Origin of the sequence: Phenylobacterium sp. (genome assembly GCF_035569475.1) — a bacterium.
GTDB lineage: Bacteria > Pseudomonadota > Alphaproteobacteria > Caulobacterales > Caulobacteraceae > Phenylobacterium.
Genome location: NZ_DATMNA010000002.1, coordinates 1 through 44,884 on the forward strand (window position 1 = coordinate 1; position 44,884 = coordinate 44,884).

General features: G+C 69.0%; 37 protein-coding genes and 1 tRNA gene. 24 read left to right on the forward strand and 14 right to left on the reverse strand.

Annotation, left to right across the window (positions count from 1 at the left end):
• Positions 1-271: MmcQ/YjbR family DNA-binding protein (locus VNW53_RS00025; protein ID WP_325552709.1), on the reverse strand; the 271-nt coding region annotated here is incomplete at its 3' end.
• Between the two features lie 5 nt (positions 272-276).
• On the reverse strand, positions 277-927 hold the full coding sequence (msrA, locus tag VNW53_RS00030) for a peptide-methionine (S)-S-oxide reductase MsrA (RefSeq protein ID WP_325552711.1): 651 nt from the start codon (positions 925-927) through the stop codon (positions 277-279).
• Between the two features lie 128 nt (positions 928-1,055).
• On the opposite strand from msrA, the gene VNW53_RS00035 reads away from it, so the two are divergent.
• The 6 genes from VNW53_RS00035 (at position 1,056) to VNW53_RS00060 (ending at position 6,099) form a co-directional block, all read left to right on the forward strand.
• The gene (locus VNW53_RS00035) at positions 1,056-2,018 is read left to right on the forward strand and encodes a tetratricopeptide repeat protein (RefSeq protein ID WP_325552712.1); all 963 of its coding nucleotides are present in this window, start codon (positions 1,056-1,058) and stop codon (positions 2,016-2,018) included.
• Positions 1,982-2,980, forward strand: a complete 999-nt coding sequence (locus VNW53_RS00040; protein WP_325552713.1) for a hypothetical protein — start codon at positions 1,982-1,984, stop codon at positions 2,978-2,980. The genes VNW53_RS00035 and VNW53_RS00040 overlap by 37 nt, the downstream gene beginning before the upstream one ends.
• A 56-nt stretch (positions 2,981-3,036) precedes the next feature.
• Positions 3,037-3,126: transfer RNA gene (locus tag VNW53_RS00045), tRNA-Ser, on the forward strand.
• Between the two features lie 278 nt (positions 3,127-3,404).
• Positions 3,405-3,872 carry a DUF4826 family protein gene (locus VNW53_RS00050; RefSeq protein WP_325552715.1) on the forward strand — a complete coding sequence of 156 codons (468 nt, stop codon included), beginning with the start codon at positions 3,405-3,407 and terminating at the stop codon, positions 3,870-3,872.
• Between the two features lie 65 nt (positions 3,873-3,937).
• The gene (locus VNW53_RS00055; RefSeq protein ID WP_325552717.1) at positions 3,938-4,993 is read left to right on the forward strand and encodes an Ldh family oxidoreductase; all 1,056 of its coding nucleotides are present in this window, start codon (positions 3,938-3,940) and stop codon (positions 4,991-4,993) included.
• A 38-nt stretch (positions 4,994-5,031) separates the two neighbouring features.
• The gene (locus tag VNW53_RS00060) at positions 5,032-6,099 is read left to right on the forward strand and encodes an isocitrate/isopropylmalate dehydrogenase family protein (RefSeq protein ID WP_325552719.1); all 1,068 of its coding nucleotides are present in this window, start codon (positions 5,032-5,034) and stop codon (positions 6,097-6,099) included.
• Positions 6,100-6,107: 8 nt separating this feature from the next.
• Here VNW53_RS00060 and VNW53_RS00065 read toward each other — a convergent pair whose 3' ends face one another.
• From VNW53_RS00065 to VNW53_RS00085, 5 genes are all read right to left on the reverse strand, one after another.
• A complete protein-coding gene (locus VNW53_RS00065) occupies positions 6,108-7,148 on the reverse strand; it encodes a YncE family protein (protein ID WP_325552721.1) in 1,041 nt (346 codons plus the stop codon).
• A 32-nt stretch (positions 7,149-7,180) separates the two neighbouring features.
• A complete protein-coding gene (locus VNW53_RS00070; protein ID WP_325552723.1) occupies positions 7,181-8,239 on the reverse strand; it encodes a YncE family protein in 1,059 nt (352 codons plus the stop codon).
• A gap of 152 nt (positions 8,240-8,391) precedes the next feature.
• Positions 8,392-11,697: a TonB-dependent receptor gene (locus VNW53_RS00075; RefSeq protein WP_325552724.1), complete on the reverse strand. Its 3,306-nt coding sequence runs from the start codon at positions 11,695-11,697 to the stop codon at positions 8,392-8,394.
• A gap of 89 nt (positions 11,698-11,786) precedes the next feature.
• Complete coding sequence (locus VNW53_RS00080; RefSeq protein ID WP_325552726.1) at positions 11,787-12,821, reverse strand: FecR family protein; 1,035 nt, start codon at positions 12,819-12,821, stop codon at positions 11,787-11,789.
• On the reverse strand, positions 12,818-13,327 hold the full coding sequence (locus tag VNW53_RS00085; RefSeq protein WP_325552728.1) for a sigma-70 family RNA polymerase sigma factor: 510 nt from the start codon (positions 13,325-13,327) through the stop codon (positions 12,818-12,820). Before VNW53_RS00085 ends, VNW53_RS00080 begins: the two co-directional genes overlap by 4 nt.
• Positions 13,328-13,864: 537 nt before the next feature.
• On the opposite strand from VNW53_RS00085, the gene VNW53_RS00090 reads away from it, so the two are divergent.
• A complete protein-coding gene (locus tag VNW53_RS00090; protein WP_325552763.1) occupies positions 13,865-15,469 on the forward strand; it encodes an amidohydrolase in 1,605 nt (534 codons plus the stop codon).
• A 122-nt stretch (positions 15,470-15,591) separates the two neighbouring features.
• Here VNW53_RS00090 and VNW53_RS00095 read toward each other — a convergent pair whose 3' ends face one another.
• Together VNW53_RS00095 and VNW53_RS00100 are read right to left on the reverse strand one after the other, a co-directional pair.
• Complete coding sequence (locus tag VNW53_RS00095; RefSeq protein WP_325552729.1) at positions 15,592-17,004, reverse strand: APC family permease; 1,413 nt, start codon at positions 17,002-17,004, stop codon at positions 15,592-15,594.
• A gap of 147 nt (positions 17,005-17,151) precedes the next feature.
• Entirely contained in the window at positions 17,152-17,844 is a 693-nt protein-coding gene (locus tag VNW53_RS00100; RefSeq protein WP_325552730.1) for a phosphate-starvation-inducible PsiE family protein, read from the reverse strand.
• A 269-nt stretch (positions 17,845-18,113) separates the two neighbouring features.
• On the opposite strand from VNW53_RS00100, the gene VNW53_RS00105 reads away from it, so the two are divergent.
• The 9 genes from VNW53_RS00105 (at position 18,114) to VNW53_RS00145 (ending at position 29,420) form a co-directional block, all read left to right on the forward strand.
• Complete coding sequence (locus VNW53_RS00105) at positions 18,114-19,379, forward strand: MFS transporter (protein WP_325552731.1); 1,266 nt, start codon at positions 18,114-18,116, stop codon at positions 19,377-19,379.
• A 101-nt stretch (positions 19,380-19,480) separates the two neighbouring features.
• The gene (locus VNW53_RS00110; RefSeq protein ID WP_325552733.1) at positions 19,481-20,353 is read left to right on the forward strand and encodes an SDR family NAD(P)-dependent oxidoreductase; all 873 of its coding nucleotides are present in this window, start codon (positions 19,481-19,483) and stop codon (positions 20,351-20,353) included.
• Positions 20,354-20,644: 291 nt separating this feature from the next.
• Positions 20,645-23,848, forward strand: coding sequence for an efflux RND transporter permease subunit (locus VNW53_RS00115; protein ID WP_325552734.1), 3,204 nt, complete (start codon positions 20,645-20,647; stop codon positions 23,846-23,848).
• Between the two features lie 17 nt (positions 23,849-23,865).
• Positions 23,866-25,032 carry an efflux RND transporter periplasmic adaptor subunit gene (locus tag VNW53_RS00120; RefSeq protein ID WP_325552736.1) on the forward strand — a complete coding sequence of 389 codons (1,167 nt, stop codon included), beginning with the start codon at positions 23,866-23,868 and terminating at the stop codon, positions 25,030-25,032.
• Between the two features lie 3 nt (positions 25,033-25,035).
• Positions 25,036-26,487, forward strand: a complete 1,452-nt coding sequence (locus VNW53_RS00125; protein ID WP_325552737.1) for an efflux transporter outer membrane subunit — start codon at positions 25,036-25,038, stop codon at positions 26,485-26,487.
• A 230-nt stretch (positions 26,488-26,717) separates the two neighbouring features.
• Positions 26,718-27,386, forward strand: coding sequence for a RibD family protein (locus VNW53_RS00130; RefSeq protein ID WP_325552739.1), 669 nt, complete (start codon positions 26,718-26,720; stop codon positions 27,384-27,386).
• Positions 27,383-28,588 carry an iron-containing redox enzyme family protein gene (locus VNW53_RS00135; protein ID WP_325552740.1) on the forward strand — a complete coding sequence of 402 codons (1,206 nt, stop codon included), beginning with the start codon at positions 27,383-27,385 and terminating at the stop codon, positions 28,586-28,588. Before VNW53_RS00130 ends, VNW53_RS00135 begins: the two co-directional genes overlap by 4 nt.
• Positions 28,585-28,836, forward strand: a complete 252-nt coding sequence (locus VNW53_RS00140) for a Rieske (2Fe-2S) protein (RefSeq protein WP_325552742.1) — start codon at positions 28,585-28,587, stop codon at positions 28,834-28,836. The genes VNW53_RS00135 and VNW53_RS00140 overlap by 4 nt, the downstream gene beginning before the upstream one ends.
• Positions 28,833-29,420, forward strand: coding sequence for a CDP-alcohol phosphatidyltransferase family protein (locus tag VNW53_RS00145; RefSeq protein WP_325552744.1), 588 nt, complete (start codon positions 28,833-28,835; stop codon positions 29,418-29,420). The genes VNW53_RS00140 and VNW53_RS00145 overlap by 4 nt, the downstream gene beginning before the upstream one ends.
• 22 nt (positions 29,421-29,442) lie before the next feature.
• Here VNW53_RS00145 and VNW53_RS00150 read toward each other — a convergent pair whose 3' ends face one another.
• The gene (locus VNW53_RS00150; protein ID WP_325552745.1) at positions 29,443-30,519 is read right to left on the reverse strand and encodes a hypothetical protein; all 1,077 of its coding nucleotides are present in this window, start codon (positions 30,517-30,519) and stop codon (positions 29,443-29,445) included.
• Positions 30,520-30,855: 336 nt separating this feature from the next.
• Here VNW53_RS00150 and VNW53_RS00155 point away from each other — a divergent pair, with 336 nt between their 5' ends.
• Positions 30,856-31,689 (forward strand): NAD(P)/FAD-dependent oxidoreductase, encoded by an 834-nt coding sequence (locus tag VNW53_RS00155; protein WP_325552746.1) that lies wholly within the window; start codon positions 30,856-30,858, stop codon positions 31,687-31,689.
• Positions 31,690-31,731: 42 nt separating this feature from the next.
• Here VNW53_RS00155 and VNW53_RS00160 read toward each other — a convergent pair whose 3' ends face one another.
• From VNW53_RS00160 to VNW53_RS00175, 4 genes are all read right to left on the reverse strand, one after another.
• On the reverse strand, positions 31,732-33,744 hold the full coding sequence (locus VNW53_RS00160) for a tetratricopeptide repeat-containing sulfotransferase family protein (protein WP_325552747.1): 2,013 nt from the start codon (positions 33,742-33,744) through the stop codon (positions 31,732-31,734).
• Between the two features lie 71 nt (positions 33,745-33,815).
• Complete coding sequence (locus VNW53_RS00165; protein ID WP_325552749.1) at positions 33,816-36,491, reverse strand: TonB-dependent receptor; 2,676 nt, start codon at positions 36,489-36,491, stop codon at positions 33,816-33,818.
• 280 nt (positions 36,492-36,771) lie between these two features.
• Positions 36,772-37,557 (reverse strand): phosphonoacetaldehyde hydrolase, encoded by a 786-nt coding sequence (gene phnX, locus VNW53_RS00170; RefSeq protein ID WP_325552751.1) that lies wholly within the window; start codon positions 37,555-37,557, stop codon positions 36,772-36,774.
• A complete protein-coding gene (locus VNW53_RS00175; protein ID WP_325552752.1) occupies positions 37,554-38,696 on the reverse strand; it encodes a TIGR03364 family FAD-dependent oxidoreductase in 1,143 nt (380 codons plus the stop codon). The genes phnX and VNW53_RS00175 overlap by 4 nt, the downstream gene beginning before the upstream one ends.
• 133 nt (positions 38,697-38,829) lie before the next feature.
• Here VNW53_RS00175 and VNW53_RS00180 point away from each other — a divergent pair, with 133 nt between their 5' ends.
• The 7 genes from VNW53_RS00180 to VNW53_RS00210 all read left to right on the forward strand — a co-directional run bounded on the left by VNW53_RS00180 (position 38,830) and on the right by VNW53_RS00210 (position 44,748).
• A complete protein-coding gene (locus VNW53_RS00180) occupies positions 38,830-40,152 on the forward strand; it encodes a DUF5690 family protein (protein ID WP_414693224.1) in 1,323 nt (440 codons plus the stop codon).
• A gap of 208 nt (positions 40,153-40,360) precedes the next feature.
• The gene (locus VNW53_RS00185; RefSeq protein ID WP_325552754.1) at positions 40,361-40,789 is read left to right on the forward strand and encodes a hypothetical protein; all 429 of its coding nucleotides are present in this window, start codon (positions 40,361-40,363) and stop codon (positions 40,787-40,789) included.
• Between the two features lie 265 nt (positions 40,790-41,054).
• A complete protein-coding gene (locus tag VNW53_RS00190) occupies positions 41,055-41,906 on the forward strand; it encodes a VacJ family lipoprotein (protein WP_325552755.1) in 852 nt (283 codons plus the stop codon).
• 51 nt (positions 41,907-41,957) lie between these two features.
• The gene (locus VNW53_RS00195) at positions 41,958-42,644 is read left to right on the forward strand and encodes an MlaC/ttg2D family ABC transporter substrate-binding protein (protein ID WP_325552756.1); all 687 of its coding nucleotides are present in this window, start codon (positions 41,958-41,960) and stop codon (positions 42,642-42,644) included.
• 55 nt (positions 42,645-42,699) lie between these two features.
• Complete coding sequence (mlaD, locus tag VNW53_RS00200; protein WP_325552758.1) at positions 42,700-43,188, forward strand: outer membrane lipid asymmetry maintenance protein MlaD; 489 nt, start codon at positions 42,700-42,702, stop codon at positions 43,186-43,188.
• Position 43,189: 1 nt separating this feature from the next.
• A complete protein-coding gene (locus VNW53_RS00205; protein ID WP_325552760.1) occupies positions 43,190-43,996 on the forward strand; it encodes an ABC transporter permease in 807 nt (268 codons plus the stop codon).
• Positions 43,993-44,748 carry an ABC transporter ATP-binding protein gene (locus VNW53_RS00210; protein ID WP_325552761.1) on the forward strand — a complete coding sequence of 252 codons (756 nt, stop codon included), beginning with the start codon at positions 43,993-43,995 and terminating at the stop codon, positions 44,746-44,748. Before VNW53_RS00205 ends, VNW53_RS00210 begins: the two co-directional genes overlap by 4 nt.
• The last annotated feature ends 136 nt before the right edge of the window (positions 44,749-44,884 follow it).

Here is a 44,884-nt window from a genome sequence, read left to right on the forward strand (position 1 = left end):
AGTCCATCACCTCCGCGTCGTCCAGCGCCGAGAGGTCGTCGAACATCACCCACTTGAAGCGCGCGGCGTAGGGCGCGGGCCGTGCCCGGCCGGTCTCGGTCAGCACCTCGAAGGCGATGTCGCTCACCTTCAGGGACAGGCTCGTGATCGCCCCGTCCGTGGCGGCGAACATCTTGCCGCCGACCACGTAGCAGCGGTCGTCGCCCCACTTGATGGAGAGTTCCGCGCCCGGCAGGGCCAGCGCCGCCTTGTCCAGCGCCGCGGGCGTCATCCCGGTCAGGCCTCGACGCCGAGACCGATCGGGCAGACCACGCCGGTGCCGCCGACGCCGCAGTAGCCGTTCGGGTTCTTGGCCAGGTATTGCTGGTGGTAGTCCTCGGCGAAGTAGAACTCGCCGCCCGGCCGGATCTCCGTGGTGATCCTGCCGAAGCCCTTGGCCCCCAGCGCATCCTGGTAGGCCAGCTTCGAAGCCTCCGCCGCGGCGGACTGCGCATCGTTCTGCGGGTAAATGCCCGAGCGGTACTGCGTGCCGATGTCGTTGCCCTGCCGCATGCCCTGGGTCGGATCGTGGCCCTCCCAGAACACCTTCAAGAGGTCGGCGTAGGTGACGACCTTGGGATCGTAGACCACCAGCACCGCCTCGGTATGGCCGGTGCGGCCGGAGCAGACCTCCTCATAGGTCGGGTTGGGCGTGAGGCCGGCGATGTAGCCCACCGCCGTCACCCAGACGCCGGGGACCTCCCAGAACTTGCGCTCCTCGCCCCAGAAGCAGCCCATGGCGAAGATCGCCGTCTCCATCCCGGCCGGATAGGGCCCCTTGAGCGGATGGCCGTTGACGAAGTGGGTCTGGGCCGTCGGGATCGGATGCGCGCGGCCCGGCAGGGCGTCGGCTTCCGTGGGCATTTCAAGGGTCTTGCGTCCGAACATGGGGCCTCCTCGCGGTCGCCCTCCAAGATAGCGATCCGCCGCCCGTTTTGCACCCGCCGACGCAGGTGACGTAGGGTCAATTCCGTGCCAGTCTCGATCCCAGGGACGTCGTTTGGGGAGAAGCTTCCATGCAACGCGCGTTGAAAGCCACGCTGATCGCCGGCGCGATGGCCCTGATGGCGGGCGGCGGGATCGCCTACGCCAGCGGCGGCGGAGGCGGCGGCATGCCGGCCGGCGGCGGCGCCGGTTCGATGCCGAGCGCGTCCGGGCCGATCTACGACCCGGCGGCGGAATACGCCAAGGCGATCGCCGCCCTGAAGGCCAGCAACTTCAAGGACGCCGCCCGCGCGGCCAGCCACGTCACGGAGGCCGTGCCGCAGAACCCCGACGGCTGGCGGCTGCTGGGCATGGCGCGGGCCGGGGACAACGACTGGAAGGCCTCGCGCCGCGCCTATGAAAAGGCGGTGAAGCTGACGCCGGACGATCCGATATCGCATGCGGGCCTGGCCATGGCCCTGGCCAACCTGAAGGACCCCAAGGCGCAGACCGAGGCCGACTGGCTGAAATCCAAGGTCCAGGCCTGCGGCGACAGTTGTCCCGACGCGGCCCGCCTGAAGGACCTGAACGCCCGGGTCGAAAGCGCCATGACCCCGCCGGCGGCCGGCGCGCCCAAGCCCAGCGCCATGCTCGACCGCTCGATCCTGTTCGGCGGCGCGAAGACCGGGGACGCCGCCTACGTCCAGGCCGTCAGCCTGATCAACGACAAGCGCTATGACCAAGCCCTGGCCTCGCTGGCCAAGGCGCAGGAGGCGTTCGGGCCGCACCCGGACATCCTGACCTACGAGGGCTACACCTGGCGCAAGAAGGGCGACTACGCCCGGGCCGAGACCTACTACCGGCAGGCGCTGGCCATCGCGCCCAACCACATCGGCGCCACCGAGTACTATGGCGAGCTGAAGGTGGCCAAGGGCGACATCGCCGGCGCCAGGCTGATGCTGGCGCGCCTGGACAAACTCTGCGCCTACGGTTGCGCCGACGCTGAGGAGCTGCGCCGTTGGATCGACGCCGGCGGCGACCCGCACGGGAACTGAGAGGCCTTCTTCTCGGCGGCGTTGTCCTGGCGGCGACGGCCGGCGCCGGCGCGCTGGCCGCCCTGGGCGACGCCCCGATCCGCGGCCTGCTGTGGGTGGCGAAGGGCGCCGATCCGCAACGCGCCCTGGGCTCGGTCCCGACGGAGTGCCTGAAGCGTCCCGCCGACCCGGCGCTCGCCGCCCGCATCGAGGTGGGCCGCGCGGCCTTCCGTACGCCGGTGCTGCTGGGCGGCCAGGCGGCGCGCGCGGGAATCAACTGCGAGACCTGCCACCGCGCCGGACGGTCCAACCCGGACTTCCTGTTCCCCGGCGTGTCCGGCGCGCCGGGCACGGCGGACGTCACCAGCTCGCTGTTCTCCACCCATCGCGGCAACGGGATCGACGATCCGAAGCCGATCCCCGACCTCTCGGGGCCCAAGTCGAAGCTGAAGGTCGCCCAGGACCCGGCGGAAAGGAAGCTGGAGCCGTTCATCCACGGCCTGGTCACCGAGGAGTTCGACGGGCCGGAGCCGACGCCCGCGACCCTGGACGGCCTGGCGGCCTATGTCCGCGCGCTCGACCCCGCGGCCTGTCCCGCCAGGGCGCGCGAGCCCCTGACCGTCGCCCTGCTGATGGCCGACGCGCGCCGCGCCCTCGCCGCGGCCCAGGCCCGCGCCGCCGCCGGCGACGAGCCCACCGCCATGCTGATGGTCGCCAGCGCCCGCAGTCGCCTGGGCCTGATCGACGAGCGCTACGCCGCCCCGGCCCTGGCCAAGCCGCGGGCCGACCTGCGCGCCGCCGACCGCGCCCTGGCCGACATCCAGGCCGCCCTGCACGACCGCCGGCCCGAGGCGGGCGCGGCGATCGCCGGCTGGCTGGCCGGCTCGCGCCGACTGGAGCGCGAACTCGCCGCCCGCCAGTCGGCCTCGCTGTTCGATCCCGCCCGACTGGCGCAAGCGGCCAAGCGCCGCTTGCCCGGCTAGTCCCCATTCTATATGACGCGCCTTCCGCCGGGAGGCCCGCCTCCACGGGCGTTTAAGGTGCGGTGGCCGAGTGGTTGAAGGCGCACGCTTGGAAAGCGTGTTTAGGTGAAAGCCTAACGTGGGTTCGAATCCCACTCGCACCGCCACTTCGGGCGGCGAAGTCGTCTCTGAAATCTCTGATCGAAGCTAACGGCTTGCCGAGCCTGGAATTCACGCAGCCGCCTGCGATGGACAGATTGATCAATCCAAATCCGCCACCTGGGTACAACGTTGTCTGAACACACCTATCAGCCCCAACGGCTCAGAGCGGCCAGCCCCTCATCAGCGATGATGTCGCCGCATTCATGGATAGCTGGAGGGAGCACAAGTCGAGAAGTTGCCATCATGTTCTTGACGCCGTTGTTTGACGGCCTAGCGTCCAGCGATGAGCCATCTCATCGACGCCTCAGCGTTCCCAACCGGCGACAACATCGACTACGAAAGTGAGGAGGAAATCCAGCTCCTCGCGAAGCTGACGGACAAGGCCTGGAGCTTCGTGCGAAGCTACCGCTGGACGCCGCCCATCGCCGATCTCGTTCTTGCCTTTGGCATCGCGCCAATGATCGGACTCTATCTGATGCGCTTCGCGCCCGGCGGCGATCCGCGTGACGCCGAGCGATGGGTGGTCGTGGGCGACTTGCCGTCGATGCACTTCGAGACGGACGATTCGCCCACCCCGGCCATCGCTCTTCGGCTCTACTGCGCCATCGCACAGGACTGGGCGGACAATGTCCTGGCGGGGCGAGATCTATCCGACAGCTACCCGATCCCAGTGGCGCCGACGCCGGAGCACGCAGAGATGCTGCTGAGCCGCGTCGAGAACATTCGAAAGAACTATATCCCGCTGGCTTAAGAGGGGAGACTTGTGGGCGCCTGACTGTCAGCACCGCCACACAACCCCACGCCCTGGGAACCCCGATGACTGAGACCCCGCGTGTCAGGCCCGAGCGACTGCTGGACTTCGCCGCGGCGGCCTTCGCCAAGGTCGGAATGCGGGCGGAGGACGCCCGGCTGACCGCCGACAGCCTCGTCCAGGCCGATCTCTGGGGGCACCAGTCGCACGGCGTCATGCGGGTCCCCTGGTATTGCGCCCGGCTGAAGTCCGGCGCGGTGGATGGCGCGGCCACGCCGGAGTTCGTCGTGGACGCGGGCGCCGTAGGGGTGATCGACGGCCGCGACGGCATGGGGCAGGTCGTGGCGGCGCATGCGGCGCGCGACGTCCTGCGACGCGCGAAGGCCCATGGAATCGGGGCCGTGGCGGTGCGCAATTCCAACCATTTTGGCACGGCGATGTACTTCACCCTGATGGCGCCCCCTGAGGGATGCATCATGTTCCTTTCCACCAACGCCAGCCCCGCCATGGCGCCCTGGGGCGGCCGCGAGAAGATGGTGGGCACCAATCCCTGGTCATGGGCGAGCCCCGCCGGCCGCTATCCGCCCATGGTGCTGGACATCGCCAACACCGGCGTGGCGCGCGGCAAGATCTATCTGGCCGGCCAGAACCGGGAGACCATTCCGGACGGCTGGGCGATCGACAGCGACGGCGAGCCGACCAACGACCCGGCGGCGGCGCTCGCCGGCAACATCCTGCCGATGGGGGCGCACAAGGGCTACGGCATCTCGGTGATCATGGACGTCCTCTCGGGCGTGCTGACGGGCAGCGCCTTCGGACCCGAGGTGGCTGGACCCTATCAGGCCGAGCGGCGCAGCGGCGCGGGGCATCTGCTGATCGCCCTGGACATCGCCGCCTTCGAGCCGCTCGCCGCCTTCGACAGCCGGATCGAGGCGCTGATCGAGGGCCTGAAGTCCGCGAAGCTGGCGAAGGGCTTCGACGAGGTGCTGTATCCCGGCGAGCTCGAGGCGAAGAACGCCGCCCGCCACGGCGCCGAGGGCCTGGCCCTCCCGGCCGACACCCTGCGTGATCTGGCCGAGGTCGCGCGGGAGCTGGAGATCGCAGACCCGTTCAGCCGGTGAGCGGCGACGAGCGACCGCCGTCGGGCTATAGACCGGCCATGCAAATCCTGACGCTGCCGGGCGATGGAATCGGCCCCGAGATCACCGAGGCGACCCTGGCCGTGCTATCGGCCGCGGACCGGGCTTTGGGCCTCGGCCTAAGCTTCGAACAACACGACATCGGCCTGGCCAGCCTGGCGGCGAGCGGCACGACCCTGCCCCAGGAGGTGACGCAGCGGATCCCGCAGGTCGACGGCGTGATTCTGGGGCCGGTCTCCCACTACGAATACCCGCCGCGGGCCGAGGGGGGGATCAATCCTTCCGCCGAGTTGCGGATGGCGTTCGACCTCTACGCCAATATCCGGCCCTGCCGGTCGCGGCCCGACCTGACTGTGCTGCGGACGCCGATGGACCTGGTCATCGTTCGCGAGAACACCGAGGGCTTCTATGCCGACCGCAGCATGTTCGCCGGTCCTGGCGAGTTCATGCCAGATCCCGACAGCGCCTTCGCGATCCGCAAGATCACCGCCAAGGCGTGCCGGCGGGTGGCCACGGCCGCCTTCGATCTGGCCCGCCGCCGGCGCCGCAAGGTCACGGCGGTTCACAAGGCCAATGTCCTGAAGCTCACCGACGGCCTCTTCCTGCGCGAGGTCCGCGCGATCGCCGCGGCCTATCCCGACGTGGCGCTGGAGGAACTGATCGTCGACGCCACGGCGGCCCTGCTGATCCGCAGCCCCGACCGGTTCGACGTCATCGTCACCACCAACATGTTCGGCGACATCCTCTCGGATGAGGCGTCCGAGCTGAGCGGCAGCCTGGGCCTGGGCGGCTCGATCAACGTCGGCGACGACATCTGCGTGGCCCAGGCGCAGCACGGCTCGGCGCCGGACATCGCCGGCAAGGACATCGCCAATCCGACATCGTTGATCCTGTCTGCCGCCATGCTGCTGGCCTGGCGGGGTCGGCGCGACGGGCGGCCGGACCTCGTGGAGGCGGCCCGGCGGATCGAGGCGGCCGTGGACGCGGTGCTCAGCCGGCCGGAACTGCGCTCGCGAGACCTCGGCGGATCCGCGGGGACGATGGCCTTCGCGGGCCACGTCTCCCACGGGCTCACCATCGCGGCCTGACCCGCAGATCAATCCGTCTGCGGTTCAAAGACCAGTATACGGGCTCCCAGCCCGCCGGCCGGGGGCGCCGCAAGGTAGAGGCGATCACGCGACACGTACCAGACTCCGGTACGCGCCCCGAGGGCGCTCGCGAACTTCCCCATGTCCTTGTAGTGATCCGCATCGATCTGCTGGAAGACGCTGACGAAGCCTTCTCCGCCGGCCACGTAGATGCGTTGGCGATCGCCGTCGTAGAAGATGTCGTCCATGTCGCCCGTGGACGGGAGGCTGGCGACGACGGCCCCGGTATCCATGTTGTAGACGGTCACGCGCGACGGCTTGCGCGTTCCGATGATCACCCGCCGCCGGGCCTCATCGAGCACCATCGGAAAATTGGCCGCGTGGCCAGGGGGCAGCTTCCATTCGCTCATCTTGCCGGTCTTGCGGTCAATGACCGCGATCAGCTTCTCGTCGGCGATGTTCACGAAGATGCGCGGCCCGTTCTTCTCGAGCTGGAAGCCTTCCGGATGTCCCTTGAACTTGAAGTCGGTTCCGACGCGCTCGTTCGTCGTGGCGTCGATGGCCGCGATGGCGCCTTCGCCATATCCCAGGTAGACCCGCTTTGCGGCGGCGTCGTAGCGCAGGTTGTCCGGATCGGAACCTGGCCCGAAATTGATCCGCTTGATGAGCGCGAAACTCGTGCCGTTGTAGATGTTCAGATTGCCGTCGGCGGAGTTGGCGACATAGAGGGTGTCGGTCTCGGGGACATAAAGCGAGCCTTGGGGCTGCGAGAGTCCGTCGATCTGCCGGATTTGCCGGCCGGCGAAGGCGTCGACCACCTGGACGCTGTCATTGCCGAGGCCCGAAAAGATCACCCGCTTGCGCTTCGGGTCGATCGTGAAGTGGTCCAGCCGGCCCTGCACGCCCGGAAGCGGGATTTCCTGGACGAGCCGCAGCGGCGGCGCCTCGCGCTCCTGCGCCAGAGCTGAGAAGCTCAGGGTCGCCAGAACGCTGCCCGTCAGAACGGTCGCAAGCAGCGAACGCGCCGGCGTTTTTGCTCGGACGATCATTCAGGTGTCTCCTTCAACTGGGATGTCGGACATCAGGGGGCGGTTTCGAACACGCGCAGCTCCGCGGCGCGGTCCCTGTCGCGCGGAACGGCGAGGAAGAGCTGCTTCCATTCGGGCACGAACAGTGAGGTTCGTGCGCCCGGGCCGGTCGGAATGCGCGCGATCCGGCGATAGTGGTCAGCGTCGATCTGCTGGGTGACGTCCAGGAAGCCCTCGCCGCCGGTGGTGTAGATCCGCCGGGTGGCCGCATCGAACGAGAGTCCGTCCAGGGTCGCCGCCGTGGGCACGCTGGCGACCGTCGCACCGGTGTCGCTGTTCAGGACGACGAGACTGGGCGGCGTGCGCACCCCCAGAAACAGCCGGTGGCCCTTCTCGTCGAGGGCGATCGCGACGTCCTTCTGGATGTCGGGGACGGTCCATGTCGCCAGCGGAGCATGGGTGTCGCGATCAAGCACGACCACCTGGCCCTTCTCGGGGACCAGAACGAACATCCGGACGCCGTTGCGTTCCGCCACGCTGCCCCCGGCGTGCGCGTCCGTCGTTAGGGCTGCCGCCTGCCGAAGGGTGGCCGCGTCGAAGACCGTCAGATCGCCGCGGTCCTTGCCGGCGTCGACGCCGCCCGAACCGACATAGATTTCATTCCGCCGCGGGTCGTAGCCGATCGCATCGGCTCCAAGCGAAACGGAAACTGTGCGCCCCGGGACTAGGGCGGCGCCGTCGAAGGTCTTGACCGCGCCGTCTCTTCCGCTGGCGACGAAGAGCCTGCGGATCGAGCCGAGAAAGAGAATCCCCTGGGGCTTTTGGAACCCGGCCAGACTGCGTGAGACAGCCCCGGCCTTCAGATCAACGACCTCGATCGTGTTTTTCTCGATAGCGGCGAGGAAGATACGCCGGCCCTTGATGTCGACCGCCAGGTGATCGATGCGACCGGGCAGGTCCGGCAGCGGGATGGTTCGGACCAGCCGCAGCGGCTCGGACGTCGCAGCCCCCGCGGCGGGGGCCAATGCGGCGCGCCCCTGCGCCGCCAATGCCGACGCCGACAGCAGTCCGGTGAACAGCGCGACGGCCCCTCCAACCCAGCCGGCGATCATGCACCGGCGCGAGCGCTGCGGCCTCCGCGCCTGCTTACGAAGCCATTCCATGGTCCCGCCTTGGCTGGTTCTGCCTTGCAGACCGGGTGTCATTGTTGGCTGGCGGGCGTCCGCGCGAAGCTCGAACGCCCGCCATCGCCTGAGGGATTGGACTAGAACTTCGCCTTCAGGGTCACGTAGTAGGCGCGGCCGATGATGTCGTAGGTGGCCGTGTCCGTGGTCAGCGGCTGGCCGCTGACGAACGGGGGCGCCTTGTCGCCGATGTTGGTGATCCCCGCCGAGAGGACCAGCCCCTCGCGGACGAGCCAGTGAACATCGGCGTCAAAGTAGCTGTAGGACGGCACGCCCGGCGTCGTCGCGGTCGGGTTGGCCACCAGGTCCTGGTGGATCATCTTGTCGATGAAACGCCAGTGCAGGGCGGCCGAGACCGGACCGACGGTGTAGCCGACGGTGGTGTTCGCCTTCCACTTCGGGTGGGCGATTTCCGGGCTGACGGAGGCGTTGCCGATGCTGCCGGCGTAGTCGAGGACCGGCGAGCCAGGCAGGGACGCTGCCTTGTACGAGTTGGTGTAGGTGATCACCGAGCTGACCCGGATCCTGCCGGCGCTTTCGGAGAGGCCGACCGAATCGAGGCCGAAGTTCCAGTCGAACTGGGTGTCCACGCCGTCGGTGCTGTAGGTCGCCAGGTTCAACAGCCCTTCGCGTCCGAGCGTGATGTCGCCGGTGTTCGTGTCGCGAGTGATCTGCTGGCAATAGATATTGTTGAGCGAGTATCCAGGGTTGCTGACGCCGTCCGAGTTGAAGCAGCGAGGCAGGATGCTGGTCAGCGCCAGCGTACCCACGGCGTTCTCGATCTTGATGTTCCAGTAGTCGATCGACAGCTGCAGATTCCGCAGCAGCGGATTGTCGAACTTCGGGCTCCAGACCCCCCCGATCGAATAGGTCTTGGCGGTCTCCGGGGTCAGGTTCGGATTGCCGCCGGATGTTCCGTGCACGGAGTCCACGCCGTAGGTGTAGGTCGGCAGGAGCGCAGCGGGGACGCCCTGAGCCTGGCAGAGCGCGACCACCTTGGAGGCGTTCGGGCCGGTCCGGAACGAACTGCCCACCGAGCAGGGGTCGCCGGCGTTGGGCAGGGTGCCGATGGCCAGGGCCCCGGTAATCGTCGGCGCGAAGAGTTCGCCGACGCTGGGTGCGCGCAGCGCGGTCGAATAGCCGCCGCGCATCCGCAAGCTGGAGATCGGCTTCCAGCTCACGTCGACCTTGTAGGTATTGGACCCCCCGAACAGATTATAGTCGGACCGGCGATAGCCCAGGTCCAGCGACAGATCCTCGACGAGAGGCAGGTCCTTCAGGAGCGGGACCAGCAGTTCGCCGAACACCTCTTTGACAGTCTGCGAGCCGGAGGTCGGCACCGCGGTGGGGTAGGACGGGGTGTCGTTGGCGATGAGCCCATGGTCGGGCCGATAGTCGAAGCTGGTGGAGCGGTAGTCCGCGCCCAGGGCGAAGCGAAGCTCACCGGCAGGAAGGTCGTAGAGCTTACCCTGGATCGTCGCCTCGATGTCCTTCTGGGTGATGGTGTTGGTGTTGTGGTTCTCGCGGGTCGCATACTGCAGGCAACCCGGGCTCAGCGGGTTGTTGCCCAGCGGGTTCCAGGCGAAACCGATGCAGGTCCCTTTCGAGCCGGTGAAGTTGGCCGTGCCGTTCAGGATGGTGGCGACGGCGGCCGTGCTGGTGTCGTTGGCCTGGGTGTTGTCGTAGTTGTCGCGGCCCATGCTGGCGTAGACGTCCCAGGTGAGGCCGGTGCCCGGGATGTCGCCCTTCAGCCCGCCCAGGAACTGATAGACGTCATACTTGAACGTCTGGATCCGGTTGCCGCTCATGCTGAGCAGCTTGACCAGGGGCAGCGGCTGGGTCGTGGCTGCGCTGGGCGTGCGCGAGGCCAGGATCGATTGCAGGGCTGCGTTGCCGGTCACGAAGGGGTTGTTGAGCGGCACGAAGAAGAACTTGCCCGAGGCGGTCGAGCCGCCGGCGGTCTCGTCACGGGCCGTGGACTCCATGAAGGAGAACTGGCTGTAGGCGGTGATGTGATCGGTTATCGCGTAGTCGCCGCGCCCTAGGAAATTGTACTTGGTGAGCGGCACCTGGATGGCGAAGTACTGGCCAAGCGCGACCTGCACCTGGCGGCAGTTGGCGCTGATATTCACGCCGGGGATCGAGCCCAGACCACGATAGTTCTGCACGCAGTTGGAGCCCGCCAGATCGGTGAAGATCGTGCCGTCGGTGTTCACCCCGATCGCGCCGTTGTAGGGGCCTGTGCCCGCGATGGGCGTGGTCCCCGGGTAGGTGGCGAGGACCGCGTTCACCGCCGCTATGCTCGGCGGCGACCCGAAGGTTCCGGCGGGAATGATGCCCTCGGGCGGCCGCGCCAGCTGGCGGATGTTGGCGAAGAACGGACGCGAGGCGCCCGAGACCGCGGCGCGCTCGGAATATTCCGCGGCCAACACGGCGTTGCCGCGGCCGTCCGCGAAATTGCCGCCGACGATGGCGCTGAACTGGTTGGTTGCGCCGTCGCCCCTGGTCGTCTCTCCGTGCGTCGCGCTGAATTCGACCCCGCTGAAGTGGCGGCGGAGCTTGAAATTGATGACGCCGGCGATGGCGTCCGAGCCATAGGTCGCCGAGGCGCCCCCGGTGATGACCTCGACGTTCTCGATCATCGACATGGGGATGGTGTTCAGGTCGATGGAGCCGTCCGGGTTGGACGACTGCATCCGTCGCCCGTCGAGCAGCACCAGGGTGCGATTGGGGCCCAGCCCGCGAAGGTCGCCGTAGGCCTGGCCACCCGCGAAGCCGCCCCCGCCCTGGACGTCACCGACCTCGGCTCGTCCCTGGGCCGCGGCGAACTGCGGCATCTGTCCCACGGCGGTATCGAGAGCGGGCTGCCCGGCGGCGAGCAGGGCGGCGCTATCGATCGTGGAGATCGGGCTGTCGGACTGGAAGTCGCGCCGCGCGATCAGCGAGCCGGTGACCACCACCTCGGCGACCTCCGAGGCCGGGGGCGGGGAGGCCGCCGGGGGCGCGGGCGGCGGGGGCGGCGGGGCCGCGACGGGATCGCTCTGAAGACTGACCCGCTGCGGGGCGGCGGCGCCCAGGATGATCACGCCCGCGCTGGTCCGCGTCACGGAAAGGCCGGTCGCCGCCAGCAGGCGGTGCAGCGCGTCAGCGGCGGTGAACGAGCCTGTGAGCGGCTCGCTCCGGCGGCCTTGCACCAGGGTTGGGTCGAAGGCCATTTGCTGGCGAGTGACCTTGGCGTACGCGCGAAGCGCTCCGCCCAGGTCCTGGGCGGGGATGTTGAAACTGTAGGTGGCTTCCTGAGCATAGGCGGCCGGCGGCGTCGTGAACGAAGCGAAGGCGCCGGCAGCAACGCCGGCAAGCGCAAGTCCGCGCGTGGTGAAGCGCATTGAGTATCCTCCCCGGTTCCCTGGCGTCGGTCTTTGCCGGACGCTCTGCTGATTAAGACGCGCGGACCCTGGAAGTGCGTAAAAGTCTGTCAGCTGGCGGAAGAAGCGAGGACGAATTGGCGATGGGCGCCACGCTGGATCGCCCGCACCGGGAAGGCCGCCGAAACGCCTTCCAGGAAGGCCTGGACATCGCCGGCCGTGAAGACGCCGGTCACACGGACCTGGCCCGCCGCGGCGTCGCCGATCTCGAGCTTCTCTTTGGAATAGCGGTTTACGCGCTCGACTGCGCTGGACAGGGGCTCGTCGACGAACACGAGTTGCCCGGCCTCCCAGGACAGGTCGCGCGACAGGTCGGTCGGGGCGACGCTGGCCTCGTCCGAGGTTTCGGCGACGACGAGTTCGCGGCCGGGCGCCAGGCCCTGGTCCGCGGGGGCATTGCTCGACCCCAGCCGCAGCGGGCGCCCCGCCTCGCCTCCGCGCTTGCCGTCGAGAACCGCGACGTGGCCTTCATAGAGGATGACGTGGACCTTGCGCTGCAACAACTCGATGCTGAATTCCGTGCCCGTCGCCACCACCACCTTTTGCCCCGCGACCACGGAAAAGGGCCGCATCGGATCCTTGGCCACGTCAAACTTGGCGCGCCCCCGGATGAGCTCAAGGTCGCGGCGGTTCGCGCTGTAGCGCACGCGGACGATGGTGGCGGCGTCGAGCGAGATCTTCGAGCCGTCCTTCAGCACCGCAACCCGGCGTTCCGCAACGCCGGTCCGGTAGACCGTGGGCGCGCTCACCCAGATCCATAGGCCGGCGGAGGCGACCAGAAGCACGGCCGCAGCGGCGACCGCCCACCGCGGGCTCAGGAATGCGAAGCGCCGCCGGGCGCCCGACTGGCGCAGGGCGTCCATCCGCAGACGCAGGAATTCCGGCGCGGACTCCGCCCCGGCGAACTCGCGCCACGTGGATGCCGCCTCTTCGAACGCTTCCGCGTGGGCGGCGTCTTCTGCGAGCCAGGCGTCGAACTCGGCCTGCTGCGCCGGCGTGAGCCACCCATCCGCGAGGCGAACGCACCACAGGGCCGCCGTCTCCGACAGGCCGATGATCGGATCGTCGACGGGCGAGCGGCTCATTGACCGTCCTCGTACGTCAACATGAGCCGGGCCATCACGAAGGCGATCTGTTTCTCGACTGTTGAGACCGAGCAGTTGAACGCCTCGGCGATCGTGCGCTTGTTCATTCCCTCGACCCGGTAGAGCACGAATATCGCCCGCGATCGCTCTGGCAACAGCCTGAGCCGCTCCGCCAGCGCCGCCAGCGAACGGCGCCCTTCGCTCACGCGGTCCGGATCCAGCGGGTCGACGCCGAACCCGGTCATCGCGAGCTGTTCGCTCGCGTGCAGGCGACGAACCTTGTTGCGGCGCGCCCGGTCGGCCAGAAGATTCGCCGCCACGCGAAAGATGTAGGCGTCCGCAGACTTGAAGTCCCTGGCCGCGAGCGTCGTCAAGCGCATGAAGACGTCCTGGGTGAGATCTTCGGCCTCCGCATGGCTGCGCACCCGCCGAAGGAAATAGCTCATCAGCGCAGGCCGGTAGCGGCGCGCGAGTTGGGCCAGGTCCGGTTCAGCCGCGGCGGTCAACAACAAAACTCCGAGACGGGTCTCACTACATAATAAGACGCATTCAACGCCGAATCTTGCAGCTTGCACGTTTCGCTGGCCCGTCCGGCGGCGCCGATGCGCGCGCGAGAGGCGCCCGCGGCGGCGGCCACGGCGTTGTCAGCCCAAGGTTGAAGATCAGCTAACCGACGCGTCGGGTGAGTGGCGAGGACGAGCTGGGCTGAGTCCCGGGACTTCAAGCTGCGTCTTCCGCGCCCGTCGGCGGATCGGAAGATGGGCGTTTTCCGCCTTATGGTTTTCCCTGGCCCGGCCAGCGCGGCGCAGGTGATCCAGCTTCAGGAGCTGAAGCGCCGTCCTATAGGACGGAAGCCTGTCGGCGCGGAACCGCCCAACCTAGGACCGCTGCCCCTGGTCGAACTCGGCGTAGGTGCGCACGCCTTCGATAGCGGCGCCGGGACGGGGCGAGGTCTGTTCGGCGACAAGGGAGTTGGCGGCGCTCGCAAAGCATGGCCCCTTTGAGCTCTTCGCAGGGGGCGATTCCTAATGACGACGTTGAAGATGAGGCTGCTGCTCGCGGCGGCCGGAATGACGGTGATGTTTTCTCAGCCGGCGGCGGCGGCGGCGCTGACGCCGGAGCAGATCGCCGGCTTGAAGACGCAGGCGGTGGCCGGCGTCGACTCCCGGACCAAGCTCGCCCAGGTCATGACCGACGAGATCTTCTCCTTCGGCGAGCTGGGCTACCAGGAGGTGGAGACCTCCAAGTACCTGACCGACCTCCTGGAAAAGAACGGCTTCACCATCGTGCGCGGGGTCGCCGGGCTACCCACCGGCTGGACCGCCACCTGGACCAACGGAAAGGGCGGCCCGACCATCGCGCTCGGCAGCGATATCGACTGCATCCCCAAGGCCAGCCAGAAGCCGGGCGTGCCCCGCCACGACCCCCTGGTTCCAGGCGCGCCGGGCCACGGCGAGGGACACAATTCCGGGCAGGCGGTGAATGTCGTCGCCGCCTTGGCGGTCAAGGACATCATGCAGAAGGAGGGTATCGCCGGGACCCTGGTCCTCTGGCCCGGCGTGGCCGAGGAGTTGGTGGGCGGCAAGGCCTATATGGTCCGCGACGGGGTGTTCAAGGGCGTGGACGCCACCATCTTCACCCATGTGGGCGACAACCTCGTCACCACCTGGGGCCAGCCGATGGGCACGGGCCTGGTGTCGGTGAAGTACCTGTTCCATGGCGAATCCGCCCACTCGGCCGGCGCGCCATGGCGTGGACGGAGCGCCCTCGACGCCGTCGAGCTGATGGACATCGGCTGGGATTTCCGGCGCGAGCACCTGCTGCCGGAGCAGCGCTCCCACCGGGTGATCGCTGACGGCGGCGACCAGCCCAACGTGGTGCCGTCGGAGGCGGCGGTCTGGTACTATTTCCGTGAACAGAGCTTCGCCAACATCAAGAAGAACTACGAGATCGGCAACAAGATCGCCCAGGCGGCGGCCGAGATGACCGACACCACGGTCGAGCATCACGTGATCGGGTCGGCCGCGCCGCAACATTTCAACCGACCGATGGCCGAGGCCGCCGAGGCCAATATCGAGAAGATCGGCCTGCCGGCCTGGACGCCTCAGGAACAGGCCTTCGCCAAGGCGGTGCAGAAGACGGTGGGGGCCGAGCAGAAGGGGCTGGACACCAAGCTGAAGGGCCTGGAGCCGCCCAAGGAGAAGCCGGAGAGCGGCGGGTCGGACGACATCGGCGACATCTCCTGGATCATGCCGACGATCACCATCCGCTACCCGTCCAACATTCCCGGCCTGCCGGGGCACAACTGGGCCAACGCCATCTCCATGGCGACGCCGGTGGCGCATAAGGGCGTGGTGGCCGGGTCCAAGGCGGTGGCCATGACCGTGCTGGACCTGCTGACCCGGCCCGACCTGCTGGCGGCCGCCAAAACCTACTTCAAGGACGTCCAGAACAAGGACCAGCACTACATCCCGATGCTGGCCGCCGACGACAAGCCGCAGGTCCAGATCAACGCCGACATCATGGCCCGCTTCCGGCCGGAGATGCGGAAGTACTATTACGATCCGAAGAAGTACCCGACCTATCTGGATCAGCTTGGGGTCAAATGGCCCCCGGTGGAGGTCGCGGAGGCGGCGCCTGGCAAGTAGCCGGCCGGCGCTCAGACATCGAAGACGTCGGCGCCCTCGAGAAGGCGCGCCTTCTCACGACCTTGGCGGCGTGACCCCGACCGTCCGCGTCAAATAGCGGACGTCCGTCACAGCCGTCGTCCTCACTTGTCTGTCCTGTCAGCGACGGAAGGCCCGCCCAGGCGCCACTCGCCCCGGGGCTTCAGAACGAGGGCGTAGTAGAGGGCCGCGGCGGCGGCGCAGGCGAGGCTGACGGCGAAGCTCACGCCGCCATCCTTCAGGCTCGCGGCGGCGACCACCAGCAGCAGCACCAGCGCCAGGAGCGGCGGGGCAGGCCACAGGGGCAGGCGCCAGCCCGGCTCTGCGACGCGGTCGCGGCCGCGAAGCAGGCACGCCAGCGACAGGGAAATGTAGATCAGCGTCACCCCCGATCCCGACAGCATCAGCAGCAGTTTCATCGGCAGCAGGCACAGCCCCGCCGACAGGCCTCCGGCCAGCAGAGTGCCGCCCCACGGCGACCCGAACCGCGGATGCACCTGGGTCAGCAGCCCGCCCAGCGGGCCCGGCCAGACGCCGTCCCGCGCCGTGGCATAGACCTGTCGGCCGGTCATCAGCACGAGGGCGATCACGGCGTTGAGGATCGCGAGCGCCACGCCGGCGCCGATCATCCGCCCCAGGACCGCGCCGCCGGCCTGGCGCGTGAAATCCGAGATCATGCCGTCGCCCGCCCGCAGCAGCGCCGTCAGGTCGGGCGCGCCTATCAGCACGGCCGCCAGGGCCGCCGTCTCGGCGACGGCGGTGAGGGCCAGAGCCCACAAGACCGCGTGCACCAAGCGGCGGCGCACATCGCGCACCTCCTCGGACAGATAGACGGCGTTCCCGTAGCCGTCATAGGCGAAGAGGCCCACTACGACGCCAGTGGCCAGACCGCCCAGGCCAACGGCCGAGAGCGCCGGGCCCGGCGCGAGCGCCACTGGATGTGCGAATAACTCCAGCAGCGGCCGCGCCGGGCGCGAGAGCCCCAGCACCGTGACCGCCAGGAGCGCCGCCAGCTCCACGAGGAGAAAAGCTCCGGTGGCGGCCGCGCTCGTCCGGATGTTGAGTATCCCAAGCCCGGTGGCGATCGCCAAGGCCCCGACCGCCGTCCCCACGGGCGACAGGCCCGGCAGGACGGCCACCAGATAGTCGGCGATGCCGCGCGACAGCGCCGCGCACGACAGCAGCAGGTTGAAGAGATTCACACCCAGGACGGCGAATCCTGTCACCGGCCCCAGTACGCTGCCGACGATGGCATATTCGCCGCCCGCGGAGGGAAAGCTGGACCCCAGCTCGGCGTAGGTAAGCGCCATGCAGAGCGCGACCAGCCCCGCTACGGCCATCGAGACCAGGGCTCCCGATCCTGCCGCTTGGATGACGCCAGGCAGGATCACGAAGACCGAGGAGGCGGGCGTCTCCGCCGACAGCGTCAAGAAGAGGACGCCCGTCACGCCCATGCCGCGGACCAGTTGACGAACCTGCGCCTTGTCGGTCGGGTGCGCGGAAGCGGGCGGGCTCACAGTCGCCGAGGTTTAGGCGACCGTTTCGGCTTCGTCGAGCGGTCAAGCTTCCGCGCTTGTGCCTGCAGGCCAGCCCCCTTGGGGCCGCCGTTCGAGGACGATTGGGTCATGTCCCTCGCGGCAGTACTTCCTTCCTGCCGAGGCGCGTTAGACGGACCCTGGCGCGCTGACGGGGTCACCATGCTCAAGGTCGCTCCGCCGCAGCATATAGATCGAGATCACCATCACCAGGATCAGCGCGCCCAGCACTGCCAGTTCGAGCATGGTTGAGTTGAGCAGGCTCTGCGCGTCGGGGTTCCACTTGCCCGGCTGATGAGCCTGGGACGTCTCCAACGTGATCACCAGCACGCGACGGATGGAGGCGATCAGGCCGACAATGAGAAACGGTTCGCAAACCAGCCGACCGGAGCGGAACGACACCCGCACCGTATGCATGATCTCCACCACCATCAGCACGAACAGCAGGCGGTCGACGGCCAACACCAGGGCCTCGGTCTCGCCGCGAGCCTGGATGGCGTCCCACAGGGACACCGCCGCCCCGCGGACGCCCACCAGCACAGCGATCGCCAGCATCACGCCTAGCACCACGTAGGCCAGCACCTCGACGGTCAAGAACACGTCGCTGGCCGCTGCGCCCAGACGGTTGACCTCCCGTTGACGAGTTTTGGCGGTATCCATGGGCTTTCCCTGCGCCCGATCTATCAAGCAACTTAGCCTAAGACGATTGGCCTTGGCGAAGCCGGCTTCGTCGTCGCCGCGCGCGAACACGCCGGCGCCGGCGTTGTCAGCCCAAAGTTCAGGGTCAGCCAACCGGCGCACCGTACTCCACGGCGCCGCCATCCCGTCCTCGGTAGCTCACCGGGGATCGGCCTCCGCATCGATTCCCCGCTCTCGGCCCGGACCCATTCGGCCGGCGACTTGGCGCGGATTTGGGTCTTGTACATCGACGGGACAGCACACATCTGCACGCGTTCCATGGCCCATCCCCTGCCCGGCGACGCGGTTCAACCGCAGGCTGACACCGCTTTTCCGCTCGCCGTCCGATGTCCCATCACCGTCGAGGGCCTGCGCTCCCGGCCAGCTGTGGCGTTCCCAGTAAAGGCTTACAAATGCCGTCCGACCTCACTACGTCGCCCGCCGAGACTCTCGCGCTGGTCGGCGCACAGGAGCCGCCCGCCCGTGCGCCTTACGGCGAGGGGCTTGCGGAACTCGCGCTGGCGGTCGGCGGCTTCGCCCTCGGGACCGGCGAGTTCGCCTCCATGGGACTGCTGCCGAGCGCGGCCCGCGACGTAGGCGTCTCGATCCCCACAGCGGGCCACATGATCAGCGCCTATGCCCTGGGCGTCGTCGTGGGCGCGCCATTGATCACGGTGCTGATGGCGAAGGCGCCCCGGCGGGCCATGCTGATCGGCCTGATGATCGTCTTCGCCCTGGCCAATTTCGCCACCGCCCTGGCCCCGACGTATGCGCCGCTGGTTGCGGCCCGCTTTCTCGCCGGCCTGCCGCACGGGGCCTATTTCGGCATCGCCGCCCTGGTGGCCGCAGGCCTCGCCTCCAACGGCGGGCGGGCCCAGGCCGTCGGGCGGGTGATGCTCGGGCTCAGCGTGGCCAATGTGGTGGGCGTTCCGTTCGCCACCTGGCTCGGCCAGGAGATGGGCTGGCGGACGGCCTTCCTCGCCGTGGGCGGCCTTGGCCTGCTGACCGCCGCGCTTGTGACGGTCTTCGTGCCCGTGATCCCTGTCAGCCGCGGCGCCTCGCCGTTGCGCGAGCTGGGCGGGTTCAAGCACGCGCAAGTCTGGCTGACCTTGGCGGTCGCCGCCGTCGGCTTCGGCGGCCTGTTCGCGGTCTACAGCTACATAACCCCTACCCTCGTCCAAATAACCGGCGTCAAGCTTTCCACGGTCCCCCTGTTCCTGTCGGTGATCGGCCTTGGCATGATTGCCGGCAGTCTGGTGGGCGGCTGGCTCGCCGACCGCGCGTTGATGGCCTCGATCCTCGGCGGCCTGTTGTGGAGCGCCGTGGTCCTGGCGCTGTTCACCTTGGCGTCCGCCCATCCGTGGAGCGCCTTGGCGGACCTGTTCCTGATCGGCGGCGGCATAGCCGTCGTGCCCGCCTTGCAGACGAGGCTGATGGACACCGCCCACGACGCCCAGACCCTGGCGGCCGCGCTCAATCACTCCGCCCTCAACCTGGCCAACGCGCTCGGCGCCTGGTTCGGCGGCCTGTCGATCGCCGCGGGATTCGGCTGGTCATCGACCGGGTGGATCGGCGCCGCTCTGGCGGCCGCGGCCATTCCAATTTTCGGCCTCTCAGCCGCCCTGGATCTGCGCGCACGCCGACGCGGAGCGCGCCGCGGCGCCGAGGGCATTGCGTGACGCCGAAGCAAGGCCGGAGCCCCCACTTCCGGTCCCGCGCCGCGGCCCCTAAATCCTAGACCGCCGCCCACGCCCCCAGCGGCATTTCCCGGAGTATCCCGATGACCGACCTCACTGAACTGGCCAGCGCCATTCCCGCCCTGGCGGCCGGCGGCGTGGTGATCACCGGCGCGGCGGACGGGATCGGCCTGGCGGCGGCGCGGCGCTTCGCGGGCCTCGGGCGTAGCGTGGTTCTGGCCGACCTGCCCGGGGCCAGGCTCGAGGCGGCCGAGGCCGCGGTGCGCGAGGCCGCCGTCCAGGGCGCCAAGGTGCGCGCCGTGCCGACCGACGTCGCCCACTACCAGGAGATGGAGCGCCTGCGCGACGCGGCGCTCGAGACCCTGGGCGCCGTTTCGGTGCTGATGAACAACGCGGGCGTCGGCGCCAATCCAGGCTCGACCTTCAAGGACCTGGACGGCTGGCGCCGCCTGATCGACGTCAACCTGTGGGGCGTGATCCACGGGGTCCAGGCCTTCGCCGGGGCGATGGCGGGCTCGGGCGCCCCGGGGCTGATCGTCAACACCGGTTCCAAGCAGGGCATCACCACCCCGCCGGGCAACGCCGCCTACAATGTGTCCAAGGCCGGGGTGAAGGCGTTCACCGAGGCCCTGGCCCACGAGCTGCGCAACACCCCCGATTGCCGCGTCAGCGCCCACCTGCTGATCCCCGGCTTCACCTACACCGGCATGACCGGCCGCCCGGAGAAGCCGGCGGGCGCCTGGAGCGCCGACCAGGTGGTGGACTTCATGCTGGAGAGCCTGGCTCGCGGCGACTTCTACATCCTGTGCCCGGACAACGAGACCACCCGCGCCCAGGACGAGGCGCGCATGCAATGGGCCATCGGCGACGTCGTCGAGAACCGCCCGGCCCTGTCGCGCTGGCATCCCGACCATGCCGACGCCTTCAAGGCCTACATGGCTGCGCGCGGGTTCTAGCCCGCCGCCGAGATGCTGCATGACGTCGCCCTGACGTCTCGCCGAACAGGTCAGGTCCGCCTGGCCCGGACCTCGCCATCGCGCCGATTTCCCAGGCGGCCAGGCCCTCGAGCCGCGACTTCGACGCGCCTGGCGTGCGCCGGCGAACGCGAGGTCCGGCTCAGTCTTTTCTCATAACAACTCAATGCGGGGCCAAGGACCCGCGCGCCGATCGCGCCCTATTCTTAGGAAGCTGGCCGGGACTGCACACGCGGTCTTGCCGGCGGACGGGTTGCCACGCGGGAGGCGGGAATGGTTGGAATCGTCAGACTCGCCCTGCGTCGTCCCTACACGTTCATCGTCATGGGGCTGCTGATCCTGATCTTCGGCGTGATTTCCATATTCCGCACGCCGACCGACATCTTCCCCAACATCAACATCCCGGTGGTCAGCGTCGTCTTCAGCTACACCGGCCTGTCGCCGGACAATATGGCGGGACGCATCGTCACCTACTACGAGCGCGCCGCCACCACGAGCGTGAACAATATCGAGCACCTCGAGTCCCAGTCGATGGCCAACTACGGCATCGTCAAGATCTTCTTCCAGCCGAGCGTGAACATCAGCGAGGCGCTGGCTCAGATCGCGGCCATGTCGCAGACGGTCCTGAAGCAGATGCCGGCCGGCATCACGCCGCCGATCGTCCTGCGCTACGACGCCTCGAGCGTCCCCATCCTGCAGGTGGCGCTGTCGAGCGACCAGCTCTCCCAGGCGGCGCTCTTCGACCAGGCCGGCAGCTTCATCCGCCCGCAGCTCGTGTCCGTCCCCGGCGCCGCGATCCCGCTTCCCTACGGCGGCATGGTCCCGCAGGTCCAGGCCGACCTCAATCAGCAGGCCCTGCACAGCTACGGCCTCTCGGCCAACGATGTGGTCAACGCCCTGGCCGCGCAGAACCTGATCACCCCGGTCGGCACCCAGAAGATCGGGACGTTCGACTACACGGTGAACCTGAACAACTCGCCCGAGACGATCGATGCGTTCAACGACCTGCCGGTGAAGACGGTCAACGGCGCGGTCATCTACATGCGGGACGTGGCCTTCGTGCACAGCGGCAGCCCGCCGCAGACCAATGTGGTCCATGTCGACGGCCAGAACGCGGTGCTGCTGTCGATCATCAAGGGCGGCGCGACCTCGACCCTGAACATCATCTCCGGCATCAAGGCGCGCCTGCCGGACGTCGAAAAGACCCTCCCGGCGAGCCTGAAGCTCACGGCCGTCGGGGACCAGTCCGGCTTCGTGATCAGCGCGGTGTCGGACGTCGTCCGCGAGGCGCTCATCGCCGCGGCCCTGACCGCGACCATGATCCTGCTGTTCCTCGGTAGCTGGCGCTCGACCCTGATCATCACGGTCTCGATCCCGCTCGCCATCCTCTCGTCGGTGACGGTGCTGTCGCTGCTGGGCGAGACGATCAACGTCATGACCCTCGGCGGCCTGGCGCTCGCCGTCGGTATTCTCGTCGACGATGCGACCGTGACCATCGAGAACGTCAATCGGCACCTCGACCTCGGTCAGGACATCGAATCCGCGATCGTGACCGGCGCGCACGAGATCATGATCCCCGCGACCGTCTCGCTCACCTGCATCTGCATCGCCTTCGTGCCGATGTTCGCGCTGGGCGGCATCGCCGGCTACCTGTTCCGCCCGCTGGCCGAAGCGGTGATCTTCGCGCTGATCGCCTCCTATGTGCTGACCTACACGCTGGTGCCGACCCTCGCGAACCGTCTCCTGCGCCGGGCGGCCCCGGAGGGCGGCGCCGGCGAGGATGGCGCGCCCGCGGCCCAGGCCAGCCGAAATCCGCTCGTGCGCTTTCAACAGGGCTTCGAACATAGGTTCGAGTCGGTGCGCCAGCACTATCGCGGCCTGCTGCACCTGAGCCTGCAGAACCGCAAGGCGCTGATCGGCGGATTCCTCGCCGTCTCGCTGCTTTCGTTGGGGCTCGTCCCGCTGCTCGGCCAGGACTTCTTCCCCACGGTCGACGGCGGCCAGATCAAGCTGCACGTCCGGGCCCAGACCGGCACCCGGATCGAGGACACCACCAAGCTCTGCGACCAGATCGGCCTGGCGATAGGGAAGATCATCCCGCGCGATCAACTGGCCGGCGTCGTCGACAACATCGGCGTGAGCGTCAGCGGCATCAACATGGCGTACAACAACTCTGGGACGATCGGCCCCGCGGACGCCGACATTCTGATCAGCCTGACGCCCAAGCACGGGCCGACCGCCGGCTATGTCCAGCAGATGCGCGAGCGGCTTCCGGCCCTGTTCCCAGGCGTCACCTTCTCGTTCCTGCCGGCCGACATGGTCAGCCAGATCCTGAATTTCGGCGTGCCCGCGCCGATCGATGTCCAGGTGGTCGGCAACAACCTGCAGGCCAACCGCAAGTACGCCAATGAGCTGCTGTCCCGGATCAGCAGGATCCCGGGGGTCGCCGACCCTCGCATCGAGCAGGCCTTCCAGCAGCCGACCCTGAACGTGAACGTCGACCGGTCGCTGGCGGGCCTGGTGAGCCTGACCGAACGCGACGCCTCCACGGCCATGCTCGACACCCTCGCGGGCAGCACCCAGACCAACCCGACCTTCTGGCTGAATCCCAAGAACGGGGTGTCCTACCCGGTCGCCATCCAGACCCCGCAAACCCAGATCGACACCCTGGGCGCGCTGCAGAATATCCCGCTGACGGCGGGCGGCGGGCCCGGCGCCGGATCCCAGCTCCTGGGCGGGCTGGCCACCATCCAGCGGGCGCCGAGCGACGCCCTCGTGTCCCACTATAACGTCCGGCCGGTGATCGACATCTATGCGACCCCGCAGGGCCGCGACCTCGGAGGCATCGCCGCCGATATCCGGGCGGCGATCAAGGCCACCGCCGGCGACGCGCCGCACGGCGCGAGCGTGGTGCTGCGCGGACAGGTGCAGACCATGTCGAGCGCCTATGCGCAACTGATCGCGGGCCTCGCCCTGGCCATCGTGCTCATCTACTTCCTGATCGTCGTCAACTTCCAGTCGTGGCTGGATCCCTTCGTGATCATCACGGCGCTGCCGACCGCGCTCGCGGGCATCGCCTGGATGCTGTTCACCACCGGGACGACGCTCTCCGTACCGGCCCTCACCGGGGCGATCATGTGCATGGGCGTGGCCACCGCAAACTCCATCCTGGTGATCGCGTTCGCCCGGGAGCGCATGGCGGAAGGCGTCGACGCCGTCACCGCCGCCATGGAGGCCGGCAGCACGCGCTTCAGGCCCGTCATCATGACCGCGCTGGCGATGATCATCGGCATGATCCCGATGGCCGTCCTGCCCGGGCAGAACGCCCCGCTCGGCCGCGCCGTCATCGGCGGCCTGCTGTTCGCGACCTGCGCGACCCTCGTCTTCGTCCCGACCATGTTCAGCTTCGTGCACGCCCGCGCGCCGAAAAGATCCGCCGGCGCGCCAAACCCCTCGCCCATCCCCGCCGGCGCCTGATCCGGAAGGAACTGCCGATGTCCATGGAACCCGTGAAGATCCCCAGCCGCCGGCGCCTGATGACGGTCGGCGCCGTGGCCCTGGGCGTCGCCGCCGCCATCCTGGCCGCCGGTGTCGCCGACCGGATCCTCGGCGCGCGCGCGCTCGCCAAGGAGACCGAGAAAACCGCCATCGCGACGGTGTCGCTGGTCAAGCTGGCCCCCAGCAGCGCCGACGAGGCCCTCACCCTGCCGGGGACGATCCAGCCCTACAACCGCGCGCTGATCTACGCCCAGGTGACCGGCTACCTTAAGGGCTGGAACCAGGACATCGGCGCCAAGGTCAAGTCCGGGCAATTGCTGGCGACCATCAACACGCCGGATCTCGACCAGCAGCTTGAGCAGGCCAAGGCCGACGCCGCCACGGCGCTGGCGAACGAACGCCTCGCCGCCCTGACGGCGGCCCGCTGGCAGGCCTTGCTGCCTTCTGAATCGGTGGCGCAGCAGGACGCCGACACCAAAACCGCGGATGCGGCCGCGAAGAAGGCGATGCTCGACTCCGCGCGCGCCAATGTGCGCCGGCTCCAGGCGATGGAATCCTTCAAGCGTGTCGTCGCGCCGTTCGATGGCGTGGTCACCGCGCGCAAGACCGACATCGGCGCCCTGATCAACTCCGGCAACCAGGGGCAGGAGCTGTTCGAGGTGGCCGACCTGCACCGGATCCGGATCTACATCCAGGCGCCGCAGTCGCTGTCGGCCGAGCTCACGCCCGGCCTGGCGGCGACATTCCAGGTCCCGCAATTTCCGGGCCAGCAGTTCAACGCCGTCGTGGTCGCCAGCTCGAACGCGATCGAGGCCAATTCGCACACCGCGCTCATCGAGCTGCAGGCCGACAACCCCGGCGGCAAGCTCTTCGCCGGCGCCTATTGCCAGGTGCATCTGAAGCTGCCGGCCGGCGCGAACGCGCTGCGCGTCCCGGCGACGGCGCTGGTGTCCAGCAACCGCGGCGCCCAGCTCGCCTTCGTCGGCGCCAACGGCAAGGTGGCGCTGAAATCCGTGCAGCTTGGCCGCGATCTGGGCGACAGCGTCGAGGTGGTGGCCGGGCTCTCCGCGACCGACCGGGTGATCGCCAGTCCGCCCGAGACGCTCCAGAACGGCCAGACCGTCAAGCTGGCGGCGGCCGCGCCGCCTGCGAAGGGCAGGTGAGGCATGTCAGCCAATCGCCTGATGGCGTCCGCCGCTGCCGTTCTGGCCCTGACGGGCTGCAACCTCGCGCCGCCCTATCGCACCCCGCTCGCGCCTGTGCCCGTCGCCTACAAGGAGGCCGGGCCCTGGCAACCGGCGCGCCCGGCCGACGACCTGAGCCGCGGCGCGTGGTGGGAGCTGTTCGGCGACGAGACCCTGAACGGCCTGGAGCCGCAGATCGACGCCGCCAATCCCGATCTCGCCGCCACCGTGGCGCGTTATGACCAGGCGCGCGCCTTCGCCGCCGAGGCGGGGGCTTCCCTCTATCCGCAGGTCGCCGCCGGCGGGCAACTGACGACGGACCGGCAATCGAAGGACCGTCCGCTGCGGATCAATCCGGATCACACCTATTACGGCGCAAACGACGTCGCGATCTCAGCCTCCTACGAGCTCGATCTCTGGGGCAAGCTGCGGAACCAGGCGGCCGCCGGCCGGGCCACCGCCCAGGCCAGCGCCGCCGACCTGGCGACGGTGCGGCTCAGCCTGCAGGCGGAGCTCGCAACCGATTACTGGGCGCTTCGCGGGGCCGACGCCCAGGTCCAGCTCTTGACCGACACCGTGGCGGCCTACCAGAAGGCGTTCGACCTGACCGAGCGCCGCTTCCAGGGCAAGATCGTGTCGAGCCTCGACGTCTCGCGCGCCAAGACCCAGCTCCGCGCCGCCCAGGCCTCCCTGGCCACCGCGTCGGCCTCGCGCGCGCTGCTGGAGCACGCGATCGCCACCCTGGTCGGCAAGCCCGCGAGCGATTTCTCGATCCCGCCCAAGGTGATCGCCTTCACGACGCCCGATATTCCCCCGGGCCTGCCATCCGATCTGTTGCAGCGCCGGCCCGACATCGCCTCCGCGGAGCGAGCCGCGAAGGCCGCCAACGCCGGGGTCGGCGTCGCCCGCGCGGCCTTCTATCCCTCGCTGTCGCTGAACCTGCTGGGTGGCTTCCAGTCCACCCACCTGAGCCTCTTCAACCTGTCCGACACCTTCTGGACGCTCGGCCCCGGCCTGACCCTGCCGCTGTTCGAAGGCGGTCGATTGAAGGCCCAGGAATCCGCCGCCTACGCCAGGCTGCGCGAGGCGGGCGACACCTACCGGTCGATCGTGCTCAAGGCCTTCCAGGATGTGGAGGACCAGGCCGCCCTGTCGCGCCAGCTCGCCCAGGCCTCCGCGGACGAAGAGGACGGCGTGAAGGCGGCGCAGCACACGCTCGAGGTCGCGCTGACGCTCTACCGGATGGGCGCGGCGAGCTATCTGGACGTCGTGGTCGCCCAGACCGCCTTGTTGCAGTCCCAGCAGACGGCCCTCGACCTGAGGACGCGCCGGCAGCTCGCCGCCGTCGGAATGATCCGCGCGCTGGGCGGCGGATGGGACGCCAAGGACCTGCCGTCGGACGGCGAAGCGACCCGGCTCGCCGCCAACCGGTAGCGGCATGCAGGGCGGCGCGGATCCAGGACCGCCCGTCATGCGCCCGCGCTCCGCCGGAATCCTCGGGCGACGGTCTCGCAAGTCTGAACAGGGCCGAAAGCCAGGCGCGCGGCAAGATCGCGGGTGAGCGCGCCCAGGCCTCTGCGTCCGGCGTTCCGGAGCGGATTGGCGCGCGAAGCGTTGAGGTCGGCGAGCTTGGGCGTCTGAGCGCAACGCCAGAGGGCGCTTCCATGATCGACATCACCACCCTTTCCGAACTGACGATCGACGGGAAGCTTTCGCTGGGCCCGGGCGCCTCCAGCAAGGACCTGTTCGACTTCTACGGCGACGAGTTGCGGAGCTGGTTCCATGAGCAGCGCGCCCTGCACAGCGCCATCATGGTTGGGGCCGGGACCGTGCGCAGCGACGACCCCGAATTGACGGTGCGCTACTTCGAAGGCCCCAATCCCCTGCGGGTGGTGCCCACGTCCATGGGCGACATCCCGCTGGACTCCAAGCTGCTGAACGACGGCGGCGCGACCCTGGTGGCGGTGTCGCATCGCGCGCCGGCCGAGGTCGTGGCGGCCCTGGCGGCGAAGCCCAATGTCGAGGTCGTGCGATGCGGCGCCTCGCGCGTCGATCTCGCCGAACTGATGGACGTGCTCTATGCCCTGGGAATCCGCAGCATGATCGCCGAGGGCGGATCGCGGCTTCTGCACAGCCTGTTCGAGGCCGACATGGTCTCGCGGATCATCATCAAGCACATCCCGGTGATCAGCGGCGCGCTGGGCGCGCCGACCTACCTGCGGCCGGTGAGCGGGCGCTCCCGATTGTCCCTGTCGCGCTGGCGGCTGGCGGACATGTTCGTGAAGAGCGGAGTCGGGGTTTCGATCTACACGCCTTTCGCGGCCGCGGCGTGATCCAGGCCGCCGAGATCGCCGCCATCGGGCGTGGGCTCGCGGCGCGCAGCGGGGACCGGCCTCCCGCGGTCTGGGACCTGCGCATCGGCTGCGGGGACCTGGCCGCGGACCCCGACGGCCTTCGCCACCTCCGGCACCTGGCGCTGATGCGGGCCTACCAGGCGCGCTACGTCCTGCTGCCCAGCGTCGCCCCGCCGGGCTCGCTGGTGGAGCGGCTGAAGCGGCACTACGACCCGGTCGAGATGGCCAAGCTCGAGCGCCATCGCCATGGCCTGGAGGCCCTGGTCGCCCCCCAGGCCGACGCCGCTCGCGCCGCCGCCGCCGGGCGCGACTGGCGCGCCTACGCCGAGACCCTGCTGGTCGAGGTGCGCGCCCAGCCGGAGACCGCGTTCGTCGCCCATCTGCGGGCCAGCCCCCTGCGCGAGGCCCTCTACCGGCACTTCCTGGTTCAGTCGTCGGCAGACCTTCTGGCCGAGGCCTCGGCGTCGGCCCTGGGCGTGGTCGGCGAGTTCGGGACCGCGCAGTCGGCCCTGTTCCGGATTCTGATCGACGAATTCGGCTATGGCGCCCACGGCAAGAAGCACAGCGTCCTCTACCGCGCGGTGATGCGCGATTTCGGCCTTTCGGACGAATACAACGCCTGCTGGCCGCTGTTCGACACCGCGGCCCTGGAGCTGCACAACGTCATCCACAACCTGTTCCAGAACCCGGCCAACCTGTTCATGCAGGTGGGCTTCCTATTGTTCGCCGAAACCGCCTACCAGCGCTCCACCCAGGACCACTTCCGCTACCTGCGCGAGTTTCACCCCGACGTGGACGCCCGCTATTTCGGCGAGCACGCCCACATCGACCTGCACCACACCGCCATGGTGATCGACGAGGTCGCCGGCCCCCTGGTGGCGGCCTACGGGCCCGAGGTGGGAACGGAGATCGTCGCCGGGGCCGAGCTGACCAGGGCGGCCTTCGACCGGGCGGGCGCGCACATGCTCGCCACGGCCCGCGCCTTCGAGGCGGCGGCGGCCGAGGGCAAGGCCTCGCCCGACGCTCCGGACCTGACGAACCTTGGGGCCGGCGTCACCCCCGCCGGGGCCGTAGACCTGGAGCCCGGCGAACGGTTGCAGGTCGGCGGCCTGGGTCAGGTCACGGCGGCCGCCTTCGCGAGCTTCCCGGCAGGCTGTTATGCGCGGCGGGCCGCCCGATGAGCGAGAGCTGGATCGGCGCGGACCTGCCGCCCATCTGGCGGAACGGCGAGGAGTACTTCCTGCTGGGCCATGGCGAGGGCCTCTATCTGGTCGTCAACCGCTGCCCGCACCGCGGCGGCCCGCTGAAGTCCGGCTTCGTCAACGCCACGGGCGAGATCGTCTGCCCGATGCATCGCCAGGCGTTCGCCATCGAACGACTGATCGCCCAGGGGAGCACGATACGCCTGGCGGAGCGCGCCGCGCCGTGAGGCCGCCCGGGCTCCTCTCGCGCCTGCTCACCGAGGGCGGCGCCTGGAAGCCGGCGAACCTGGTGACCCTTTCGCGCGGCCTGCTGATCGCCCCGGTCCTGGCCCTGCTGCTGGCCGGCTGGCGCTGGCCCGCGCTGGCGGTCTACGGATTGGCGGCGGCCACAGATCTGGTCGACGGCTGGCTCGCCCGGCGCAGCGGCCAGGCCTCGGCGTTCGGAGCCCAGCTCGACGCGGCGGTCGACAACGTCTTCTCGGTCGCCATCCTGGCGTTCCTGGCGCTCGATCTTCCGGGGGTGCTCGAGCGCCAGGCGACGCCGCTCCTGATCCTCTTCGGCGGGCCGCTGGCCTATCTGGCGCTCTCCTGGCTTCTGCGCCGCCGCGTGCTGATGTTCCACTTCTGGTCCGCCAAGGCCGGCGCGGTCCTGCTCTTCTGCCTCTGGCCGCTCATCGCGGTGACCGGCTGGGAGGGATGGATCTGGATCGCCGCGGCGGTCGTCGGGTTCAGCCGCCTCGAGCAGATCGTCTATATCCTGCGCGGCGGCCAGGCGCTCAACGCCCCTCACGGCCTGGCGCCGGTGACTTAGACCCGTTGCGGCCCCGAGGCCGCTACCGCTCGCCCTCTTCCTTCACCTGGCCGCGATTGCCCTCCATCTCCTTGCCCTGCTGCTCGGCGCGGCGGGCGCCGCCCAGGATGCCCGGCAGGGCGTAGTTCCCCTCGTGGCAGGCGTATTCGTAGATGTGGTCCTTGGTCAGGTTCCAGGCTTCCTCGCCGCTCACCGGCTCGGCGAAGGTGTCGGGGTCCTCGACGCGGAACTGGTAGAGCATCTGGGTCGGCGAAATCCGCGTCAGCCGCTCGATCACATGCATGTTGGCGCCGGCCCCGCGGAAGGTCTGGTCGGGGCGGAAGTTCACGGTGTCGACCACCAGGGTCTCGCCCTGCCAGCGGGCGACGGAATCCCCCATCCACTTGCGGATGCTGGCCGGCTCGTGCGGGCCGCCCACGCGCAGCAGCCGCAGGTCGTGCACCATCTCCACCTGGATGGCGACCTGATCCTTGGACTGAGCGATGGCGTAGTGATTGTTGTAGAGCACCGGCAGCATCGGCGGGCCGGAGGTCGAGCCGAAGCCCACCAGGCAGCGCTCGGCGAGCGGGCGCCGCTCGGGTCCGTCGAAATTGCCCATCTGGGCGTTGCCGAAGGCCGCGCGCTCGCGCGCCAGGGCCTCGGGCTTCATCGGCAGCCGGCCATCCTTCGGCGAGACGATGATCGAGGACCGCGGCTCGCCGGCGATGCGCATCACCTTGGTGCCCGGATCGACCCAGAAATTGTTGTAGCCGCAGGCGACGCCCGAGAAACCCTTAACCCCGCAGTCGACCTCGTCGACCGAGAGCTTCTGGTCGGTGGGCTTGCTGGCCTGGGCGTTGTTGTCCGCCGTGGCGCCCTCCAGGGCCTTGGCTTCGGCCGCGGTCAGGACCAGCCGGTCGCCCAGCTTCGGATCGCGCTCCAGCCGCGTGATGGTGGCCGGCGACCAGGTGCCCGTCAGGTCCGGACGGCCCCAGGCGTCGCGCGGCGCCTTGTAGCCGTGGGCGATGACGGCCGGATCGGTCTCGGCCCGCGCCGGCGTCACAGCCAGGGCGGTCAGGGCCGAACAGGCCAAGGCGATGGAAAGCGTGCGCAACGACATCCTGGAGCTCCCTGCTCTCGCGGGTGGTCGCGCCTTGTGTCCGGCGCGATCCGCCCTGTGCGCCATGAGGCGCCCTGGAACCGCGTTCGGCAAGAGTGCGCGATCGCACCGCAGAACCGGCGGCCGGCCAAGCCCTCCGACGGCGCGGCTCCGGAGGGCGTTCGAAATATTTTCCAGCCGAGTTGCACGAAACGTCCGTGTCCCGCGTTGAGCCCCGGCAGATAATTCAAACCTTCGACGGGGGGAGCCCTTCACGTGGCCAAGTCCAAGGACTCGCCGGGACGCGCAGCCGGGCCGCCGTCCGCCATCCGCGCGCCGGCCTAGGCGGCCGCTCGGATGCAGGATCATGACGCTATCGTTGTGGGAGCCGGCCCCGCGGGGCTGACGGCCGCCATCTACCTGGCGCGATTCCGCCGCCGCGTCGTGGTGCTGGGCGCCGGGCCTTCCCGGGCGAGCTGGATTCCGGAGAGCCACAACACGCCGGGCTTCCCGCACGGCGTCGGCGGCCCTGAGTTCCTCGCGCGCCTCTGCGAGCAGGCGCTGCAGTTCGGCGTGGATATCCGTGAGGCCCATGTGGAGGCGCTCTCGCCCTCCAGAGAGGGGTTCGAGGTCTCAGGCTCGGACATCGCCGTCCGGGCGCCGACCGTCCTGCTCGCGACCGGCGTGCTCGACCGGATGCCCGACTTCCCGGGGATCGAGGCCGCCGTCCACCGCAGCCTCGTGCGCATGTGCCCCATCTGCGACGCCTACGAAGCCATCGACAAGCGCATCGCCATCCTGGGCGACGACGGGCGCGCCGAGCGGGAGGCCGCGTTCCTGAGGACCTATTCGGACCGGGTGACGGTGATCGGGACCGCCGACGGACAGCTCGACTTCGCCGAAGACGCCGTGCTGTGGAGCAGGCCCGATGGCGCGGCGGCCCGCACCTTCGACCACCTCTACCTGGCCCTGGGCTGCGAGGCGCAATCCGCCCTGGCCGTGGCCTGCGGCGCCAAGCGCGACGAAGCGGGCGCCCTGGTCGTCGACGCCCACCAGATGACCTCGGTCGAGGGCCTCTACGCGGCCGGCGACCTGGTGCGCGGCCTCAACCAGATCGCCGTCGCCACCGGCGAGGCGGCGATCGCCGCCACCGCCATGCACAACCGCCTGCGCGACGCGGCCACGGCCTAGCTGTGGCAGGGCTGGCCTGAGCCAAGTCAGCCGGGACAGGCGCTAGCCCCGGTAGCGAACCCGCGCGTCCCCCAGGGCGGTCTTGAGGGGACCGAGCCAGGGTTCGTAGGTCTTCCACTGGTCGAGGCCGTCACGGAAGATCGGCCGGCGCACCTGCTCGGAACTCGGCGTGCGCACGCTGCGCCGGGTCTTGTGGAACTCGACGCAGGCCGGCTCGAACTCGAGCCCGCAGTGGTCCAGCATCCGCCGCACGCTGCCCTCCAGGTCGGCGACCACGTCCTCGTGGTGGACGCGCAGGACCCGCCCCGGCAGCGCCTCGTCCCAGTGGCCCATGAGGTCCAGATAGGTCCGGTAGTAGCGCGCGATGTCTTCGGCGCTGTAGGTGAACTCCTGGCCCTGAGCGAACAGCTGTTTCAGATTGCTGAAGCAGCAGGCCATGGGCTCGCGCCGGGCGTCGATGATCCGGGCGTTGGGCAGCATCAGGTGGATCAGCCCGATGTGCCGGAAGTTGTTCGGCATCTTGTCGATGAACACCGGCCTGCCGGACCGGTAGACGCGGGTGTCCGCCAGGTAGGCTTCGCCAAGCCGGGTGAAGTCTTGCGCCGTCATCTGCGCCAGGGCGGCGGGATAGCGCGAGGCGTCGTCGTCCGGGTCGTGGCCCTGGATGTCCAGCACGGCCCTCTGGATGTTGGCCAGTTCCTGGGTGCCCTCCACCCGCGAGTGCGAGGCCAGGATCTGCTCAATGAGAGTCGACCCCGACCGTGGCAGGCCAAGGACGAAGATCGGGTCGGGCGCCGGCGCGCCCCAGCCCTTTCGGGCCTCGAAGAAGGCCTTCGTGCAGACTTCGATCTGCAGGCGCGTGTTGGTCTCCAGGTGCTCGGGCCGGTAGCGGCTTTCCTGGCGCTTCAGCGCGTTGCCGCGTTCGTAGTAGCGCCAGGATTCCGAGGCCTCTCCGCGGTCCTCGAAGGCTTTCCCAAGCGCGAAGCAGAGGTGGTATCTGTCGACGGGCCCGGTTGTCGGGGACGCCTCCTCGACACGCATGCGCGCGATCTCGTCATCGGCAAAGCCGTAGAGCTTGAGATTGGCCAGGCTCCAGTAGGCGTCGCCGAAATTGGAGCGGGCCGCCGCGGCCGCGCGGTAAGACTCGATCGCCTCCGGAACCCGCCCGACGGTCTTGAGCGCGTGCCCCAGCCACAACGGCACATCCCATGAGTCCGGCAGGTCGCGGAGCATGCCGCGATAGATCTCGATCGCCCGCTCGTTCTGGCCGAGGCCGACCGCGGCCGTCGCCGCCAGGGTGCGGTAGTCGGCGTTCGACGGATCCAGCTCGAGGAGCTGTTCGATCTGCTCGATCGCCTCAGAAAACTTCTGCCGCTTGATGAGCGTCTGGGCATAGTCATGGCGCGCCGCCGCATAGTCCGGCGCGAGGGCGAGGACGGCGGCCAGCAGGATTTCGGCTTCGTCGAGGACATCGTGGGCGAGCGCGATGCGCGCCAACAACCTCATGGCTTCCGGATGGTCGCCACGCTGCAGAAGGAAGGCGCGAACCATCTGCTCGGCGGGCGCCAGGTCTGCGTCCGAAAAGAGGCTGGTCGCGGTGACGATTTCCGCCGGCAGGCGCTTGAGCGTCGCCACATGTTCGGCGGCGGTCGAGGCGTTGGCCGGGTCCCCGACCATGCCATAGAGCTTCTCCAGCAGGCTCCAGCTCGCCGGCAGGGCCGGGTTGATGTTCACCGCCCGGAGCAGGGCCTCGATGGCGTTCGGCGCGTCCTTCAGTTGCACGAAGCAAAGGCCGCGCTCCTGATGGAGGCGACTGAAGGCGGGCCGCAGGACCTCAAGCCGGTCCAGCATCGCCATGGCGTCGGGCACGCGGCGAAGGTGGCGCAGGCTGGTCGCCGCGATCAGCAGCAGGTCGCGATTCTCCGGAAGCTCCGCCAGCAGGTGTTCGGCCGCCCGCAGCGCCTCCTCATGGCGGTCGGCCTGCTGCAGCCGCCGCAACCGGGCAACCTCCTCCTCGACCGGGGAAGACTGCGGAAGGTCAGCTTTGATGGGCATGAAGTCCAGGACAGGGCGGGGCGGCCGCGCCCGGCCGCCCCTTCTCCCACTCGAGCCGGTGAATGTCAGCCTCAGAAGGCTTCGGTGATCCTGATGCTGACCTGCCGGGGACGCAGCGGCACCTCCGCCTTGATGAACTGGGCGGTGCTGGTGAAGGTCGACGCGTGCGAGTTCCCGAGGTTGGAGCCGACCAGTTGCAGCGTCCAGGCGTCCCGGCTCACGCCGACGGCCGCGCCGAAGGTGGTGTAGGCCGGGAGCTCATAGCGAAGATAGGTCGTGTCCGGGATGGGGCTTTCGCTCGGGGCGCTGCCGGGGGTGTAGTTGGCCGGCTGGGTGAACATCTTGCCCGTATAGCTCACGTCGCCCGAGGCGAAGGCCTTGAAGCTGGCGATCTCCCAGTCGTAGCGCCCGTGAAGATTTCCCTGGAACTTCGGCGAGAAGGCGGACACGCCGCCCTGCACGCCGAACGGGTTCACGAACGGCTTGCCCTTAATTTCGGTGATGCATTTGCCCAGGGTCGGCGAGTTCGGCTCGTTGGCGGTCAGGCAGGGCGAATTCGATTGCGTGTTGTCGTTGTAGGTCGCCGATCCCTGCAGGGTGAACTGCTCGGTGATCCGCGCGGCGAACTGCAACTCGGCGCCCTTGATGGTGTAGCTCGGGCCGTTGACGAGGAAGGTCGTATTGCCGAGGCAGCACGGCTGGTAGAGCGCGATCTGCACGTTGTCCCACTGCATGTAGTAGGCCGACAGGTTCAGCTGCAGCCGGCGGTCGAAGAACTCCTTCTTCACGCCGATCTCGTTGTTCGTCAGCGTGTCGGGGGTATAGGCGAGCGGGGTCTTGTATTGCGGGACGCCATTGGCGTCCGGCGCCTTGTCCCGCGCCGAGCGGCTGAAGCCGCCCGGGCGGAAGCCCTGTGAGAAGGTGTAGTACAGCAACGTGTTTTCCATCGGCTTCCACTGCGCGCCGAAATGGCTCTTGAAGCCGGTATATTTGGCGTGGAGGTTTTCGGCGTCGATGTTGGTGTTGTGCCCGCAGACGAGCACGTTCACGCATTTGCTGTTGGTGCTGTAGACGGACCCCGTCTCATCCTCCGTGTAGCGATAATACCGCGTGCCGGCCGTGACGGTCAGGACGTCGGGGATGATGTCGTAGTCGACCGATCCGAACAGCGCCGTCTGGTCGTAGCCGCGCTGCACCTGCTCGCCGAACCCGGTGGCGTCGGGACGGACGCCCGGCTCATTGGTCGTCGAACCCGGGAAGGGCTCGACGTTGCCGAAACAGGGCGCGCCGCCCGCCAGGGCATTGGCGAGGTTGTCGCCCTCACGGCAGGCCGGAACGGTCTTGTAGTTGAAGTCCATGGTGTCGAAGATGCGGAACCGTTCGTAGAACACGCCGCCCACGCCGCGCAGCCGCCAGGTGTCGGGCGTGCTCAGGCGGATTTCCTGGCTGAGATGGGTGTTGCGAACGACATCGTGCCAGCTGGTGACCGGCGAGTAGCAGGTGAGCGCGCCCTTGCCGAGCAGCCCCGCGTTGCCGCCGGTGCATTCGTAGTACTGGCCGTAGAGCGTCCGTGAGTAGTTGGTGTAGTCCATCTGCTGGTTGATGTGGCGGGTCATGTAGCCGCCGGTGTAGATCAGCTTCAGGTCGCCTACCTTGCCGTTCACGGTCCAGGCCGTGTTCTGGAAACGGTCCTTGTCGTAGGTCGGGCTGAAGACCGTGGTTTCGAGCGGCTTGAGCGGTTGGAAATCGGAGCCGACCGGAAGGGTCGTCGACAGGCCCTCGGCATCCAGATTCTGGAAGCTTTCGGTGATCAGCACGTTCCAGTCGTCATTGACGTCGTAGAGCGCCGACAGGCGCAGGCCGTCATGGGTGACCGGGTTCCAGGCCTTTCTTGCGATGGCGAAGTTGTTCGCCTGGGCCGCGTTCGGGATCGTGCAGAAGCCCGTCTGGCTGCCCGGCGGCTGGCCGTTCGGGCACTTGCCGTTCGTGGGCGTGATGCCGAAGTATGCGTTGTTGTCCTGGTTCGAGCGGGTGAAGGTGCTGGGGACGTTGTCGATATAGCCCCCTTGCCGATCGTTGTAGATCACGGCGCGCACCGCGAACTTGTCCGTGATGATCGGAATGTTGAGCGTGGCGCTGAAGCTGCTGCTCGGATCGCCGTGGGTCTGGACGCCATAGCTCGCGTCGAGCTTTCCCTCCATGACGTTCAGCTTCGGCTTGTTGGTGATGTAGCGCAGGGCGCCGGCTTCCGCGCCGCCGCCGAACAGCGTCCCTTGCGGGCCCTCCAGCACCTCCACGCGCTCCATGTCGGCCAGGTAGAGATCGACGTTGCGCGCGGGGAACTGCATGGACTGCTCGTCCAGGTACACCGCCACGTTCGGGAAATTGCCAACCGTCGCGCTGGACTGATTGCCGGCGAAACCCGCGCTCAGGCCCCGCATGAAGATGTTGCCCTGGCCGGGGCCGTTCTTCGCGAATTCGATATTCGGCGTGATCTTGAGGAGGTCGTCGAAGGTGGTGATGTTCCGGGCCGCCAGGGCGGCGCCCGAGAACGCCTGGATCGTCATCGGGACCGTCTGAGCGGACTCGTCGCGCCGCTGGGCGGTCACGATCACTTCCTCCAGCGCCGTCGCCGAGGCGCTCGCGTCGGCCGCGCCCGCCGCGTCGGCCGCGGCGGCGAAGGCCCCGCCCGCGCTGCCGCTCAGCACGGCGGCGACCGCGCAGGATACGATGTATCTGGTTTTCATCACTTACTTCCCCCAAAGTCACCGACAGGACTGTCCGCATACGTTGCAGATCTCGCGCAGGCTTTTCGGGAGCCCGCGAAAGACAACTCAAGCCAAAACGAAGACTGCGGCGTATCCCCAGCGCAATGTGACCGTAGGGGCTGCGAATGATGCTTCGGTGACGCTGGTATTGCAGATCCGTTACGGGAACGGCCGTGTCATTTTCGCCACTTAAGTCATTATCGTCTGTAGACAGATATCTTGAATGCTTCGGTTCGCCTCCGCGGCGTCACCGGCATGTTCAGATGGACAGGGCGGCGGGCAGCTCGGCGACGGTATCGATAACCAGGTCGGCGCCGGCGCCTAGCAGGGCCGCTCGCGCGACCGAGAGGCGGCGCTCGCGATCCGCCGCGCCCAGGGCGCTGAACGCCGCCAGCGAGACGCCCACGGCGTTGCCGGAGGCGGCCACCCCCACGGTGTAGCAGCCGGCGGCGCGGCCCTCGGCGATCCCGGCCTCGGCGTCGTCAACCTTGACGACCCGGCTCAGCGGCCAGACGCCGAGCTCGGCGCAGGCCTTGTAGATCATCAGCGGCGACGGGCGGCCCTGCGGCGTCTCGCCGGCGCAGACCAGGTGGTCCGGCGCATAACCCTGCTCCGCCGCGCGCGCCAGCACCGGGCCCATCATCTCCCGGGTGTAGCCCGTCGAGGACGCGATCCGCAGGCCGCGGGCCCGCAGCTTGCGCACCGTCTCCGCCGCCCCGGGGATCAGCTCGGAGGCCACCGTCGCGGCGTCGCGCATCAGCGGCCCCAGGTCGGCCATCAGGGCGTCCACGTCGCCCTCGTCGGACGGTCGGCCGCACGCCTCGGTCCAGGCGGCCGCCACCTCCGGCCGCGCGAGCAGGGCCCGCACGTGATCGACCTTGGCGACGCCCATATCCGCCCGCGCCGCGGCCTCGTCCAGGGCGACGCCCCGGCGCGCGAAGGCCTCGACAAAGGCCGCGATCGGCGCGCAGCAGCCGAAGTCCACCATGGTGCCCGCCCAGTCGAAGATCACCAGGTCGAACGCGCCCGGCCCCTTGCCCGTCATGCTGTCGCTCCTTCGCCCATCAGGTCGGCCACCACCTCTTCGCCCAGCGCAAAGCCCGTCGAGGCCCCGGCGCCGGTGGTCACCATCGCCAGCCGCACGCCGTCCATCGGAGCCTCGACCAGGACCGCACGGTCCGTCGCCGACGCATAGGTGCCGGTCCAGCGCTCGATCGCCGGCGGGGCCGGCCGGCCGAACACCGCTGCGAACTCATCGAGGATCAGGTCGTCGACGGCCTGGTGCGAAAAAGGGTCGGGCGTCGCCGCGTAGTGGTGGCTGTCGCCCACCACCAGGCTGCCGTCGGCGCTCTGCACCACGATCAGATGGACGCCGTGCGCAAGGTGCTGCGGCTGCTCGGCGGCCAGCCGCGCGGCCAGAGCCCGCGCCTCCGGCAGGGCGGCATAGCCGGCGTAGCGGGCCAGCCCCAGGTCCGACATCACCGCCGTCGACAGCCGGAAGCCGGGATCGGCCAGCCTCAGCATCTGCAGCTTGCAACGAGTCACCCCGGCCGCCGCCACCGGCTGCGGGAACAGGGTGGAGAGGTCGTCGCCCGGGCAGACCGCCACCGCCCCGGCCTCGATCAGGCCGCGCGTGGTCACCACCCGGCCGCTCTCCACCGACAGCGCCGCGGCGCCCCAAATGAAGGTCACGCCGTGGCGCGCGGCCAGCCAGGCGGCCAGGCGCGGGATCGCCTGGCGCGATTCGACGCGCAGGTCGTGGGGGCTCCAGAGCGCCGCCATGAGGCCGTCGCCGGCCAGGTGGGGATGGTCGCGCCGCAACTCGCCCGCCGCCAGCAGGCGGCACCCCTCGCCCATCTCCGTCTCAAGGAAGGCTTCCAGCACCGCGACAGCCTCCTCGCGGCGGGCCGTCATCACCAGGCCTTCGTGCAGGACTGGGACGCCGGCCTGCGGGGCCACCTCAGCCCAGATGTCGCGGGTGCGCCGCGCGCGCCGCCACATCTCGCCCCGTTCCTGACCGGTGACGGTCACGAAGCCGAAGTTGCGGACCGAGGCGCCGTTGGCCTGGGCGTCGCGGTCGATCACCGCCACGCGCATGCCGCGCCGCGCGGCCGCCAGCGCGCAGGCCATCCCGACGATTCCCGCCCCGACCACCGCCAGATCGTATGCGCCCTCCGCAGCCATGGGGTCCTTTCAGAGTCTTCGAGTCGAACGACGCCCACCAGACGCCGCGAACGTGACAGGCCGATGGGCCCCACCGTCACGGGCGCGTCATCAACGTCTCCAATGTTCGCCTCGCCCGCGCAATCCGCGCCAGATGTCACCAGAGGGGCGCGCCTTGGCCGGCCAGTTGCAAGACCGATTGGCCCGCGCCAATCCGATTCTCTTCACCGCCGTGGCCGGGCTCGCGGGCTTCTGCGCCTACTTCTCGATGTACGCCTTCCGCAAGCCGTTCACGGCGGCGACCTTCGAGGCCGTGCCGGGATGGACCTTCACCCTGGACTACAAGATCGCCCTGGTCCTGGCCCAGGTCGCCGGCTACGCCCTGTCCAAGCTGATCGGCATCAGGGTGATCTCCGAGCTCAGTCCCCCCAGGCGGGCCGCGGCGATCCTCCTGCTCGTGGGATCGGCCTGGCTGGCGCTTCTCGCCTTCGCCGTGATCCCGGCGCCCTGGAACGTGGCGGCGTTGTTCTTCAACGGCCTGCCGCTGGGCATGATCTGGGGCCTGGTGTTCGGGTACATGGAGGGCCGCCGGGTGTCCGAAGCGCTGGGGGCCATCCTCTGCGCCAGCTTCATCCTGTCCTCGGGCGTGGTGAAGTCGGTCGGGTCCTGGCTGATGAACTCGGCCCACATCGACCGGTTCTGGATGCCGGCGGCGGCCGGGGCGGCGTTCTTCCCGCTGCTGCTGGCCTCGGTCTGGCTGCTGGGTCAGCTTCCGCCCCCGAACGCCGCCGACGAGGCTGAGCGGGTCCGCCGCGCGCCGATGAACGCGGCCGAACGCAGGGCCTTCCTGGCCGTCTACTGGCCCGGCGTCACCCTGCTGACCGCCTCCTACATACTGCTGACCGCTTTCCGCGATTTCCGCGACAACTTCGCCGCCGAGATCTGGACGGCGCTCGGCTACGGCCAGGAGTCGGGCGTCTTCACCCAGAGCGAGCTGCCCGTGGCGGCCATCGCGCTCGTCGCCCTGGCGGCCATCATGGCGGTGCGCGACAACCTGAAGGCGCTGATGGTGATCCACGCCATCGTCGTCGCGGGCTTCCTGCTGCTGGGCGGCTGCGCCTGGGCGTTCCAGGCCCACCTGATCTCGCCCCTGGCCTTCATGATCGCCGCCGGCGCCGGGCTCTACATGGCCTACACCCCGTTCAACGCCATGTTGTTCGATCGGCTTGTGGCGTTCAGCGGCCGGGTGGCGACGGCGGGCTTCCTGATCTATGTGGCCGACGCCTCCGGCTATCTGGGCAGCGCCGCCCTGCTGGTCTGGCGCAACTTCGGCGCGGTCAGGATGGACTGGCTGCGCTTCTTCACCCTCAGCGCCTATGCGACGAGCGGGGTCGGGGCCGTCCTCTCGACCGCGGCCGCCGTCTATTTCCTGAGGCAGAGCCGCTCCGGCCGCCCGGCCGCGCCGAGCCTTCCCTAGAGTCATACCTTCCGCACACCGACGTTCGCGCTCAAACGCCTGTTCACGCGGAGCCTGCCAAACGTTCCGAGGCCTGCTAGGCTCTCCGCGGCGCATCGAACGGGGCCCGCGCGATCGCGGGCCGGCGTCGCATCGGTTCAGGCCCGGTTCAGGCGTGCGCCGATATCGCTGCGGTATCCGGCTCGAAGCGGACTTGAAGGCGTCATCCATGAGCATCCCCTTCCGTCGACCTGCCTTCGGCGTGGCCGTGGTCCTGCTGTCCGCCCTCTCCGGCGCGGCGTTCGCCGACCCGGCCGGCGATACGGGCTCGGCGATCGCGGCGGCGTTCGGGAACACCGTGACCACCACCTACCCCGACGGCCGCAGTCAGCAGATCTGGCTGCAGCCCGGCGGCCTCTGGACCGGCCTCGGGCGCACGCATGCGCCGTTCGCGGGGACCTGGGACCTGAAGGGGCAGAAGATCTGCCTGAAGCAGAAGAAGCCGCCGACGCTCGGCCTCAGCTATTGCGCGCCCTTCCCGGCCAATGCGCGGGTGGGCGACGGTTGGCCGTCCAAGGACTTCTTCGGAACGCCGATCCAGGTGAGGCTGGTCGCCGGCCAGGGCGACAGGGTCCGGCAGGCGACGGCCGCGCAGTAGGCCGGCGGGCCGCGTTCGGGCGCAGGGGTTGGGCTTGCCGGAACCGCTGAACGGAATCCCCGCGAGGGGTTTCCTGGACAAGGGTTTCGCCTTAGTCGGGGCAAAGTCTCCGGCGAAGGTTCGGCCAAGCGTTTCGCGGAACGCGCCGTTTTCACTGAGGCGATGGGCTCCCCGCTCCGTCGTCGCAGTGAGGATGCGCCGAGTTCTCCCGTCATTCAGTTGGAAGTCATCGACCATGGAGTGGAGCTCGCGCAAAAGCCTCAGCGTGCAAGGCCCGACCGTGGCCGGCCGGCCGATGACGCCGCCCGGCCCGTCCGGACGAGGGGTCCGGTCCCGCGCAGCCCTGCTGGCCCAGGGCCTGGCCGCCGGCCTGGCGATCGCCTGGGCCGCGCCGTCCTTCGCCCAAGCCGTCCCGCCGGCCGCCGAAGCCGCCCAGCCGCCCGATGCGGGGGTGACCAAGCCGTACGACCCATGGCAGGGGGTCAACCGCAGCGCGTTCGCGCTCGGCATGAGTCTGGACCGGCATGTCGTGGGTCCCATCGCGCACGGCTATGTCCGCGTCACGCCCTCGCCGGTCCGCGACCGCATCGGGGATTTGGTCTACAATCTGGGAGAACCCGGAACGGTGATCAACGACGTGTTCCAGGGTCGCATGGGGCGCGCCGGGACGGCGTCCTCGCGCTTCGTGATCAATTCCACCATCGGCGTCCTGGGCCTGTTCGACGTGGCCGCCGGGTTCGGCCTGGCCGCCCACGACGCGGACTTCGGCCAGACCCTGGGCCGCTACGGCGCCCAGCCGGGTCCCTATATGTACATCCCGGTTGTCGGCCCGCTCGATCTCAGGGACGGCGTGGGCCGGATCGTCGACCTCTTCACCGACCCGGTTTCGATCTTCACGGGCGGCGTGACCACGGCCTTCGGCGCAACGCGATCGGGCCTCTCGGCGCTCGACCGGCGCGCGAGTGGAGACGGCGCGTTCAAAGCGCTGGACGACGCCACCGACCCTTACGCGACGACCCGTTCGGCCTATATGCAGCACCGTGAATTCCTCGTGCAGTCGGCTAGCGGCGCCACTGCGGTGCTGCCGGACTTCGACGCGGCGCCTGCAAAGCCGTGACGCCGCCGACGGGTCGGGGACTGGGCTTTTGATCCACTCCACAGGAACGCGATGACCATTTCCCAATCGATCATCCCAAAGTCCCGCCCCAGCCGGCGCGCGCTCCATTCGGCGGCCGTCGCCGTTCTCGCGCTCGCGGCGCTTTCGCAGGCGCCGCGCGCCCTGGCGCAGGACGCCCCATCCCGCGGGGGCGACCCCCAGGCCGAGCAGTTCGTGCAGGCCGGGGCCCAGAGGGTCCTGTCGATCCTGGCCGATCGCGGGCTCAGCGCGGCGCAGAAGGACGCGAAGTTCCAGCCCGCGATCAACGACCTGGCGGACGTGCCAAAGATCACCAACTTCGTCCTGGGCAAATATGCCCGCACGATCACCCCGGCCCAGCGCCAGCAGTTCGCCGTGGCCTTCCGGGCCTACGCAGAAACCGCTTACAGGAACCGTCTGGACGACTATCACGGCGAGACGCTGAAGGTGACGGGCTCCGTCGTCCGCAAGCCGGGCGATGTGATCGTGAACACGATCGTCTCCGGCGGGCAGCTCGCCCATCCGGCCGCGGTGGCCTGGCGGGTGCTGGGCGCCGGCGGTTCGTGGAAGGTCGTCGACGTGCAGTTCAAGGGCGTCTGGCTCGCCATCACCCAGCAGCAGGACTTCGTGTCGACGATCGACAACGCCGGGGGAGACATCGGCGTGCTCATCGCCCAGCTCCAGCGCGACACCGAGCGAGCCTCCGCCAGCAGCCGCTGACGAGGCCTCTGTTCACCGCGCCATCCCGCCGCCCCGACCTCGAAAGGACCAAACGTTGCGCGAACAATGGGCCGAAACCATCATGGGCCTTGTGGTGCTCGTCCTGGCGGGGACGTTCCTCGTCTACTCCCTGAGCGTCGGGAGCGTGGGCCGGCCGGACGCCTCCTACGACCTCAAGGCCAAGTTCGGCGACGTGGGCGCGCTGGCGCCGGGGGCGAGCGTCAGCGTCGCGGGCGTCAAGGTCGGCACGGTTTCCCAGATCAGCCTCGACCCCAAGACCTACATGGCGGTGGTCCGCCTCAGTCTCGCCCCGACGGTGCAGTTGCCCTCGGATTCCACCGCCAAGGTGACCAGCGACAGCCTGCTGGGCGGCATGCACGTGGCCATCACCCCGGGCGGCGCGGCCGACAACCTGAAAGCCGGCGGGGAGATCGAAAACACCCAGGGCGCGGTGGACCTGTTCGGCCTGATCGGCCAGGTCATCCGGCCACAGCCTCCAGCGCCCGCCCCGGCGCCGGCGCACCCCGGTCCCGGAGCCTATTAGCGTGAACACCCCCGTGGCGCCGGCGCGCGGCGCGCTCGAGCCCGTGCGCCGGATCGGGCGGCCGTTCCTGGCCGCCGTGCGCGCGGCCGGCGCGGTCGCGGTCTTCGCCGTGCGCGGCGTGGCGGCGGTGTTCACGCCGCCCTGGTTCCTGGATCAGGGGCTGCGCCAGCTCGTGGCCATCGGGTACTTCTCCTTGCCGGTGGTGGGCCTCACGGCCGTCTTCACCGGCGCGGCGCTGGCGCTGAACATCTTCTCCGGCGGGGGCCGGTTCAACGCCGAACAGGTGATGCCGCAGATCGTGGCCCTGGGCATCACGCGTGAGCTCGGGCCCGTCCTCGCCGCCCTGATGCTGGCCGGCCGGGTCTCCGCGGCCATCGCGGCCGAGATCGGCGCCATGCGGGCGACCGAGCAGATCGACGCGATGCGGACCCTGTCGACCGACCCCTTCCACTACCTCGTGGCGCCCCGGTTGGCGGCCGCGGTCATTTCGCTGCCCTTGCTGACCGTCGTGGCCGACACGATCGGCATCGCCGGCGGCTGGCTGGTGGCCGTTCGGGTCCTGGGCTTCAACGCCACGGTCTATGTCCGCAACACCGAGACCTTCCTTCAGGGCTGGGACGTCGGCTCCGGCCTGCTGAAGGCCACGGTGTTCGGGTTCATCGTCGCCCTGATGGGCTGCTACCACGGCTACAACGCCTCGGGCGGCGCGCGGGGCGTGGGGCGCGCGACGACCCACGCCGTCGTCTCGTCCGCCATCCTGATCTTCGCCAGCGACTATCTCCTGACCACGCTGTTCACCCACCGATGACCGGCGTTCCGAAACTCGAGTGGAAGGGGATCACCAAGCGCTTCGAGGGCGCGCGGGTGCTCGACGGCCTCGATCTCAGCGTGGCCGCAGGGCGCTCGCTGGTCATCGTCGGCGGGTCCGGCGAGGGCAAGTCGGTGACGATCAAGATCGCGCTTGGCCTCATGCGCCCCGACGCGGGCTCCGTCGCCCTGGACGGCCAGGACCTCACCGGCCTCAGCGAGCGGTCGCGGCGCAAGGTCTTCTCGCGCGTCGGCGTGCTGTTCCAGAGCGCGGCCCTGTTCGACAGCCTGCGGGTCTGGGAGAACATCGCCTTCCGCCTGATCAATTCCGACGGCGTGCCCCGCAAGACCGCCAAGGCCCGGGCCATCGGAGCCCTGGGCCGCGTCCGGCTGGGCCCCGAAGTCGCCGACCTCTATCCCTCCGAACTCTCGGGCGGCATGCAGAAGCGGGTCGGCCTGGCGCGGGCGGTGGTCGCCGACCCGGAGATCCTGTTCTTCGATGAGCCGACGACCGGCCTCGATCCCATCACCGCCGCGGCGATCAACGCCCTGATCGTCGAGCAGGTCCGCCACCTGGGCTGCACGGCCGTGTCGATCACCCACGACCTGGCCTCGGCGCGGACGATCGGCGACGAGATCGCCATGCTGCGCTCAGGCCGGATCATCTGGCGGGGCGCGCCGGGCGAACTCGACACCACGGACAACCCCTACGTGAGGCAGTTCGTCAGCGGCCGCGCCGAGCCTGTGACCTAGGTTCTGAACCCATAAAGGTTGCGGCTGAGGTCGACGCTTGATTCAAGGCTTCCGAAAGGAGCCTGGGATGGCGCGATACGATCTGAGCGAAGTGGAGTGGCGGCTGATCGAGCCCCTGCTGCCGAACAAGCCGCGC

Bases quoted from the DNA above. Each gene is read 5' to 3' on its own strand.
- VNW53_RS00120 (WP_325552736.1), top strand. From the start codon at position 23,866: ATGTCCATGGAACCCGTGAAGATCCCCAGCCGCCGGCGCCTGATGACG.
- VNW53_RS00100 (WP_325552730.1), bottom strand. From the start codon at position 17,844: ATGGCGGCGCCGTGGAGTACGGTGCGCCGGTTGGCTGACCCTGAACTT.
- VNW53_RS00065 (WP_325552721.1), bottom strand. From the start codon at position 7,148: ATGATCGTCCGAGCAAAAACGCCGGCGCGTTCGCTGCTTGCGACCGTT.
- msrA (WP_325552711.1), bottom strand. From the start codon at position 927: ATGTTCGGACGCAAGACCCTTGAAATGCCCACGGAAGCCGACGCCCTG.
- VNW53_RS00210 (WP_325552761.1), top strand. From the start codon at position 43,993: ATGACCGGCGTTCCGAAACTCGAGTGGAAGGGGATCACCAAGCGCTTC.
- VNW53_RS00150 (WP_325552745.1), bottom strand. From the start codon at position 30,519: ATGTCGTTGCGCACGCTTTCCATCGCCTTGGCCTGTTCGGCCCTGACC.
- VNW53_RS00175 (WP_325552752.1), bottom strand. From the start codon at position 38,696: ATGGCTGCGGAGGGCGCATACGATCTGGCGGTGGTCGGGGCGGGAATC.
- VNW53_RS00140 (WP_325552742.1), top strand. From the start codon at position 28,585: ATGAGCGAGAGCTGGATCGGCGCGGACCTGCCGCCCATCTGGCGGAAC.
- VNW53_RS00035 (WP_325552712.1), top strand. From the start codon at position 1,056: ATGCAACGCGCGTTGAAAGCCACGCTGATCGCCGGCGCGATGGCCCTG.
- VNW53_RS00130 (WP_325552739.1), top strand. From the start codon at position 26,718: ATGATCGACATCACCACCCTTTCCGAACTGACGATCGACGGGAAGCTT.
- VNW53_RS00180 (WP_414693224.1), top strand. From the start codon at position 38,830: ATGTCACCAGAGGGGCGCGCCTTGGCCGGCCAGTTGCAAGACCGATTG.
- VNW53_RS00105 (WP_325552731.1), top strand. From the start codon at position 18,114: ATGCCGTCCGACCTCACTACGTCGCCCGCCGAGACTCTCGCGCTGGTC.
- VNW53_RS00195 (WP_325552756.1), top strand. From the start codon at position 41,958: ATGACCATTTCCCAATCGATCATCCCAAAGTCCCGCCCCAGCCGGCGC.
- VNW53_RS00165 (WP_325552749.1), bottom strand. From the start codon at position 36,491: ATGAAAACCAGATACATCGTATCCTGCGCGGTCGCCGCCGTGCTGAGC.
- VNW53_RS00155 (WP_325552746.1), top strand. From the start codon at position 30,856: ATGCAGGATCATGACGCTATCGTTGTGGGAGCCGGCCCCGCGGGGCTG.
- VNW53_RS00075 (WP_325552724.1), bottom strand. From the start codon at position 11,697: ATGCGCTTCACCACGCGCGGACTTGCGCTTGCCGGCGTTGCTGCCGGC.
- VNW53_RS00070 (WP_325552723.1), bottom strand. From the start codon at position 8,239: ATGATCGCCGGCTGGGTTGGAGGGGCCGTCGCGCTGTTCACCGGACTG.
- VNW53_RS00080 (WP_325552726.1), bottom strand. From the start codon at position 12,821: ATGAGCCGCTCGCCCGTCGACGATCCGATCATCGGCCTGTCGGAGACG.
- VNW53_RS00055 (WP_325552717.1), top strand. From the start codon at position 3,938: ATGACTGAGACCCCGCGTGTCAGGCCCGAGCGACTGCTGGACTTCGCC.
- VNW53_RS00060 (WP_325552719.1), top strand. From the start codon at position 5,032: ATGCAAATCCTGACGCTGCCGGGCGATGGAATCGGCCCCGAGATCACC.
- VNW53_RS00185 (WP_325552754.1), top strand. From the start codon at position 40,361: ATGAGCATCCCCTTCCGTCGACCTGCCTTCGGCGTGGCCGTGGTCCTG.
- VNW53_RS00115 (WP_325552734.1), top strand. From the start codon at position 20,645: ATGGTTGGAATCGTCAGACTCGCCCTGCGTCGTCCCTACACGTTCATC.
- VNW53_RS00160 (WP_325552747.1), bottom strand. From the start codon at position 33,744: ATGCCCATCAAAGCTGACCTTCCGCAGTCTTCCCCGGTCGAGGAGGAG.
- VNW53_RS00090 (WP_325552763.1), top strand. From the start codon at position 13,865: ATGAGGCTGCTGCTCGCGGCGGCCGGAATGACGGTGATGTTTTCTCAG.
- phnX (WP_325552751.1), bottom strand. From the start codon at position 37,557: ATGACGGGCAAGGGGCCGGGCGCGTTCGACCTGGTGATCTTCGACTGG.
- VNW53_RS00050 (WP_325552715.1), top strand. From the start codon at position 3,405: ATGAGCCATCTCATCGACGCCTCAGCGTTCCCAACCGGCGACAACATC.
- VNW53_RS00110 (WP_325552733.1), top strand. From the start codon at position 19,481: ATGACCGACCTCACTGAACTGGCCAGCGCCATTCCCGCCCTGGCGGCC.
- VNW53_RS00125 (WP_325552737.1), top strand. From the start codon at position 25,036: ATGTCAGCCAATCGCCTGATGGCGTCCGCCGCTGCCGTTCTGGCCCTG.